The organism is Flavobacterium sp., assembly GCF_013822155.1.
In the GTDB taxonomy this organism is placed as follows: domain Bacteria; phylum Bacteroidota; class Bacteroidia; order Flavobacteriales; family Flavobacteriaceae; genus Flavobacterium.
The window spans coordinates 115,343-159,420 of record NZ_PNJW01000001.1 but is presented as its reverse complement, the minus strand read 5'-3'; the positions used below and the strand labels follow the sequence as shown (position 1 = coordinate 159,420).

40 protein-coding genes (1 of these 40 cut by a window edge) are annotated in these 44,078 nt (G+C 33.2%); 22 read left to right on the top strand and 18 right to left on the bottom strand.

Features of this window, described 5'->3' with window-relative positions; genetic code table 11:
* The 3 genes from C0512_RS00700 to metG all read right to left on the bottom strand — a co-directional run.
* Positions 1 to 611: hypothetical protein (locus C0512_RS00700; RefSeq protein WP_290858101.1), on the bottom strand; the 611-nt coding region annotated here is incomplete at its 3' end.
* Positions 612 to 682: 71 nt separating this feature from the next.
* The gene (locus C0512_RS00695; protein ID WP_290858099.1) at positions 683 to 1,372 is read right to left on the bottom strand and encodes an HAD family hydrolase; all 690 of its coding nucleotides are present in this window, start codon (positions 1,370 to 1,372) and stop codon (positions 683 to 685) included.
* Positions 1,373 to 1,382: 10 nt separating this feature from the next.
* Complete coding sequence (gene metG, locus C0512_RS00690) at positions 1,383 to 3,449, bottom strand: methionine--tRNA ligase (protein WP_290858098.1); 2,067 nt, start codon at positions 3,447 to 3,449, stop codon at positions 1,383 to 1,385.
* 234 nt (positions 3,450 to 3,683) lie between these two features.
* Here metG and C0512_RS00685 point away from each other — a divergent pair, with 234 nt between their 5' ends.
* The 3 genes from C0512_RS00685 to C0512_RS00675 all read left to right on the top strand — a co-directional run bounded on the left by C0512_RS00685 (position 3,684) and on the right by C0512_RS00675 (position 5,688).
* A complete protein-coding gene (locus C0512_RS00685) occupies positions 3,684 to 4,580 on the top strand; it encodes an LD-carboxypeptidase (RefSeq protein WP_290858110.1) in 897 nt (298 codons plus the stop codon).
* Between the two features lie 26 nt (positions 4,581 to 4,606).
* Complete coding sequence (locus C0512_RS00680; RefSeq protein ID WP_290858097.1) at positions 4,607 to 4,966, top strand: YraN family protein; 360 nt, start codon at positions 4,607 to 4,609, stop codon at positions 4,964 to 4,966.
* A gap of 62 nt (positions 4,967 to 5,028) precedes the next feature.
* Positions 5,029 to 5,688 (top strand): aspartate kinase, encoded by a 660-nt coding sequence (locus C0512_RS00675; RefSeq protein ID WP_290858096.1) that lies wholly within the window; start codon positions 5,029 to 5,031, stop codon positions 5,686 to 5,688.
* A 66-nt stretch (positions 5,689 to 5,754) separates the two neighbouring features.
* Here C0512_RS00675 and mfd read toward each other — a convergent pair whose 3' ends face one another.
* The gene (gene mfd, locus C0512_RS00670) at positions 5,755 to 9,072 is read right to left on the bottom strand and encodes a transcription-repair coupling factor (RefSeq protein ID WP_290858108.1); all 3,318 of its coding nucleotides are present in this window, start codon (positions 9,070 to 9,072) and stop codon (positions 5,755 to 5,757) included.
* A gap of 50 nt (positions 9,073 to 9,122) precedes the next feature.
* A complete protein-coding gene (locus C0512_RS00665; protein ID WP_290858095.1) occupies positions 9,123 to 9,704 on the bottom strand; it encodes a hypothetical protein in 582 nt (193 codons plus the stop codon).
* A gap of 142 nt (positions 9,705 to 9,846) precedes the next feature.
* Here C0512_RS00665 and C0512_RS00660 point away from each other — a divergent pair, with 142 nt between their 5' ends.
* Positions 9,847 to 10,788 (top strand): L-threonine 3-dehydrogenase, encoded by a 942-nt coding sequence (locus C0512_RS00660; RefSeq protein ID WP_290858094.1) that lies wholly within the window; start codon positions 9,847 to 9,849, stop codon positions 10,786 to 10,788.
* A 9-nt stretch (positions 10,789 to 10,797) separates the two neighbouring features.
* Here the strand turns inward: C0512_RS00660 and C0512_RS00655 are convergent, their stop codons facing one another.
* The 5 genes from C0512_RS00655 to recA all read right to left on the bottom strand — a co-directional run bounded on the left by C0512_RS00655 (position 10,798) and on the right by recA (position 14,901).
* Complete coding sequence (locus tag C0512_RS00655) at positions 10,798 to 11,307, bottom strand: nuclear transport factor 2 family protein (RefSeq protein ID WP_290858093.1); 510 nt, start codon at positions 11,305 to 11,307, stop codon at positions 10,798 to 10,800.
* Positions 11,308 to 11,453: 146 nt separating this feature from the next.
* Positions 11,454 to 12,839, bottom strand: a complete 1,386-nt coding sequence (locus C0512_RS00650) for a hypothetical protein (RefSeq protein ID WP_290858092.1) — start codon at positions 12,837 to 12,839, stop codon at positions 11,454 to 11,456.
* Positions 12,836 to 13,378 (bottom strand): sigma-70 family RNA polymerase sigma factor, encoded by a 543-nt coding sequence (locus C0512_RS00645; RefSeq protein ID WP_290858091.1) that lies wholly within the window; start codon positions 13,376 to 13,378, stop codon positions 12,836 to 12,838. Before C0512_RS00645 ends, C0512_RS00650 begins: the two co-directional genes overlap by 4 nt.
* Before the next feature lie 20 nt (positions 13,379 to 13,398).
* The gene (locus C0512_RS00640) at positions 13,399 to 13,806 is read right to left on the bottom strand and encodes a hypothetical protein (protein ID WP_290858090.1); all 408 of its coding nucleotides are present in this window, start codon (positions 13,804 to 13,806) and stop codon (positions 13,399 to 13,401) included.
* Positions 13,807 to 13,899: 93 nt separating this feature from the next.
* Positions 13,900 to 14,901, bottom strand: a complete 1,002-nt coding sequence (recA, locus tag C0512_RS00635) for a recombinase RecA (RefSeq protein WP_290858089.1) — start codon at positions 14,899 to 14,901, stop codon at positions 13,900 to 13,902.
* A 139-nt stretch (positions 14,902 to 15,040) separates the two neighbouring features.
* On the opposite strand from recA, the gene C0512_RS00630 reads away from it, so the two are divergent.
* From C0512_RS00630 to C0512_RS00620, 3 genes are read left to right on the top strand one after another with little or no spacing between them, the layout of a single operon-like run.
* Positions 15,041 to 15,775, top strand: a complete 735-nt coding sequence (locus C0512_RS00630; protein WP_290858088.1) for a 1-acyl-sn-glycerol-3-phosphate acyltransferase — start codon at positions 15,041 to 15,043, stop codon at positions 15,773 to 15,775.
* A 3-nt stretch (positions 15,776 to 15,778) separates the two neighbouring features.
* The gene (locus tag C0512_RS00625) at positions 15,779 to 16,768 is read left to right on the top strand and encodes an acyl-ACP desaturase (protein ID WP_290858087.1); all 990 of its coding nucleotides are present in this window, start codon (positions 15,779 to 15,781) and stop codon (positions 16,766 to 16,768) included.
* Positions 16,769 to 16,777: 9 nt separating this feature from the next.
* Complete coding sequence (locus C0512_RS00620; protein ID WP_290858086.1) at positions 16,778 to 17,422, top strand: HD domain-containing protein; 645 nt, start codon at positions 16,778 to 16,780, stop codon at positions 17,420 to 17,422.
* 8 nt (positions 17,423 to 17,430) lie between these two features.
* Here the strand turns inward: C0512_RS00620 and C0512_RS00615 are convergent, their stop codons facing one another.
* The 6 genes from C0512_RS00615 to C0512_RS00590 are packed head-to-tail and all read right to left on the bottom strand — an operon-like array spanning position 17,431 to position 23,511.
* The gene (locus tag C0512_RS00615) at positions 17,431 to 18,213 is read right to left on the bottom strand and encodes an enoyl-CoA hydratase-related protein (RefSeq protein WP_290858085.1); all 783 of its coding nucleotides are present in this window, start codon (positions 18,211 to 18,213) and stop codon (positions 17,431 to 17,433) included.
* Positions 18,214 to 18,216: 3 nt separating this feature from the next.
* Positions 18,217 to 19,650, bottom strand: a complete 1,434-nt coding sequence (locus tag C0512_RS00610) for an ATP-binding protein (RefSeq protein ID WP_290858084.1) — start codon at positions 19,648 to 19,650, stop codon at positions 18,217 to 18,219.
* A 53-nt stretch (positions 19,651 to 19,703) separates the two neighbouring features.
* Positions 19,704 to 20,246, bottom strand: coding sequence for a CopD family protein (locus tag C0512_RS00605; RefSeq protein WP_290858082.1), 543 nt, complete (start codon positions 20,244 to 20,246; stop codon positions 19,704 to 19,706).
* Positions 20,233 to 21,588 carry an MATE family efflux transporter gene (locus C0512_RS00600; protein WP_290858081.1) on the bottom strand — a complete coding sequence of 452 codons (1,356 nt, stop codon included), beginning with the start codon at positions 21,586 to 21,588 and terminating at the stop codon, positions 20,233 to 20,235. The genes C0512_RS00605 and C0512_RS00600 overlap by 14 nt, the downstream gene beginning before the upstream one ends.
* A complete protein-coding gene (gene hemH / locus C0512_RS00595) occupies positions 21,589 to 22,626 on the bottom strand; it encodes a ferrochelatase (RefSeq protein WP_290858079.1) in 1,038 nt (345 codons plus the stop codon).
* A gap of 18 nt (positions 22,627 to 22,644) precedes the next feature.
* The gene (locus C0512_RS00590; RefSeq protein WP_290858077.1) at positions 22,645 to 23,511 is read right to left on the bottom strand and encodes a helix-turn-helix transcriptional regulator; all 867 of its coding nucleotides are present in this window, start codon (positions 23,509 to 23,511) and stop codon (positions 22,645 to 22,647) included.
* Positions 23,512 to 23,728: 217 nt separating this feature from the next.
* Here C0512_RS00590 and hemA point away from each other — a divergent pair, with 217 nt between their 5' ends.
* From hemA to C0512_RS00535, 11 genes are all read left to right on the top strand, one after another.
* Positions 23,729 to 24,991 (top strand): glutamyl-tRNA reductase, encoded by a 1,263-nt coding sequence (gene hemA, locus C0512_RS00585; protein WP_290858076.1) that lies wholly within the window; start codon positions 23,729 to 23,731, stop codon positions 24,989 to 24,991.
* Entirely contained in the window at positions 24,981 to 25,907 is a 927-nt protein-coding gene (gene hemC, locus C0512_RS00580) for a hydroxymethylbilane synthase (protein WP_290858107.1), read from the top strand. Before hemA ends, hemC begins: the two co-directional genes overlap by 11 nt.
* A gap of 10 nt (positions 25,908 to 25,917) precedes the next feature.
* Complete coding sequence (locus tag C0512_RS00575; RefSeq protein ID WP_290858074.1) at positions 25,918 to 27,660, top strand: TrkH family potassium uptake protein; 1,743 nt, start codon at positions 25,918 to 25,920, stop codon at positions 27,658 to 27,660.
* 11 nt (positions 27,661 to 27,671) lie between these two features.
* A complete protein-coding gene (locus tag C0512_RS00570; RefSeq protein ID WP_290858073.1) occupies positions 27,672 to 28,361 on the top strand; it encodes a TrkA family potassium uptake protein in 690 nt (229 codons plus the stop codon).
* Positions 28,362 to 28,363: 2 nt separating this feature from the next.
* Complete coding sequence (locus C0512_RS00565; RefSeq protein WP_290858071.1) at positions 28,364 to 29,044, top strand: uroporphyrinogen-III synthase; 681 nt, start codon at positions 28,364 to 28,366, stop codon at positions 29,042 to 29,044.
* A 45-nt stretch (positions 29,045 to 29,089) separates the two neighbouring features.
* Complete coding sequence (hemE, locus tag C0512_RS00560; protein ID WP_290858070.1) at positions 29,090 to 30,115, top strand: uroporphyrinogen decarboxylase; 1,026 nt, start codon at positions 29,090 to 29,092, stop codon at positions 30,113 to 30,115.
* A 4-nt stretch (positions 30,116 to 30,119) separates the two neighbouring features.
* Positions 30,120 to 30,656 carry a GNAT family N-acetyltransferase gene (locus C0512_RS00555; RefSeq protein ID WP_290858069.1) on the top strand — a complete coding sequence of 179 codons (537 nt, stop codon included), beginning with the start codon at positions 30,120 to 30,122 and terminating at the stop codon, positions 30,654 to 30,656.
* A complete protein-coding gene (gene hemF / locus C0512_RS00550) occupies positions 30,646 to 31,548 on the top strand; it encodes an oxygen-dependent coproporphyrinogen oxidase (RefSeq protein WP_290858067.1) in 903 nt (300 codons plus the stop codon). Before C0512_RS00555 ends, hemF begins: the two co-directional genes overlap by 11 nt.
* Positions 31,549 to 31,616: 68 nt before the next feature.
* The gene (locus C0512_RS00545) at positions 31,617 to 32,480 is read left to right on the top strand and encodes a DUF4421 family protein (RefSeq protein ID WP_290858065.1); all 864 of its coding nucleotides are present in this window, start codon (positions 31,617 to 31,619) and stop codon (positions 32,478 to 32,480) included.
* A gap of 33 nt (positions 32,481 to 32,513) precedes the next feature.
* Positions 32,514 to 33,503, top strand: a complete 990-nt coding sequence (hemB, locus tag C0512_RS00540; protein WP_290858063.1) for a porphobilinogen synthase — start codon at positions 32,514 to 32,516, stop codon at positions 33,501 to 33,503.
* A gap of 69 nt (positions 33,504 to 33,572) precedes the next feature.
* Entirely contained in the window at positions 33,573 to 33,974 is a 402-nt protein-coding gene (locus C0512_RS00535) for a c-type cytochrome (RefSeq protein WP_290858061.1), read from the top strand.
* 2 nt (positions 33,975 to 33,976) lie between these two features.
* Here the strand turns inward: C0512_RS00535 and C0512_RS00530 are convergent, their stop codons facing one another.
* Both C0512_RS00530 and C0512_RS00525 read right to left on the bottom strand, forming a co-directional pair.
* On the bottom strand, positions 33,977 to 34,657 hold the full coding sequence (locus C0512_RS00530) for a response regulator transcription factor (RefSeq protein ID WP_290858059.1): 681 nt from the start codon (positions 34,655 to 34,657) through the stop codon (positions 33,977 to 33,979).
* Positions 34,654 to 35,922 carry a HAMP domain-containing sensor histidine kinase gene (locus C0512_RS00525; protein WP_290858058.1) on the bottom strand — a complete coding sequence of 423 codons (1,269 nt, stop codon included), beginning with the start codon at positions 35,920 to 35,922 and terminating at the stop codon, positions 34,654 to 34,656. Before C0512_RS00525 ends, C0512_RS00530 begins: the two co-directional genes overlap by 4 nt.
* 164 nt (positions 35,923 to 36,086) lie before the next feature.
* On the opposite strand from C0512_RS00525, the gene C0512_RS00520 reads away from it, so the two are divergent.
* The 4 genes from C0512_RS00520 to C0512_RS00505 all read left to right on the top strand — a co-directional run.
* Positions 36,087 to 36,542: a DUF1573 domain-containing protein gene (locus tag C0512_RS00520; RefSeq protein ID WP_290858057.1), complete on the top strand. Its 456-nt coding sequence runs from the start codon at positions 36,087 to 36,089 to the stop codon at positions 36,540 to 36,542.
* Positions 36,543 to 37,203: 661 nt separating this feature from the next.
* Positions 37,204 to 42,135 (top strand): PKD domain-containing protein, encoded by a 4,932-nt coding sequence (locus C0512_RS00515; protein ID WP_290858055.1) that lies wholly within the window; start codon positions 37,204 to 37,206, stop codon positions 42,133 to 42,135.
* Positions 42,136 to 42,195: 60 nt separating this feature from the next.
* On the top strand, positions 42,196 to 43,578 hold the full coding sequence (locus C0512_RS00510; protein ID WP_290858054.1) for a T9SS type A sorting domain-containing protein: 1,383 nt from the start codon (positions 42,196 to 42,198) through the stop codon (positions 43,576 to 43,578).
* 338 nt (positions 43,579 to 43,916) lie between these two features.
* On the top strand, positions 43,917 to 44,078 hold the 5' end (the start) of the coding sequence (locus C0512_RS00505; protein ID WP_290858052.1) for a hypothetical protein. It continues 333 nt past the right edge of the window; 162 of the gene's 495 nt are visible here — the first part of the coding sequence; it begins with the start codon at positions 43,917 to 43,919; its stop codon lies off the right edge, out of view.

Here is a 44,078-nt window from a genome sequence, read left to right as displayed (position 1 = left end):
ACTTCATTATCAATAATTTCTAAAGGATTTGTTTTTAAAAAACTTGAAAGAGAAAAGGGCGTTTCAATTAATTCTTTTGGATTATAAATTTCAAAATCAAGTATTTTTTCTGTAAATGTGTTGCCTTCAAAAACATACAATTTTACTTTTTTACTCAAATCGAGTATGCTTAGAATGTAAAAATGATTGTTTTTAGAAAAAGAGGTTAGTATAGTTTCATTTGTAAATGGAATATCAAAAAAAACGGAATTAGTTGTTCTTTGTTTAAAATTATAAGTTACAGCCATAAATTGTTTAAAATCTTCTGAAGCCCAATAATAAACTGGGTTTCCATCCTCTGAAAAACTATTTGTAATTGCTGAAGGATAATTTTTAACTTTCTTCGTTTGCAAACTGTCAGCAAAAAACAAGGCACTATTAAATTTTACGAGAGTACTTTTTTCTTTATCCCCGGCTAGCACATAAACTTCCTTTGTTAATGAGTTAACAGTCGGTAAAACTTGATGATAATCAGAAGATTTTTTTAATTCTAAGCCTATAGAAACCAATTTGGTTTGGCCAAGTATAGAATACACGTAAAAAAGCATCAACAGAAGAAATGTCTTTTTCATGTCTTTTTATTTTTGTTATACCAAAGATAATTTGTTCTTTGAAGAGAATTCAAAAATAAATCAACTATTTTCTATCGAATTAAAAACGGTAACACTTCTGTGATTTTTTCAATCGTTTTAAAATTTGGGTGTTCTACTTTATGACTGATTTTTTCATGTTCCCAAGTAGTGTGAAAAGGCACATGAACAGCATAACCACCCATGTCTAAAACCGGTAATACATCCGATTTTAAAGAATTTCCAATCATATAAAATTCATTGGGTTTAATTTCAAGACGACCAATGAGTTTTTGATAATCAATGGTTTGTTTGTCTGACATTACTTCGATATGGTGAAAATATTTGCCTAATCCGGAATCATGCAACTTGCGATGTTGGTCTTTTAAATCACCTTTGGTTGCCACTACTAATTTATATTTTCCGTGTAAAGCCGATAAAGTTTCTTCTACACCATCTAACAATTCAATAGGTTTTTCTAATAGTTCTTTTCCGTATTCGATAATTTTCTCTACAATTTCAACAGATATTGTGTTATTCGAAATTTTCATTGCAGCCTCTATCATCGATAAAATATAAGCCTTAATTCCATAACCATAAACCGGCAAATTCTGAATTTCTATCCGGAATAATTCTTGTGACAAACTTTGATGTGATAAATAATCTTCCATCAAACGACAGAATTTATGCTCAGTTTCCTGAAAATAAGGTTCGTTGACAAATAAAGTGTCGTCAGCGTCGAAAGCGATTACTTTTAGGTTCATAAACAAATTTTTAAGAAATCAAAGCCCCATTATCTACTCCATCACTATCCGGATTTACAAAAACTAATTTACCTTCCGCATTATTAGTCATCAAAATCATGCCTTGGCTTTCAACACCACGCAAGGCTCTTGGGGCTAAATTCACTAATACGGTTACTCGTTTGCCCACAACTTCTTCCGGCGAAAAATGCTCTGCAATTCCCGAAACGATGGTGCGAACATCAATTCCTGTGTCTACTTTCAATACCAATAATTTATTTGCTTTCGGCATTTTTTCAGCTTCTAAAATGGTTCCGACACGTAAATCTAATTTTGAAAAATCTTCAAATGTTGAAGTTGTTTTTTGTGGTTCTACGATTTTATTTTCCAATTTATTAGCCGTTTTTGTAGCTTCCAGTTTGTCTATTTGTTTCTGAATTTCAGCATCGTCAATTTGGGCAAATAAAATTTCAGCCTGACCAATTTGATGACCGGGTTTTATTAATTCCGTAGATTTGGAAATCAATTCCCATCCAATCGTTAATGTGTTGCATTGTAACATATCAACAACCAATTTTTTAGATGTAAACGGCAAAAAAGGCTCAGATAAAACCCCTAACGCAGTGGCAATTTGCAAGGCTACATACATTTGTGTTTTTACCCGTTCCGGATCAGTTTTCACCATTTTCCAAGGTTCTTCATCGGCTAAATATTTGTTTCCTAAACGAGCTACATTCATCAATTCGCCTAAAGCTTCCCGAAAACGGTAGCGTTCAATCGAACTGGAAATAACCGCTGGATAAGCTTTTAATTCTGCCAAAACCTGTTCATCAATTACAGTAAAAGCATTGGGTTGAGGTACAATTCCGTTATAATATTTGTGGGTTAAAACCACCACACGATTGATGAAATTTCCATAAATCGCAGCTAGTTCATTATTATTTCTGGCTTGAAAGTCTTTCCAAGTAAAATCATTGTCTTTGGTTTCCGGTGCATTAGCAGTTAAAGCATAACGCAGCACATCTTGTTTCTCTGGAAAATCAATCAAATATTCATGCAACCAAACTGCCCAATTTTTAGAGGTCGATAATTTATTTCCTTCCAAATTTAAAAATTCATTGGCCGGAACATTGTCGGGTAAAATATAACTTCCTTCTGCTTTTAGCATCGCCGGGAATATGATGCAATGGAATACAATATTGTCTTTTCCAATAAAATGTACCAATTTGGTATCCGCGTCTTTCCAATAGGGTTTCCAATCTTTTCCTTCGCGTGCCGCCCATTCTTTGGTGGACGAAATGTATCCAATCGGAGCATCAAACCAAACATATAATTTTTTGCCTTCGGCACCTTCCACCGGTACGTCAATTCCCCAATCTAAATCTCGGGTAACGGCACGAGGCTCTAAACCACCATCAATCCATGATTTTACTTGACCGTAAACATTGGGTTTCCAATCATTTTTATGTCCAACTAAAATCCATTCGTTTAAAAAATCGGAATAACGATCCAATGGTAAAAACCAATGTTTCGTTTCTTTTTTTATAGGAGTTGTTCCAGTGATTGTCGATTTCGGATTGATTAAGTCTGTTGCATTTAAAGTAGAACCACATTTTTCACATTGATCGCCATAGGCCTCTTCGTTGCCACATTTCGGACACGTTCCCATGACAAAACGATCGGCTAAAAACTGATCGGCTTCTTCATCATATAATTGCTCGGTTACTTCTTCAATAAAATCACCTTTGTCATAAAGTGTTCTGAAAAATTCAGAAGCTGTATCATGATGGATTTTAGAGGATGTCCGTGAATAGTTGTCAAACGAAATACCAAAATCGATAAATGATTTCCGAATGATTCCGTCGTATTTGTCAATTACCTGTTGCGGCGTGATGCCTTCTTTTTTGGCTTTCATTGAAATAGCCACACCGTGTTCGTCGCTTCCACAAATAAATGCCACATCTTTTCTTTGCAAACGTAAATAGCGTGCATAAATATCAGAAGGAACATAAACACCGGCCAAATGACCAATATGAATGGGTCCGTTGGTGTAAGGCAATGCCGCTGTAATGGTATATCTTTTGGGATTCTCTATCATAAAATTTTGTTTCTCGCCTAAACACAAAATCGCGAAAAGGCATGAATTAATACTATTGTTTTGCAAAAATAAGCAAACCCATCGATTCTAATTAATATTTAGAGAATCGTTTTATTGTTTGAGGCTTTATTTGTTTATTTGTTAGATGGAAACCGATAAACTATGAAAAATTCGATGCTTTTTTGGTTTGCTTTGACAATTTTTTTCAATGCTAACGCTCAAATGGATAAAAAAATGATAACTCCTACTTATTTAAAAAAGGGTGACACGGTTGCAATTGTTGCAACAGCCCGAAAGCACATTGACGATGATTTAAAAACAACGAAAGAATTTTTAGAAAATTGGGGGTTAAAAGTAATTGTTGGCAGTTCGATTGGATTAGACCAAAATCAATTGGCGGGAACGGATGAAGACCGTGCAAAAGATTTTCAACAGCAATTGGATAATCAGAATGTAAAAGCCATTTGGTGCGTTCGTGGCGGTTATGGAACCGTTCGAATGGTAGATTTATTAGATTTTGCTCAATTTAAAATACATCCAAAATGGATTGTAGGATTTAGTGATGTAACAGTTTTACACAGTCATCTGAATACGATGGGTTTTCAATCCATTCATGGAATGATGCCTGTGAATATTCCCAGAGCGACTCCGGAAGCGAAAGAAAGCTTGCGAAAAGCCTTGTTTGGCGAAAACCTTTCATATACCATTCCTTTTGATTCTATGAATAAATTGGGTAAGGCCAAAGGCGAGTTAGTGGGTGGAAATCTTTCTATTTTATACAGTTTGTTTGGTTCTGAATCGGCGATTGATTGTACGGATAAGATTTTGTTTCTTGAAGATTTAGACGAATATTTATACCATATTGACCGCATGATGATGAACTTAAAACGCAACGGTTGCCTAGAAAGTTTGAAAGGAATTGTGGTGGGAAGCATGACCAAAATGAAGGACAACGATATTCCTTGGGGAAAAAATGCTTTGGAAATTATTGAAGACATTACAAAAACCTATTCTATTCCGGTAGTTTATAATTTTCCGGCAGGACACATTCCGGATAATCGAGCATTAATTTTTGGACGACAAGTGACGTTGGAGGTAACAGAGAAAGGAACGATTTTGAATTTTGAATAATGAGTAACAAATGATGAATTTTTATTATGGCACAACACAATGAGCTTGGTAGAAAAGGGGAAACAATAGCAGCTGATTTTCTTCAAAAAAACGGCTATGAAATTCTCGAAACGAACTGGGTTTTTCAAAAAGCCGAGATTGATATTATTGCTCAAAAAGATACTGTTTTAGCTATCGTTGAAGTAAAAACCAGAACTTCAGCTGATTTTGGTTTGCCTCAGGATTTTGTAAAGGGAAGAAAAATTCAAAACTTAGTGAAAGCTGTCGATCAATACATGATTGAAAATGACCTCGATTTGGAAGTGCGTTTTGATATTATAGGTATTGTTCTTAATAATCATGAAATGACAATTGAACATTTAGAAGACGCATTTTATTATTTCTAATGTTATATTTGTAACAAATTGTTTTTATTTATACATTTGTGGCGTTTTTAAAACATTTTCAAATGAAAACAATTTCTTCGGTCGTAGAACATTACATCAAAACCAAACCTTTTTTATTGAGTGCCTTATCACAAGGTATTATTAATTTAACATCACTATCCCGTAATATGATGCCTGAATTAGAGCAGGAATTAGGCAAAGATGTAAAACAAGGAGCTGTAGTAATGGCCTTAAAACGTCTTTCGGAAGAATTGGATTTTCGGGTAAATCACAAAATTCTGAAAGTATTAAAAAACATCGGAGAAATCACCGTTCGATCTTCATTAATCGATTTTACATTCGCTGTTTCAGAAACAATTTTAGACAAACAAGCCGCTTTGATTTATGAAATCAATAAAGAAACAGGAATTTTCTACACGTCTTCAAGAGGCGTAAACGAAACCAATATTGTTGTTAGTGAAAGCGTAGGTCACTTAGTAGACAAACATTTTACAGGTGAAAAATTAATCCAAAAATTAGATAATTTAGCTTCTATTACTGTAAAACTACCTAAGGAAAATATCAGTATTCCCGGAATATATTATTTCATTTTCCAACGTTTAGCTTGGGAAGGAATTATTATTAACGAAGTAATTTCTACCTCAAACGAGTTTACCATTTTAGTGAGTGAAGAAGAAGTAGATGTGGCTTTTAAAGTAATTAAGGACTTAAAAAGCTTATAAAACTTATATGACTTATATGGTAAAAAATTAAACATATAAGTCATATAAGTTTAATTTTTTTTAAAGTTATCTTCCCATCAACTCCATCAATTCCAAAGCTTTCTTAATCGATTTTACATTTTCAAACGTTAACAACAAACGCAATCCGCTTTTGGTTTCTTTTTCTTTCATTTTACACAAGTTTCCGTGCAGTTGAACGAATTGCAATACCTTTCTAAAATGAGAAGATTGATAATAATCACTTTGTTGATCGCCCACAAAATAACCAATCATTTTACCTTGCTTCATGATGAGTTTTTCGATACCTAATCGGGTGGCAATCCATTTAATACGGATGCTGTTGAGCAAGGCTTGAGCTTCTTTCGGTAAGGGGCCAAAACGGTCAATTAGCTTTTGTTCATAAGCCAATAATCCTTCTTCGTCTTTTACGTTTCCTAGTTCGTTGTATAAATTTAATCGCTCGTTTACGCTGTTGATATAATCATCTGGAAACAGTAATTCGAAATCAGTATCAATTTGAAGATCTTTTACAAATTCTTTAGTTTCCATATCATTTTCTTCGTGATACAATTCTTTGAATTCGTTTTCTTTTAATTCTTCAATGGCTTCGTTCATGATTTTTTGATAGGTGTCAAAACCGATTTCGTTGATAAAACCGCTTTGTTCTCCGCCCAATAAATCTCCGGCACCGCGAATTTCTAAATCTTTCATGGCTATGTTAAAACCGCTTCCCAGCTCACTAAATTGTGTTAACGCATTAATTCGTTTCCTGGCATCTTCTGTCATCACCGATTGTGGAGGCGTGATAAAATAACAAAACGCTTTTTTATTGCTTCGACCTACGCGACCACGCATTTGATGTAAATCGGACAAACCAAAATTATTGGCATTATTGATAAAAATCGTGTTGGCATTTGGCACATCTAAACCGCTTTCGATAATGGTCGTTGCAACTAAGACATCAAATTCACCATTCATAAAAGCCAGCATCAATTCTTCTAATTTTTTGCCATCCAATTGACCGTGACCAATGCCAACACGAGCATCGGGAACTAATCGTTGAATCATTCCTGCCACTTCTTTGATATTTTCAATGCGGTTATTAATGAAAAACACTTGACCATTTCGTTGAATTTCATACGAAATAGCATCTCGAATCAATTCTTCACTAAAACCAACCACATGACTTTCGATAGGATAACGATTCGGTGGTGGCGTTGTAATAACCGATAAATCCCTTGCGGCCATCAACGAAAACTGCAACGTTCTCGGAATCGGAGTAGCAGTCAAGGTCAACGTATCCACCGTAGCAGAAATCGTTTTGAGTTTATCTTTTACATTTACACCAAATTTCTGTTCTTCGTCAATAATCAATAATCCTAATTCTTTGAACTTGACATCTTTACTCACCAATTGATGCGTTCCTATGATGATATCTACTTTTCCTTCCGACAAACCTTTTAGTGTTTCACTTTTTTGTTTGGCAGTTCTAAATCGGTTTAAATAATTTACCGTCACCGGCATATCTTTTAATCGTTCGGTAAATGTTCTATAATGTTGGTAAGCTAAAATCGTAGTTGGAACCAAAATGGCGACTTGTTTTCCATTGTCAACCGCTTTAAAAGCGGCACGAATAGCAACTTCTGTTTTTCCAAAACCAACATCGCCACATACCAATCGATCCATCGGACGATCGCGTTCCATGTCGTTTTTTACATCTTGTGTAGCCGTAATTTGGTCGGGCGTATCTTCATAAATGAATGAGCTTTCCAATTCTTTTTGCAAATAACTGTCGGGAGCACAGGCAAAACCTTTTTCCAAACGTCTTTTGGCATACAATTGAATCAAATTGAACGCAATGTGTTTGACACGAGCTTTGGTTTTTTGTTTTAAAACTTTCCACGCATTTGACCCTAATTTGTAAATTTTTGGTGGAGTTCCGTCTTTTCCGTTGTATTTTGAAATTTTGTGTAGCGAATGAATGCTCACATACACAATATCATTATCGGCATATACCAATTTGATGGCTTCCTGCATTTTGCCTTCTACTTGAATTTTTTGCAAACCGCCAAATTTTCCAATTCCGTGGTCAATGTGTGTGACATAATCACCTACCGAAAGTTGCGTTAATTCCTTAAGCGTTATGGTTTGCTTTTTAGAATAACCGTTTTTGATGTTGAATTTATGATAGCGTTCAAAAATTTGATGGTCGGTGTAGCAAGCCAGCTGATTTTCCTCATCAATAAATCCCTGAAAAAGTGAAAAAACAACTGTTTTGTATTGCTTTCGGATGTTTTCATGATTTTCTTCATCAATACTTTCAAAAATATCATGAAAGCGATTGGCTTGATTTTCATTGGAACAAAACAGGTAATTTTTGATTCCGTTAAAGTGATTTTCGTTCAAATCATTCAACAATAAATCAAATTGTTTGTTGAACGAAGGTTGCGGTTTGGTATGAAATTCAATCGTTTTTTCAGATTTAAAAATCGATTTCAATCCGATTTCAACAATTGAAAAATCAAGTGCTTTTTTTACAAATGACGATTGATTGATAAAAAGTTCATCCGGCGAAGCATGTTTGATTTCACCTGAAAGTTTTCCGAAAGCTTCCGTTGCTTTTTCGAATAATTTATCAAATTGAGTTAAAACCATTTCCGTTTCCTGAATAAAAAGAACGGTTTTTGGATTAATATAATTGAGGAAACTTTCTCGATTTTCCTGTAAAAATTTATTTTCTACGTTGGGAATGATGGAAATTTTCTTTTGTTTTTCGAGTGAAAGTTGCGTTTCCACATCAAATGTTCGGATACTATCGACTTCATTTCCAAAAAACTCAATTCGATACGGATTATCATTTGAAAATGAAAATACATCGATAATTCCGCCACGAACCGAAAATTCGCCTGGTTCCGAAACAAAATCTACACGCTTGAAATTGTATTCAAATAAAACTTCGTTGATAAAATCAATCGAAATCTGTTCAGCAACGGCCACTTTCAACGTGTTTTTATCTAATTCTTTTCGGGTAACCACTTTTTCAAAAAGAGCTTCCGGATAAGTCACTATAATGGATGGTTTTTTGCGTGAATTGATGCGGTTCAACACTTCCGCCCGAAGCAACACATTGGCATTATCGGTTTCTTCAATTTGATAGGGTCTTCGATATGAACTCGGATAAAACAACACATCTTGATCGTTGATGAGGTTTTCTAAATCATTCAAATAGTAAGCGGCTTCTTCTTTATCATTAAAAAGCAACAAAAATGGCAATTCTGTTTTTTGAAATAACGATTGAATGACAAACGACAACGACGAACCAATTAATCCTTTGATTTGAATTTTTTTCTCGGGAATAGTAATACTTTCCGCTAACTGAATCAGTTTTACGGAAGAATTATAAACAGAATAGATATTTTTTAAATCCAATTAATTTAAATTTTCGGAACATTTTTAACCGCACGTGATGTGTCAAGCATTCGAATCATATCGGCTTCACCTTGCTCTGTTGGGATTTGATTTTTTCGAACTAATTCATTCATTTGTAATTCAATAGCCGCTAATTGTAGATTGATATCCGTAATAAGACTGATAACCTTTTGGTCAGGAATGGCATCTAAATTGAGATACATTTCTAACGAATGAAATTTTGTTAACATTACAGTAAATCGACTTTTAAATTCAGGACTGAATAATTGTTGGGGTATTGATTGTAAAACCTCTTCTGTTTTTTTTGAAAGGGCTTTAGATTTTTTTTGAAATGCTCCGATAGAACTTGTGGGTTTTTGTTGTAATTCAGTTAAAAATAATCGCCACTGAGCCCAATCTTTTACTAATTCTTGGGAAGAAGGCTGAAGATTCATTGTTCTGAAATTCCATGCACTGCTAATTTTTTTAAAAACAACTTCGTTTTTAGCAAGTTCTTTTTGTTGTTGAATCAATCGTTTCTCATTATCCTGCTGACAGGAAAAAAATATAAAAACAATCAAAAAAGGGAAAAACACTCGAATTTTCATTAGCAGCAAATTAGATTTCAAAAATACAAAGGTAAATTGAATCTTGGTTATTCGCGTTAAAGCTTTCCAAAAAATAAAAGTGATTTCTTAACTAATTTCTCAATAACGAAAACGTTATATTTGTACTTTAAATCTACAACTAATGAGCACAAAAATTCTAATTATAGGAGCCTGTGGACAAATAGGCACCGAGTTAACACATCAATTAAGAAACTTATACGGCAATGAAAATGTAATTGCTACCGATATTCGAAAGTTAAATAATGAAGTAGTTAATGATGGAATTTTTGAAGTATTGAATGCCTTAGATTTTAATCAAATTGAACACATTATTGAAAAATATCATGTAGAGGAAGTATATTTAATGGCTGCTTTACTATCTGCTACAGCCGAAAAAAATCCTGCATTTGCATGGGATTTAAATATGAATTCACTTTTTCACGTATTAAATTTAGCGAAAGCAAAAAAAATAAAAAAAGTGTTTTGGCCTTCAAGCATTGCTGTTTTTGGACCAACTACACCAAGAGAAAACACGCCTCAATTTACCATTATGGAGCCAACAACTGTTTATGGGATTTCAAAACAATCCGGTGAACGATGGTGTGAATATTACCATAATATATTTGGTGTCGATGTGCGGAGTGTACGTTATCCCGGATTGATCAGCTGGTCAACGCCACCCGGTGGAGGAACTACTGATTATGCGGTAGACATTTATCATAAAGCTTTAAGTGATGGAAAGTTCGAATGTTTTTTGTCGGAAGAAACGCGTTTACCAATGATGTACATGGATGATGCAATACGGGCAACAATAGAAATAATGCAAGCTCCGGCTGAAAAAATTAAAATTCGTTCTTCTTATAATTTGTCCGGAGTGAGTTTTACTCCCAAAGAAATTGCGGCTGAAATTCAAAAACACATTCCGAATTTCACAATTTCATACAAACCGGACTTTCGTCAAAAGATTGCAGATAGTTGGCCTGGATCAATTGATGATTCATCTGCTAGAGAAGATTGGAATTGGAAGCATGAATTCAACATGGATTCAATGACTGTTGAGATGTTGGAAAACCTGAAAAAATAAATTTAAGAATTATTTTTTAGTTTGTTTTAATTCCATTATTAGAATACTTTCGAGAGAATCTTTTATAGCAACGACTTGATTAGATTTGTCATTTGGGATAGTCATGGACAATACATAATGTTTAACTTTCCATTCTCCATTAACATTTTCTACAATTCCTGAGCCTCTGCAAATTTTAAAGGAAGAGTCTAATAGTTCGTCAAACCAACCAAATTTAGAGTTATTATCAAGATAAATATTTCTTTGGATAGGATGAAAAGTCCATGCTTTTCCTTTATCAAAATAAGGTTTTGAGAAATTTTCAAAGTCTTTTCGATTCCAGTTTTCGGTTGCGTCTGTTCCAATAAAAACAGCATCTTCTGTCATCAGGTTAAAATAATTTTCAAAATTTGCCTCTGCTGCTGCCTGATGCCAAAGATTGAGCATTTTATCAATATCTTTTTTGTTTTCAATTGGATTTGATTTTGAACAAGAAAATAGACTTATTGAAATAAAAAGAAGGAATATAATTTTTTTCATTGGTTTTCAATTTGAAATAAAGATACAAAAAAAGAGCACTAAAACCGAAAGTGCTCTTTTCTGAGTTATTACTGATGGCAATAAAAGTAATAACGAACTTAACTAAAGTCTAAAACAAATAAGCAAAACCAACTTAAGCTTATTAATTAAAATCGGTAACTCACTCCTGAATACAATCCAATAAAGTAGGGTCTGAACCCACCATCATTGCTACTAAAGGTGTTGATTTGGTATTTAAAGGTTGGTTCAAAATTTGCTTGAAATGATCTCCAAAAGCGGTATTTAAAACCAACGCCTACATTTGTACTAAAATGAACGGTATTTAGATTATTTGCTTTTCCAAGTTCGGCAGAAAAATTTTCTGAAACAACCATGAGTTCATTGTTGTTAAGAAAAAGAGTGCTAAAACCAGAGATAAATTGAATCCCAAATTTTTTATCTAAAACTTTATAAGAAAGTTCAAAAGGAATCTCCAAATAGTTCATTTGTTGTGTAATCGCACCATTTTGAACGGTTTGAATCCCATCTGTAGCGGTAATATCTTGCACATTTATGGTTGCTCCTTGGGAACTGTAATTTAGTGTGCTTAAATTTTTTGTATTAATATCAGGGTAAAAAGATACATCTGTGGTGTTATAACTTAATGAAAGATTGCTGACACCTGTACGTAACGAAAATTTTGAATTTAAATCATAATTTATACCTAATCCATAACTCACGGTATTATTATATTCTTTTGGATTATTTGCAAATTCTGAATCAATTGGTGAACCGTTGGAAGATGAACCTAAATACACAGGTGCAATAGCAGTTGAAACTTGCCACCTGTTTAATTTAGGTTCAATCTTTGGTTTTTGTTCTTTTTCTTTTAGCAATTCTTCCAACGCATTAGGGTCAACTTTGTTTTCTGCTACAGCAGAAATGGCAGTTGAATCTAAATTATTTTTAATTTGTTCAGACGGATATTCTGTAAGAACAAATTGTTTTTCTATAGTACTTGATATTGAATTAACGTCTGCTTTTTCAATTTCATTTGATTTAGCATTGTGAGCTAGTTTATCCTTTTCTTCAATTAAATTCACTGAATTTGAAAGAGGTAATTTACTTTTTTTCTGAATAGCAGAATTCTGAGATTTATTTTGAACTGTTTTTTGATTTTCAACATTATCATTAACAATTGCTACACCCATTTTTGTTTTTTCAATTTGGTCAATTTTGTCACCTTGTTTTTTCTGATTTTCAATGGGTGAAATGGGATTAGTTTCAGACTTTTTTAAATCCATTTCGTCCAATACAATTTCATTTTTAATTTCTTTACCGGAGGAATTCATTACATACTGAATACCTAAAGTTCCAAAAACTAACAATGCGGCTACACCGGATAATTTCCACCAAATCGGAATTACTCTTCTTTTTTTCTCTTTTTCATTGAGTTTTTCCTCAATGTTCTTCCAAACAATTTCTGGCGGATTTTCCTCAAAATCCTTGAAATTTTCTTGAAATAATCGTTCTAAATTTTTTTTATCTTTCATTTGGCTTCATACATATTGTTGGACGCCTGATTTTCTATTTTGTCTTTCAATATCATTTTAGCTCTTGCTAAATTAGACTTGGAAGTGCCGGAAGATATTCCCATCATTTCTGCTATTTCATTATGTGAATAACCATCTAAAACATATAGGTTAAACACCATTCGGTACCTATCAGGCAATTCTTGAATTATTTTCAACAAATAACCCATGTTTATATTTTCTTCTTCAATTTCAACTTCAATTGTTTCCGGAAAATTCTCTGTAACAATTTCAAAAACAGTATGAGACCTATATTTTTGAAGTATAAAATTTATCATTACTCTTTTTAGCCATCCTTCAAAAGAACCTTTGTGTTCAAACTGATTTATTTTTTCAAAAATCAATAAAAAACCGTCCTGTAAATTATCTTGAGCCTCTGCATAATTCCTCGAATACTTGAGACATACGTTAAACAATTTAGACGAAAATAATCTATATAATTGTTCTTGTGCTTTAGTATTTTTCTTTTTACATTCTTGTATGAGTAGTTCTAAACCCAAAAGATATTTTTTCTTAAAAATTAATTTGTTACAGGAATTTCAATAATATCATAAGTTGCATGTCCGTCTTCATCATTGCCTTTATAAAATTTAAACAAATATGTTTGATAACTTTTTACAGTAAAATAAAAAGTAGCTTCGTGTAAATTATCTTCTAATGGCAAACAGTTTTCAGTATGTGAAATTATACTTTGAACAGCAACAGTTCTTTCATTTCCTGAGGAGTCAAAATAAAACCCTTGAAAAGCATGACACGTTGTTGGTTTTTTATAAAACACTTTTATTGCATGTGTTTCATTAAAAATGAATGTTTCAGGTACTATGTAACTATCCACAGCTAAAATTTCATAATGAAATTTTGGTTCTTCTTCAACACTACAGGAATTCAATAAAACGGCAATAGCAATTAGCCAAAAAAACTTTTTCATTTATTCTTTCTAAATTCTATAATTTACAGATGCAAAATTGTTCAAAAGGTTGCGTTGAAAATAAAAAAACCCGAATTATTCGGGTTTTAATTTTTATTCAGTTTCTTTTATTCGGTCTTTAATTTTAATTTCAAGTTCGTCCGCTAATTCAGGGTTGTCTTTAATTAGGGCTTTAACTCCATCACGCCCTTGTCCTAATTTTGTTTCACCATAGCTAAACCAAGAACCTGATTTTTTGATGATTTCAAATTCAACAGCTAAATCTAAAATTTCTCCTGTTTTAGAAATTCCTTCTCCATACATTATGTCAAATTCAGCAGTTCTGAAAGGTGGAGCTACTTTGTTTTTAACCACTTTCACTTTTGTTCTGTTACCAACTACATTTTCACCATCTTTGATTTGAGAAGATCTTCTAATGTCTAAACGAATGGAAGCATAAAATTTTAATGCATTACCACCGGTTGTAGTTTCGGGATTTCCGAACATCACGCCAATTTTTTCACGTAATTGGTTGATAAAAAATACAGTACAATGTGTTTTGCTAATGGTTGCTGTTAATTTTCTCAAGGCTTGTGACATTAAACGAGCATGTAACCCCATCTTAGAGTCACCCATTTCACCTTCAATTTCACTTTTTGGAGTTAAAGCTGCAACCGAGTCTATCACTACAATATCAATAGCCCCTGAACGAATTAGGTTTTCTGCTATTTCTAAAGCTTGTTCTCCGTTATCCGGTTGAGATATGATTAAATTTTCGATGTCAACACCTAATTTTTGAGCATAATTTCTGTCAAATGCGTGTTCTGCATCAATAAATGCAGCAATTCCTCCCGCTTTTTGAGCTTCAGCAATCGCGTGAAGTGTCAACGTTGTCTTACCGGAAGATTCCGGGCCATATATTTCAATAATTCTTCCTTTCGGATAACCATTCACGCCTAAGGCTAAATCGAGACCTAACGAACCGGAAGAAATAGTTTCTACTTCTTCAACAGCTTTGTCTCCCATTTTCATTACGGTTCCTTTGCCGTAAGTTTTGTCTAATTTGTCTAACGTTAATTGCAGGGCTTTTAATTTGGCTTCTTTCTCTGAACTCATAATATTTGGCTTTAAATTTATATACAATTGTTTTTGTAAAAATACTTTTTTTTTTGATGTATAAATAAATTATTTTTCCACAAAAGGGAATCACCTATGTAAATTCGATTCCGTACTTTTGTCATCATTACATATTGTTATGCATAAACTTATTTCCTATCCAATTTCATTACTTTATTACATCACATTTGTGTTGATATTGTCTGTTTTTGACCCAATTCAAAGGATATGTTATTATTTTTTTGGTTATGAAGCTCATAAGCGAAGTGTTTCTGTTTTAAATTTTTTTTTAGTTCGAAATACTCATTTGTTAGGGACTACTTATGATTTTCAAAATCGTGAAAAACTTCCAAATGGAGTGCCTTTGATTATTGTTGCTAACCACCAAAGTTTGTATGATATTTTGCCAATTATTTGGTTTATGCGAAAATGGCACCCTAAATTTGTCAGTAAAAAAGAATTAGGAAAAGGGATTCCCAGTGTTTCATTTAATTTGAAATACGGAGGGTCTGTTTTAATTGACAGAAAAGATCCGAAGCAGGCTCTTCCACTGATGAAGAAAATGGGAGAATACATTGAGAAGCACAATCGTTCAACAGTCATTTTTCCCGAAGGGACAAGAAGTAAAACAGGTGTGCCCAAAAAGTTTTCAGAAAGCGGATTAAAGATATTATGCAAATATGCACCCTCGGCTTATATTGTGCCAATTTCAATTAATAATTCATGGAAAATGGTTCGATTTGGTCAATTTCCATTGGGATTAGGAAACAAAATCACACACACTATTCATGATCCTTTCCCGATAAAAGGAATTCCATTTGAAGAAATAATGCTACGAACAGAAAATGCCGTTGTAAACGGAATTAAAAATTAAAATATGTCTATAAAAAACATTCGATTAGAAGTAATGCAACTTTTGGAAAAGAACATTGACAATTTTGTGAATGATTACCTTATTCCTGTTGAAAAAATATGGCAACCTACCGATTTATTACCCGATTCTGAAAAAGAAACTTTTTTCGAAGAGGTTAAAGAATTACGGGAAATTGCTAAAGATTTACCCTATGATTTTTGGGTTGTTTTAGTTGGTGATACTATTACAGAAGAAGCATTGCCAACCTATGAATCTTGGTTAATAGAAGTTGAAGGGGTTGATAATGAAGGAAGAAACGGTTGGTCTCGCTGGGTTAAAAATTGGACGGGAGAAGAAAATCGACACGGAGATGTTTTGAATAAATACTTGTATTTATCCGGAAGAGTGAATATGCGTGAAATTGAAATGACCACCCAGCATTTAATTAATGACGGTTTTGATATTGGTACCGGTAGAGATCCATATAAGAATTTTGTGTATACTAGTTTTCAGGAATTGGCAACATATATTTCGCATAACCGAGTTGCACAAATGGCTAAAAAGTATGGAGATAACAAGTTATCAAAAATGTGCAAATTGATTGCCGGAGATGAAATGAGACACCATATGGCCTATAGTGAATTCATCAATCAAATTTTTAAAGTAGATCCAAGTGAAATGATGTTGGCATTTCAATATATGATGAAACAAAAAATTGTGATGCCTGCCCATTTTTTACGTGAATCCGGGCAGAAAATAAGTTCTGTATTTGAACATTTTTCAGACTCAGCTCAGCGAATTGGTGTATATACCGCAAATGATTACGTAGATATTATGCAAAAACTTATTGAAAAATGGGAAATCGACAAAATCAACGGACTTACTGATGAAGCGGAAAAAGCCAGAGATTTTTTAATGAAATTACCTGCTCGAATGGCTAGAGTTTCAGAACGATTAGTCGTACCGCAAGAAAGTCACATTTTTAAGTGGGTACAACCAGCTTTAGTAAAATAAACCAACTTTATGTCAATAATTGACAATACGATTTTATTTGTAAAAGATAAACTTCAAAATGCTGAAGGAGGCCATGATTGGTTTCATATTGAACGCGTTTATAAAAATGCACTTTCAATTGCTGAAACCGAAACATGCGATTTGACGGTTGTAAAATTAGGAGCATTGTTACACGATATCGCCGATTCAAAATTCCATGATGGCGATGAAGAAATCGGGCCCCAAAAAGCCCGTAATTATTTAGAAAGTCAAAAAGTTTCAGAAGAAATTATTAAGCATGTAATTCAAATTGTCGAAAATATTTCTTTTAAGGGAGGAAATTTTGAAAAACAATTTACATCAAAGGAACTTGAAATTGTTCAAGATGCAGACCGATTAGATGCTTTGGGAGCCATTGGAATTGCAAGAACATTTAACTATGGAGGATTTAAGAATAGGTCGATTTATAATCCAAATATTCCTCCGAAATTAAATATGAGCAAAGAAGAATACAAAAAAAGTGATGCTCCAACTTTGAATCATTTTTACGAAAAATTATTGCTTTTAAAAGACAAAATGAATACAGAAACCGGTAAAAAATTAGCTCAAGACCGACACCGTTTTATGGAATTATTCCTGAGCCAGTTTTATTCCGAATGGGAAGGAGAGAAGTAGTTTTCTTCTTATTTTCCCGGAAACTCCGCTTTTCTTTTTTCTAAAAATGCAGTTGTTCCTTCTTTAAAATCTTCTGTTCCAAATGATTTTCCAAAGTTTCTGATTTCAACTTCATACCCATTAATTCCGTCCTTGAAGTTTGCATTTACTGCTTCAATGGCATTTGAAATTGCCACTGATGAGTTTTTTGTAATTTTAGCAGCAATGCTTTTTGCAAAAGCAAGCAATTCCGCTTGTGGAACTACGTGGTTTACCAGACCATAATTCTTGGCCGTTTCAGCATCAATCATCGTTGCGGTCATAATCATTTCCATTGCTCTTCCTTTTCCAACTAATTGAGGTAAACGTTGCGTTCCGCCATAACCCGGAATTACACCTAAAGTTACTTCCGGCAAACCCATTTTAGCGTTGTCGGAGGCAATTCGGAAATGAGCAGACATCGCTAATTCTAACCCACCACCTAAAGCAAATCCATTTACGGCAGCAATTACCGGAGTAGATAAGTTTTCCACAAAATCAAACAATAATTCTTGTCCTTTTGCGGCTAATTTTCCACCCTCTTCTACAGAAAAATGTGCAAATTCAGAAATATCGGCTCCCGCCACAAAGGCTTTTTCTCCACTTCCAGTGATGATAATCACTTTGGTTGAATGGTCTTTATTTTCAGTATCAAAAGCTTGATGAAGTTCTTCTATTGTAGCTTTGTTTAAAGCATTTAATTTGGTTGGCCGGTTAATGGTAATTACTGTAATTCCATTGTCTTTTTCTATTAATAGGTTTTCAAAATTCATGATTTAAATCGTTTTTACGTTGGTAATAATTGGAAAAGAAACTATAAATTTTGTTCCCACATTTGGTTGGGATTCAAAAGTAATGGTTCCGTTATAATTCTCTATAATTTTTTTGATAATTCCTAGACCAAGACCCATTCCACTGGTTTTAGTGGTAAATTTTGGTTCAAAAACATAAGGTTTATTTTCTTCAGAAATTCCAATTCCGTTGTCTTTAACAGTGATTATAGCATTTGAATTTTCTTTGTAAACCGTTACAATAATGCTGGGATTTATGGTGTTTTCTTGAATGGACTGGGTGGCATTTTTAACTAAATTGGTAATAACCCGAACGAGTTGAGTTCTATCCATATTAGTGAAAATTTCATTCTCATTAGTTTCAAAGCGAATGTAATTCTCATTAAAAATTTCAAGGGCCAATCGAACAACATTAATCAAATTAATCTGTTCATTTTGCTGTGCCGGCATAGAGGCAAAATTTGAAAAAGCACTGGCTACGGAGCTCATTGTGTCAATTTGTTGCAATAATGTTTTGGTGTAGTCATCTAACTTTTGAGTAATATTTGAATCATTTACATCAAACTTTCGCTGAAAACTTTGCACAGTTAATCGCATGGGGGTCAAAGGGTTTTTAATTTCATGAGCCACTTGCTTTGCCATTTCTCGCCAAGCTTGTTCGCGTTCACTTTGTGCCAATTTTACAGCACTTTCTTCTAATTTATCTACCATACTATTGTAGGCTTCAATCAACAATTCAATTTCTTGGCTGCTGGCTTCAAGTTCAATTTTTTCATTATTTTTTGTAAGTTGTGTTTTGATAAGTTTGTCAGAAATAGTTTTTAGTGACTTGGTAATATAACTCGATAAAAAATAAGCTAATAATCCCGAAAGAATTAGCATGAAGGAATATACTTGTCCAAAGCGTAACATGAATTTTTTTAATTCCCGCTCATAATATCCATCATCCTCAATATAGGGTAAGTTTAAGATTGCTAAGGGTTTAAATTGTGTGTCTTTTATTTCACTGAAGGAGGAAAGGTTTTTTACACCATCAATTTCTTTAACTTCTACATATCGTTTGTCCATACTCGATTGTACAAGTCTTACAATATAAATATCGATAGACTTTGGTTCTTCATCTACAGCAAAGGAAGATTTAGAAGATTTTAATAACTTTCCTTCTAAATCAAAGAAATTTATTTCCATCCCGTGGATATCAGAAAGTTCATGAATTTTATCTCTTTCAGAAAAAATTAAAGGAATATTTTCGGTAGTTAATGGATAAGTTGTGGTATTTAAGATGTAATTAATGTGTTCTTTAATAGCATTTTCTTTTCTTTCTAGTCGTTCCCGATGATAATCTTTTGCTTCATTTCGAAATTGATATATGGAAACAGAAGCTATCAAAATAGAAGAAATAACGGTTAATAGAATCATCGAAAAGAAAATCCTAACCCGAAATGAGAGTTTGCTTATTTTTTTTGACAGTATCACGTGTTTCGTTCCCGAATTTTTTTATAAAATTTAAACCCAAGCATAATAACAACTGAAAAAACAAAGATTCCTATTACTCCGTAGATCCAATTAATGGCACTTTTAAGAATCACCAAAAAAACTACGGCAAATAAAATCAATGTAGCCCCTTCATTCCACAATCTGAAAAAATTCGAGCTGTTATTCACTTTGTTATTTTGAAGTTGATTAAAAATTTGATGACATTTCCAATGGTACAAATACAGTAAAACTACAAATCCTAATTTGACAATCATCCAATCTTGTTGTAACCATTGCGGCATAATCAACAACAACCAAAAGGCAAAAATACTTGCTAAAATTGCACTGGGCCAAGTGATAATGTACCACAATCGATATTGCATGAGTTGGTATTGTTTGATTAAAATACTTTGTTCTGGTTCCGATTTGTCTTTTGCTTCCGCATGATAAACGAATAAACGAACAATGTAAAACAATCCCGCAAACCAAGTGATGACAAAAATGAGGTGCAATGATTTGATGTAGTTATAATATTCCATCTGTTTTTTCTATCAGTTTAGTAGTCATTTCTCTTCTCAAAAAGTAGGCCGTTACTATTGTTGATAATACATCGGCAATTGGAAAGGCAACCCATACTCCAAAAATACCAAAATAATTTGGCAAAATTAGCACGAGTGGAATCAGAAAAAAACCTTGTTTGCTCAATGTGAGTAATAATGCCGGAATCGCTTTGCCGGCAGCTTGAAAATACGCGGCTCCAATTAATTGTAAAGCAATTATGGGTGTAGCGGCAAATACCCATCGCAAAGCATTGGGGGTTGCTTCAATCACTGCCACATCTGTTGTAAAAACAGAAACGATAGGTTTGGCAAAAATTAAAATTAATAGAAAAATGAAAGTAGCCAGTAATGCCGAATATTTAATCGAAATGGCTATCGTTTCTTTTACCCGATTATACTTTTCGGCACCATAATTATAGCCGGCAATTGGGAGAAATCCGTGGGTAATTCCCAAAATTGGGAAAAGGGCAAACATCAACATTCTACTAATAATTCCATAAATCACTACTGAATGTTCCCCACCATAGGTAAACAATGTATGATTGATTATAATTGCCAAAACACTTACCACTCCTTGTCTGGAAAAGGTAACCAAACCAAGAGACGAAATTTCTCTAACAATGGATGAAACAAATTTAAAGTGATGTAATCCGGGTTTCAATTCACTTTTTTTAATAAAAAACCATAGAATAAAAACAAAACACATGAAGTACGAGATGGTTGTGGCCAAGGCCGCACCAAACATACCCATGTTTAAAAATTTGATAAAAATAATGTCCAGAAATATATTTCCAAAAGCGGGAATAATCATGGCCATCATGGCAAATTTTGCTTTTCCTTCTGCCCGAATCACGTTGTTTCCCATCATGCAAAGTGCTAAAAAGGGCACGCCAACCAAAACCGGAATAAAAAATTCTTTTGCCGGTTTCATAATTTCACCATTGGCACCAAAAAGCAATAGAATTTCATCGCAATAAACAAATCCTACAATGACAAACAGCAAAGCTAAACTCAAGGTCATCATGATTTGATTGCCAAAAGTTTGCATTGCTTTTTCTTTATCTCGGGCTCCTAAGGCTCTTGAAATGATGGAACTTCCACCAATACCAATGGCCATCCCAAGTGAAGAAATTAAAAAAGTAATGGGTAAAACAACTGTAACTGCTGCAATGGCTAAGGAACCAATCCATTGTCCTACAAAAATGGTATCTACCAAAATATTGACAGACATGAAGAGGATTCCAATAGAAGCCGGAACAGCTTGTTTAATCAACAATTGTTTGATGTCTTCCGAGCCTAATGCACCTGAAGAGTGAGCCATTTATGCGTTGGTTTGAGTTTCTGCAAAAGCCCATTGGTCAATCCATCTGCTTAGTGTTTTGCACCAATCGTCGTCGTCATTTAAACATGGTATGGCTTTGAATTCTTCACCGCCGTGTTCTTTAAATTCATGATTGGCTTCCATGGCAATTTCTTCCAAGGTTTCTAAACAATCGGAGACAAAAGCCGGAGTAACAACAGCCAATTTTTTTATGCCTTTTTCGGGCATTTTATTGATCTCAACATCGGTATAAGGGGTTAGCCATTTGTCACCGGCTAAACGCGATTGAAAAGTCTGGCTGTATTTGCCTTCCGGAATTCCTAAAAATTCCACTACTTGTTTGGTGGTTTCATAACATTGATGGCGGTAGCAAAATTCATGAGCAGGCGAAGGTGTGTTGCAACACGAACCATCAATTTTGCAGTGACTTTTGGTTATGTCTGTTTTACGAATGTGTCGCTCCGGAATGCCGTGATAAGAAAACAACAAATGATCGTACTCAAATCCTTCCAAATGTTTTTTAATAGAATTCGATAAGTCTCTGATGTAATCTTTCTGATTGTAAAAAGCCGGAAGAATGGTAAAATTCATATTGGGAAATTTCTTTTTACGAATTTCCTCAGCCAAAACTAAAATAGTTACCGTTGAAGCCATTGCATGTTGCGGATACAAAGGGAAAAGCATCACTTCGGTCACGCCTTGATCATGTAATTCCTGCAAACCCGATTCAATGCTTGGTTTGCCGTAACGCATGGCTAAACTCACGGGAATACTGGTATTTGCTTGCACTTTTTTATGCATTCGTTTAGATAAAACAATGAGTGGCGAGCCTTCATCCCACCAAATTTTAGCATAAGCGGCGGCCGATTTTTTTGGTCGAGTTTGCAAAATAATGCCGCGAACTAGCAATGCACGCAATAAAAACGGCACGTCAATGACGTATTTATCCATTAAAAATTCGTCTAAATACGGTTTGACATCTTTTGGGGTTGGACTTTCAGGTGAACCTAAGTTGACTAATAATACTCCTTTTTTCATTTTAAATAACTAGCAATTTTAATTTGATAATGACATTAAATATTTCTTCGGTGTTGTTCCAAATTTCTTTTTAAATGCGGAAATAAAATGCGACGAAGTGCTGTAACCAATTAAAACCCCTACTTCGTTCACATTATAAGTGCCACTGTCCAACAATTTTCGAGCATATTCCAATTTGTAATCGAATAAAAAACTATACACGCTGTCGCCATACACTTGTTTAAAACCCGTTTTTAACTTTTTTAAAGTCAAACCAATGGTGTCAGCTAATTCCTGAAGTCCGGGAGGTTCAGCCATATTGTTAATGACAATCTCTTTCGCTTTTTTGATTTTGGCAATATTTTCCTCATCGATTAAAAAAGGACAATGTTCTGTGTTTGGATCTTCACTGCGGTTAAAGTACAAACTTAACAACTCATAACCTTTACCTTTATAATAAAGATTTTTGATAGAACTATTGAGATTGTAGTGAAACAACTGATTTAATACGATAGCCATTGATGGTGTAATATCATCCTCGGTATAATATTTTTTCTCTTTGTTTTCGGCACTTAAAAAGGGAATATGTTCGGCTTCGTTCGAAAATAGCGTGTGTAATTTTTTAATGGAAATTAATACTGAAATCATCCAAGAGTTCGGACCTATTTCTAAATGCACCGGAAGTTCTTTTTGAGGATTATATAGTAAAAGCGATTTTTCTTCTACTAAATCCAACGCATAATTACCCTGATTAAAAACAAATTTAGCTTTGCCTTTTAATCCATAATGGAACTGAATCAAATCGGTATGAACCGGACGTTGAAAAAGTTGAGTTTCATTGGTATCATTCTGAAAACGAATTAAATAGAAATCATTTTCAATTTTTATTTCTTCTTGAGAACCCATAGCGATGTTTTTTATTATAAAAAAATAAAATAGACTTATTATTATTTAGAATGATTCTATATAAAAGTCATTTCAAGCCCAATAAACGCTGCTATCTTAGAATCATTATAAACAATGACAAAAATAATTCTTTAAACGATACAAAAAGAACTTTGAGCGTTATTTTTTTGAAAAGAATAACTATAATTTTGTTTAACTTTTTAGGAAAGAGTAAATTATGGAGCACTTAAAATTGTCGAAACACCAAACTTTTTATGCGGTTGGATTGAGTTACAAGAAGGCGGATGCTGAGGTTAGAGGCAAATTCAGTTTAGACGATAAAGCAAAAGCAAACGTTTTACTTCAAGCAAAACAAGAAGGAATAGACAGTTTATTTATTATCTCAACTTGTAACCGTACAGAGATATATGGTTTTGCAGAACACCCTTTTCAGTTAATCAAATTACTTTGTGATAATAGTTTAGGAACTGTTGAAGAATTTCAAAAAGTAGCCTATGTATTCAAAAACCAAGAAGCTATTAATTTTTTATTTCGTGTAGGAACAGGTTTAGACAGTCAAATTTTAGGCGATTTTGAAATCATCAGCCAAATCAGAAATGGATTTGTTGAAAGTAAAAAAATCGGATTGGTTAATTCCTTCCTAGAAAGATTAGTGAATGCAGTTATCCAGGCAAGTAAACGTGTAAAAAACGAAACGGAATTATGTAGTGGAGCCACTTCGGTTGCTTTTGCTTCAGTTCATTATATTTTTAATACCGTTTCTGATCTTCAAAATAAAAATATTTTGCTTTTCGGAACCGGAAAAATTGGTCGGAACACTTGTGAAAATTTGGTAAAACATACCAAAAACGAAAATATCACTTTAATCAATCGTACTAAAAATAAAGCTGAAAAAATTGCAGGTAAGTTTAATTTAATTGTAAAAGATTATGTCGATTTACAAGTTGAAATTCAACGAGCAGATGTTTTAGTGGTGGCTACAGGAGCCCAAAATCCTACGATAGATAAATCCCTGTTGAATCTGAAAAAGCCATTATTAATTTTAGATTTGTCAATTCCCAAAAATGTAGATGAAAACGTGAAACAATTGGAAGGTGTTACGCTGGTTCACATGGATCATTTGTCGCAATTGACTGATGAAACTATTGAAAAAAGAAAAGAACAAATACCTTTTGCAGAAGCAATTATTGCTGAAATTAGAGCTGAATTTACTTCTTGGATAAAATCAAGAAAATTTGCTCCGACAATTCATGCCTTAAAGGAAAAACTTAATATGATTAAAGAGGGTGAATTGAGTTTTCAACGAAAAAAAATTACTAATTTTGATGAAGAGCAAGCTGAAATAATCAGTAATCGAATCATTCAAAAAATAACCACGCAATTTGCGAATCATTTGAAAGACGATAACACCACAGTGGATGAAAGCATCGAGTGGATTGAGCGTGTTTTTCAAATTGAGACCACACCATATAATGAGTAAAATTATTAAGATAGGAACCCGTGACAGTGAGTTAGCACTTTGGCAAGCTCATACGGTTCAACAGCAACTTCATGATTTAGGCTTCCAAACCGAAATTGTAGCTGTAAAATCAACCGGAGATATAATTCTAGACAAACCTTTATACGAACTTGGAATTACAGGAATTTTCACCAAAACATTAGATATTGCTATGTTAAAAGGTGAAGTTGATATTGCTGTTCATTCTATGAAAGACGTGCCAACGGCTTTGCCCAAAGGAATTGTTCAGGCTGCAGTTTTAGAAAGAGCTTCTACATTGGATATTTTGGTACACAAAGGCGATTTGTCTTTTTTGGAAAATATGGGAATCATTGCAACAGGTAGTTTACGAAGAAAAGCACAATGGTTGAATAAATTCCCCTTGCATCAAGTAGAAGATTTACGAGGAAACGTAAATACACGATTGCAAAAATTAAAAGAGAATCCATGGAACGGAGCCATTTTTGCAGCAGCAGGATTGGAACGCATCAACCTTAAACCCGATTCATTTATAAATCTCGATTGGATGATTCCCGCACCGGCTCAAGGAGCAATGGTTGTGGTTGCCATGGAACAGGATGATTATACAAAAGAGGCTATAGCTCAATTAAATCATCGCGAAACAGAGATTTGTACTCATGTTGAAAGACAGTTTTTGAAAACGTTGGAAGGCGGTTGTACCGCCCCAATTGGAGCTCTTGCGGTTATCGAAAATGATAACCTATTATTAAAAGGAATTTTATTTTCATTAGACGGTTCAAGGAAGCTAGCTACAGAAAAACAAATAAATATCGATTTATATCAAAATTTTGGAGAACTTTGTGCTACAGAAATTTTAAAAAACGGTGGTTCAGAACTCATGCAATCAATTAAAAAAGCATTAGATAAGAAACACTAATCGACGTATTATGCATAAAGATTCAATACTTAAAATTATCTACCGGTTTTTTGATTTAATTGTATTGACTTACATTATTTTTGATTTTGGCTATAGTGTAAACAAGGTATACAATACGCCAAAACTAATTGGATTAGTTTTGATTACGGTAGCGTTGTTACTATTCAATATTTTTAAATTTTATTATTTAAAGAAAAAAGGGCATAAAAAAGTAGCTCTAGCAAATTCACTTATTATTGGTGTTTTGATGTTTGTATCAATTATTGTCTCGATTGCAAATATTAATTTACATTATTTAGATGTTTTACAACTCATAAGACCTATTCTGGAAACTGGACTTCTTTTTTACTTTATTATTCGATTGATGATTTTGGTTCGTTATATTTATGAAGTATATTATAATCCGGCCATAGTTTTTGTAGGTAGTTTTTTCGCCATAATCATGATTGGCTCTTTTTTATTAATGCTTCCAAGAGCAACAACAGAAGGTATAACTTTTACAGATGCTCTTTTTACCGCAACTAGTGCTGTTTGTGTTACAGGGTTAATTGTGGTGGATACATCCACAGATTTTACTATAGTTGGACAATCTATAATTATTAGTTTAATACAAATAGGAGGATTAGGAATTTTAACTTTTACATCTTTTTTTGCTTTCTTTTTTCGCGGAAGTTCTTCTTTTAAAGAAGGGTTAAACGTTCGGGATTTTATTTCTCAAGACACCTTGAAAGACGTTTTAAAAGCAGCATTAAATGTTGTTATTTTTACCTTAAGTGTCGAATTAATTGGAGCTGCATTTATATATTCATCTATTGTTGAGAATCCGGAAATTGAAAATAAATTGTTTTTTTCGGTTTTTCACTCTATTTCAGCCTTTTGTAATGCTGGTTTTTCAACGTTGACAAACGGTTTAAGTGAAAATTATATCCGTTTTAATTACTATATGCAATGGGTAGTTATTTTTTTAATAGTTTTTGGAGGGTTAGGGTACAATATCATTTTTAATTTTTATCAATATTTAAAAATACATGTAGTTGAGTTTTTTGATCGAAAAAGAATTCATAAGCAAATCAGTATTATGACGCTCAATTCAAAAATTGTACTTTATACTACCGGAGCTTTATTAGTTGGAGGTTTCATATTCCTTTGGTTATCTGAAATGAATAATATGCTTAATTTACATGATACTTTTTTCGGAAAAATTACAGCAACAGCATTTAATTCTGTAACGCCCAGAACGGCAGGTTTCAACACCATGGATTTTACACAATATACGGTTCCTTCGTTATTATTTATTATATTTTTAATGTGGATTGGTGCTTCGCCGGCATCAACTGGGGGTGGTATAAAAACGAGTACTTTTGCCTTAGCAACGTTAAATATTTTTGCCATTGCCAGAGGGAAATCCAGGATTCAATTATTTGGAAGAAGAATTTCCAGCGAATCTACTTCACGAGCGTTTGCTATTTTATGTATCTCATTGATTATAATAGGATTTGCTATTTTAGCCTTGTTGATTTTTGAACCAAAAGGAACGGATTTACTTACCGTTGTTTTTGAATGTTTCTCGGCTTACAGCACGGTTGGACTAAGTTTGAACTTTACACCAACAATGACTGAGCCAAGTAAATATGTTATTATAGCCACGATGTTTATTGGCAGAATCGGAATGCTCAATTTAATGATAGGTTTATTACGTCAAATAAATCATCAGTTTTATGAATATCCGAAAGAAAATATTTTAATTAACTAATACCTAAGAAAATGAAAATAATCATTTTTGGACTTGGAAACTTCGGGATGTCGTTAGCTTTAAGCTTAACAGAAACCGGCAATGAAGTAATTGGAGTTGACAAACAAATGGATAAAGTCAATCTGATTAAAGATAAGATTTCCCACGCTGTTTGTATGGATTCTACAAATGAGTTGGCTTACGAATCTTTACCTCTAAAAGATGCCGATAAAGTCGTAGTAGGAATTGGAGAAAATGAAGGTGCAGCAATTATTACAACAGCCATCATCAAAAAATTATCGAACGTAAAAATTATCAGTAGAGCATTATCACCTATTCACGATACGGTTTTAGAAGCGATGGGGATTTATAGTATTATTCACCCAGAGCAGGAAAGTGCCGATCGATTAACCAAACAAATTAATTTCAAAACTACTTTAGAAAATTATCAATTAGATAATAATTATACCATTTCCGAAGTTAGATCGAAACCTGAATTTCACGGAAAAACTTTACACGAACTCAATTCAATTGATAAATATCACTTGAATGTAGTAACCATTATTCGTAAAAAAGAAAAAACGAATTTAATTGGAAAAAAATCAATTGTAAAAGAAACAATTGGATTACCAACCCCTGAAACAATAATTTTTGAAGACGATATATTAGTTGTTTTTGGTGAAAACAAGAACATTTCAATTTATTGTGACGGTCAGGAATAAAAGTGAAAAACAAAATCAGAATACTATCTACCAAAAAACTCCTGCCTAACCAAAAGCAGTTCTTATTAAATGCAAACTTTTGTTTGGTAGAAGCAGATTTTATCAAGATTGATTATCAAAAGAATAAAATTGAATCAAAATATGATTATTTGATTTTCACTAGCCAAAATGCTGTTAATAGCATTTTATCCAATGAAAATTTCGAGGATTTAAAAGAAAAAAAATGCTTTTGTGTGGGAAAAAAAACAAAAGTACTTTTAGAACAAAATGGATTTCAAGTGTTGCAAGCGTTTGATTATGTAGAAGAATTAACTCCTTTTTTAATAATCAATTACAGTCAAAAGACATTTACCTTTTTTTCCGGGAATTTAAGACAAGATACTTTACCTGTTGCTTTTCAAAAAGCAGCTATCATTTTTGAAGAGAAACAAGTGTATAATACCTCTTTAACGCCAAAAAAAATCAATAACGATGTAGATGGAATTTTGTTTTTTAGTCCGTCAGCTGTTCAGAGTTATTTAATAGAAAACACTATTTCCAACGAAATTTGTTTTTGCATTGGAACAACAACAGCTAAAGAAGTAGAAAAAACAACCAAAAACATAGTGATTGCTAACCAGCCAACGGTTGAAAATGTAATTATACAGAGTATAAACTATTTTAAAAAAGAGAATAGCAAATAGAATAACAGCTTACAGCATATTGCCTAAAGCCTAAAGCAAAAGATAATGATAAAGAACGACCTTTTTTTAAGAGCCTTAAATAATGAAACCGTGGAACGTCCACCCGTTTGGATGATGCGTCAAGCCGGAAGATATTTGCCCGAATTCAGAGCTTTACGTGATAAATATGATTTTTTTACCCGTTGCGAAACACCTGAATTAGCGGCAGAAATCACAGTGCAACCCATTCGAATTGTAAAACCCGATGCGGCCATTTTGTTTTCAGATATTTTGGTGGTGCCAAGAGCGATGGGAATTCATGTGGAATTGAAAGATAATTTAGGCCCCATTATTCCGAATCCAATACGAACAATGGAACAAGTCAATCAAGTAGTTGTTCCCGATGTCAATGAAACCTTGGGATATGTTTTTGATGCTATCAAATTAACCAAAGAAATGTTGAATGATGAGGTGCCGTTAATTGGTTTTGCGGGTTCGCCATGGACTATTTTCTGTTATGCAGTGGAAGGCAAAGGTTCGAAAAGTTTTGATACAGCCAAAGGATTTTGTTTTTCAAATCCGGTTGCGGCACATACTTTATTGCAAAAAATAACCGACACCACAATTTTATATTTAAAAGAAAAAGTAAAAGCAGGCTGTAACGCCATTCAAATTTTTGATTCGTGGGGAGGCATGCTTTCTCCGGTTGATTATCAGGAATTTTCATGGAAATACATCAATCAAATAGTAGAAGCTTTGGCACCACACACCAAAGTCATTGTTTTTGGAAAAGGATGTTGGTTTGCTTTGAATGATATGGCAAAATCAAAAGCTTCTGCCTTAGGCGTCGATTGGACTTGTTCACCCAGAAATGCCCGTTATTTATCAGGAGGAAGAATTACGCTCCAAGGGAATTTCGATCCATCTCGCTTATTGTCTCCTATTCCAACGATTAAAAAAATGGTTCATGAGATGATTGATGAATTCGGAAAAGACAATTACATCGTCAACCTTGGTCACGGGATTTTACCCAATATTCCGGTTGATCATGCGAAGGCATTTGTGGAAGCAGTGAAGGAGTATAAAAAGTAATTTTATGATAAAAACAGATTTATTTTTTATTGATTATTTAGTATTAGAAGATGCAGCAAGTCTATCTGAAATGATGTTGTGTAATCACGATAATTTTAAAAGATATTTCCCGATAACTTTATCTAAAAACAAATCAATAGAAGATAGTTTAAAATTTATTAAAGAAAAAAATATAGAATGCCATGCCAAAACGGAGTTTACTTTTGTAATAAAAGACAAACAATTGTCAAAAGCAGTAGGTATAATTATAATCAAAGAAATAAATTGGGAAATCAAACAAGGTGAATTTGCTTATTGTATTAGTTCAGAATTTGAAAACAAAGGATGGATGTCAAATGCGATTGCTTTAACTTCCAAATACGCATTTGAAGTTTTAGGTTTTAATAAACTTCAAATCATTGCTCACAGAACAAATTTTGGAAGTTGTAAAGTTGCTGAAAAATGTGGGTTCCAATGGCAAAAGACTTTAATAAATGAATATACACCGCCAAATGAATCGCCATTAGATATGGAATTATATGAACTATACAATGAAAGATAAATTCTATCAGTACATTCTCCAATTGCAAAATCAAATCACTTCTAAATTAGAAGCAATCGATGGTGTTGCTAAATTCAGAGAAGATATCTGGGAGCGTCCCGAAGGCGGCGGCGGAAAAACAAGAGTAATTGAAAACGGCCAAATTTTCGAAAAAGGAGGCGTAAATATCTCAGCTGTTCATGGAAAATTGCCTGATTCCATGCAAAAATTATTTAACGTAGGCGAAGCTGATTTTTTTGCCTGTGGTTTGAGTTTAGTGATTCATCCCAAAAATCCTATGGTGCCAACCGTTCATGCTAATTGGCGGTATTTTGAAATGTATGATGAGAATGGGGCTGTAATTAACTCATGGTTTGGTGGCGGACAAGATTTGACGCCTTATTATCTGTTTGAAGAGGATGCGATTCATTTTCATCAAACATGTAAAACCGCTTGCGACAAACATAGTCTAGAATTTTATCCAAAATTTAAAGAACAATGTGACAAGTACTTTTGGAATGCCCATCGAAACGAAGCCCGAGGTATTGGTGGTTTGTTCTTTGATTATTGTAAGCAAACGGAAGAAATGTCCATGAACGATTGGTATAATTTCGTTACCGAGGTAGGTAACAGTTTTTTAGAAGCCTATGTTCCAATTGTTGAGAAAAGAGTACATTTGTCTTATAATCAACAACATAGAACTTGGCAAGAAATCCGTCGAGGTCGTTATGTAGAATTCAATTTAGTGCATGACAAAGGCACTTTATTTGGTTTAAAAACCAATGGTAGAATTGAAAGTATTTTGATGAGTTTGCCGCCACATGTGCAATGGGTGTATGACCATCATCCGGAAAAAGGAAGTGAAGAAGAAAAATTAATTGCTGTTTTAGAAAATCCGAAAGAGTGGTTGTAAAATTTGTCATAGTGTTGTTTTTTGGAGGAATACTTTGCTCGTTTGCACAAAAGGATTCACTTCAAAATATGCATTTTGTCTCCTATGATGAAAAAGTAGTTTCGAGTATTTATTATCAAGACATATCAAATAGTTTTCAAGTCAATTTCAATACCGAAGGAGAAGCAAATTATTTGGGTTTAGAACCGAACCGAAGAGCACAGATTGGACTAAATTTGAGTTATAAATTTATTGACATTTCCTATGGATATTCGCCGGAGTTTTTGGCTGAAAACAAAGACAATGAAGGTTCTAAATTATTTAGTTTAGGTACTCGATTTTATTACAAAAAATGGATGCAATCACTTTCCTTTATCAATCAAACCGGTTTTTATATAACAGATGGAGAAACAGAAGTAGCTTTTCCCAAACTTAGAACAACAAAATTTGGCGGAACTACTTCCTATATTTTTAATGATGCTTTTTCATTTAAAACCATCGCCAATCAAAAGGAATGGCAAACAAAAAGTGCCGGAAGCTTCATTCCCAATCTTTCCATTTATTATACCAATTTTGATTTAAATGATGGAAATTCGGAAAATAAAAGCAATATTTATTTAGTTTCATTGTCTCCTTCGTATTTTTATAATTGGGTAATCAACAATCACTTTTTAATTTCAGGCGGATTATCCGTTGGTGGCGGATTTAATAGTGTTGATGGTGATTTTGCACCTATTTATGAAGGAAGTGTTAGTTTGAAAATTGGCTATAATTCCGACTCGTTTTTTACATTCGTCAATCTGAATTATATCGATTTTGTTCAAGATTCAGAAGCTGAAATTCGTTTAAATGATCAAATAGCAACCTTTAAATTTACAGCAGGTTATCGTTTTAACCCACCAAAAAAAGTAAAAGAATATTACGACAAAGCAAATAAAAAAATCGGATTGTAAATACAAAAATCTACAATCATTAAATTTAAAAAAATGTACCCACTTAGAAGAAACAGAAGATTGCGAACCAATGAATCCATTCGTTCGCTAGTTCGCGAAACCATTCTTTCACCAAATGATTTTATTGTACCGCTTTTTGTGGTGGAAGGAAAAGGAATTAAAGAAGAAATTTCCTCAATGCCTAATTATTTCCGATTGAGTTTAGATTTATTAGAAAAAGAAGTAAAAGAATTGGCCAAATTAAACCTTAAATCGGTTTTGGTTTTTGTAAAAGTACCCGATCATTTAAAAGATAATAAAGGAACCGAAGCATTGAATCCGAATGGGTTGATGCAACGAGCGGTAAAAGTGATTAAAAATGCTGTTCCGGAAATGATTGTAATGACGGATGTGGCTCTAGATCCATATTCTGCATATGGTCATGATGGTGTAATTGAAAACGGTGTGATTGTAAATGATTTAACTTCGGCTATTTTGGCAGAAATGAGTTGTTCGCATGCTGAAGCGGGTGCCGATATCGTCGCTCCGAGTGATATGATGGATGGACGAATTTTAGAAATCAGAGAAGCATTGGAGGACGAAGGTTATGTAAACACCGGAATCATGGCTTATAGTGCTAAATATGCATCGGCACATTATGGTCCGTTTCGCGATGCTTTGGACAGTGCTCCTGTTGACATGATTGATATTCCAAAAGATAAAAAAACCTATCAAATGGATTATCATAATCGTATTGAAGCCATTCGTGAAACCAGAATGGACATTGACGAAGGAGCTGATATCGTGATGGTAAAACCGGGAATTTCGTATTTGGATATCGTTCGTGAAGTTAAAAATGCATTTGATGTTCCGGTAGCAGTATATCAAGTTTCGGGGGAATATGCCATGATAAAAGCAGCATCCGAAAGAGGTTGGATTGAACACGACGCCATAATGATGGAACAAGTAACTGCGATTAAAAGAGCCGGTGCCGATATGATTGCGAGTTATTTTGCAAAAGATGTCGTGAAAATAATTTCTTAAAATGATATTTATCAGTTATTTAAAATTTTTTAAATCGTAAATTTGAGTAGATCAAAAAAATGAAATTTTATGAAAAAATTATTTTTTTTACTCGTTTCTATGGTTTTTATTTCTTGTGGAGAAAAAAAATCGGAACCTTTCGGAAAATCTACTGATGAAAATTTAACGGAACCTGTAGCGGTTACCGCAGACGCAAGTCTTAAATTAGGAGAAGACTTATTTAATGGTGTTGGATTATGTAAAACATGTCATTTGCCAGACAAAAAAGTAATTGGCCCTAGTATTATCGATGTGGCAACTATTTATAAAGAGAAAAACGGAAACATAGTGGAATTTTTAAAAGAAAATGCCGAACCAATTGTTGACCCTACGCAATATGAAGTGATGAAAACCAATTTTGCCATTACAAAAAGCATGTCTGATGAAGAGCTAAAAGCTTTAGAAACCTATATATATAGTTATTTAAAATAAAATCATTCTAAAATTAATTTGAACCCAACTCTCGGAATATTTTCAATCCGAATGTTGGGTTCTTCTTTAAAAATTTTTCGCAAGCGGGAAATAAAAACGTCTAAACTTCTCCCCACAAAATAATCATCGGTTCCCCAAAGTTCCATTAAAATTTTTTCTCTTTTTAAAACAGTATTTTTATTTTCTAAAAAGAATTTTAATAAGGCAGCTTCTCGTTCAGTGAGGTTTGTCACTTCTTTTCCTTTGGAAACACAATAATTTGTTGGGTCAAATTCAAAAGAGCCAATTAAATAAGTTGTTGTTTTACTGGCTGTTTTTTGACTTCGATTCAAAAACACTTCAATTTTCAAGGTCAATTCTTCCATGCTGTAAGGTTTAACCAAATAATCATCGGCACCCAACTTTAATCCTTTGATGCGGTCTTCTTTCATGGTTTTTGCTGAAAGAAAAATAATGGGGATTTCTTGATTTCGTTTTCGAATGGCAGTTGCAATTTCAAATCCATCCATATCCGGCAACATCACATCTAAAATACATAAATCATATTCCCCGGAACAAAAGGCATCAAAACCTTCTTTTCCATTAATAAAATGGGTAATATCATATTGATTTTCTAAACTATCAGCAGTTAAAAAACCTAAAGACTCATCATCTTCAACATAAAGAATTTTCTTTTTACTCATACTACATCTTTTTTTGGAATGAAAATAGAAACTGTTATGCCTTGATTTTCATTATTTTGAATAGCTATTTTCCAATGATGTAAATCAATTATTTTTTTTACATAAAATAAACCAATACCAAAACCTTCAATATCTTTTTTGTTTTCACGCGGAACCCGATAGAATTTATCAAAAACATAATCAATGTGTTGTGGAGCAATTCCGCTTCCATTATCCGAAAAATGGAGAGTAATTCCTCTATCGTTTTCAACTGATTTTATTACTATTTCAGGGCTTTCAGAACAGTATTTCAAAGCATTATCAACAATGTTATATAAAACATTATTAAAATGAAATTCGTCGGCCAAAACAGAAATTTTAGAAGGTATTTCAATTTTAACAACACTTTTTTTAGTTGATTTTAAAATAGCATTTTCTTTTACTAATTCTAAAGCGTCTTTAATATTAATGGGTTTTTTGTCCAATTCTATCCATTTTGCATCTCCTTTGGCCACATTTAGAATCCGTTCAATATGTTGATTCAGTTTATGACTTTGGTTCGTGATAATTTGCATGTATTTGGCTAATTTTGGATTGTTTTTAATTTCATCCTGTGAAGAGGCATATTGAGAAGCAATTAAAATAGACGAAAGTGGTGTTTTGAATTCATGGGTCATGTTATTGATGAAATCAGTTTGCAATTCGGTATACTTTTTTTGTTTTAATAAAAGAAAAACAGAGTATACGTAAATAATTAAAACCAAAAACAATATGCCGGTATAAATCCAATATTGACCTAACGAAGTAATAAATTTGTGTTGTAAATCCGGAAATCGAATTCCGAAATAATAGATTAAACCTTCATTTTTTTGAAAACAGTTTTCACATTTCTCCGGTTTACCCGAATCACTGGAAACATAATTTCCGTATATCATTTCATCTGTTCCACAATTATAAATAGCATATTCATAATCAATACCAAGTTTTACTTTTTGAAATTCAGATTTTAAATAATATTCTAAAACTTGGTGTTCAAAAACATCGTCAATATTTACAATATAATAATCGTCCGTAATTTTTTTAATTTGATTAGTAATGGCTAAATCCGTTTTGTTGTCACGATAAATCCGTTTTACCACATCTTGTAAAGCAAAGTGAATTTTATCTTCAAACTCTTTTTTTTCAAAAGAATAGGCCCGATTTAGCATTAACAATTGCATAATCAACACACCTACAATTGATAGGAATCCGGCAAAAATGATACTATTTAAACGGTTAAATTTCAATTTAATCTTAGATTTAGACACAAAACTACTAACACAAGCGTTTATTTTTTTCTGATTAACAACTCATTAACAAAACTTATGATGTGCTTAACAAATATCCGCTTTCTTGTGAATATATTTGCTATGTTCAAACGAATTAATCAATAATTTAAAAAATAATAAGTATGAAATCTTTAAAAGTATTTTTATTTGCTTTTGCTGCAACAGTTTTGTTTTCAGTAAGTGCAAATGCTCAAGAAAAGAAAGCAGCAGTAACTCCTGCTATCACTACAACTCCAGCTCCTCAAAAACCAACAACTCCTGTTAAATGGAAAGAAGAGGCTTTTGATTTTGGAGACATCAAAAAAGGAACACCTGTTTCACATGATTTCACTTTTGTGAATACAACTAAACAAACTGTTTTAGTTACTAATGTAAAAGCATCTTGTGGATGTACGGCTACAAATTATACTAAAACACCAATTAAACCAGGAGAAAAAGCTACCATTACAGCAACTTATAATGCTGCAAGTCCTGGTGCTTTTTCAAAAACAGTAACTGTTTCTTTAAATGAAAATGAAGTGCCAAAAATACTTACTATTAAAGGGAAAGTATTGGATGATGCTCCTGTTACACAATAAGAATATCTGCTAAATTATAATTCGTTAAAAACCACCTTCTCCTAGAGGTGGTTTTTTTGTTTCATATAAAAAATTCCGCAGTGTCTCAGTCAGACATTTGAGGAGTTTTTTAGAGGAAGACTTTTCAGAGCAGGTGTTTTTTTAAATTCTTTTAGATTCAAATGAAGTTGATTTTATCATTTTTGAATTTTTAGTTCTTCAATTGCCTTAGTTTCTGTTTTTACAAGAAAAAATGAAAATTGCTATTTAATTGAATGTTAATTAGTTAAAATTCAGTTCGAATGGGTTGACATTTTATAACAAGTATAGCAATAGTACTGTCGCTCCTAATTGTTTTTATAAAGTCTTGTTGAATTTATCAAATGATAAACCTCTAATGGTGCGATATCAAAACAGCAAGAAACCACTTTATGAATTTGTAGTTTCCACGGATGAAATTGAAAATAAGTTAAAAAAATGCAGATTATAAATAGTGGGGTATTAATTGATTTTGTTAAAATAAAAGTTTTCATATCCAACCAGGCTAATAGAACACAACACCTTTTTTTTAACTTATTTGCTAGTAATCAATAACAAAAAGTTATTTGGTTTAATTTTTTTTGATACATTTAACAAAGCTTTATCAACTAAATTTTATAACCACAATTAACTTCTTAGTAATATGAAAAACGAGCTGTCAAAATTCATCAAATTTATTTGCACGATAGCAATTTTTTCGATTGCTTTTAGTGCTTTGTCACAAAATCAAAACACCGGAATTTATCTAAGTTGGGATAACAGTAATGCTTGTCAAATTTGGAACGATTCAGATAGAGAAGGTATATTTGTTGAAGAATTTGAAGATTCACAATGCTTATTAGTATGTCAATCTAGTTTATCAAATTTTGAACTCACTAATGTTCCTATGAATGTAAATATCTCTTGGACAATTTCTGGAGGAATTATACAAAGTCAAAATAACAACCAGATTCAAATTCTATGGGATGATGAATTTAATGGAGGTGTTACTGTTGAATATTCTATAAATAATGTATTTTATTCAAATACACTTTGTATAGAAAAAACAGCCAAACCAGTGGCGAAATTTACGATTAATAATGATTTATCTGTTGATATAACCAGTATAACAGCTTGTATTTCGCAAGACATAAATTTCACGAACTTATCAAATACCAATAATGGTTCTGATATTATTAGCTATTTATGGGATTTTGGGGATGGAAATTTTAGTTACATTGAAACCCCTCATCATAATTACGTAAACCCTGGCGAATATAATGTGACCCTATCTGTAACGAATGCTTGTGGTTGTTTTGATTCAATTAGAGGAAGGGTTAGAGTTTTAAATGCAAGAAATTATGAAATAAATTGTGCAACGGTAGTATGTGAAGGTTCTAGAGAAACCTACAGTCTTTCCATTGATGCTATGCAAAATTGTACAGGTTTTAATTGGCAAGCAGAAGGTGGTACAATTATAAATCAAGCAGGTGGTAATGTATTAATTGAATGGAATCATGTGGATGAAGATGGTTTTGGTTTTGTTACCTTCAATCCAGTTAATTGTACTTTAGAATGTAATGAACCCACTACGATTAAAGTCCCAGTAATTCAAAGTAATGCAACAATACAAGGAAATAGTCTAATTTGTACTGGTAAACAAAGTAAATATTCATTACCGCAATGGCCAACAACTGATATTCAATGGTCAGTAGTTAATACAAATGGTATAAATTTTGAATTAATTCAAACTGATCAACGAAATGAAATTGTTCTTTTACCTTTAGATGGAACAGGAAATCTAATATTAAGAGCTATATATAATAATACGCTTCTTAATTGTGGTGGTGTAGCTGAAATTAGTATTAATGTAAAACAACAGTTAAAAATTGAAACAACATTAGAGAAGATTTGTCAAAATGATATGGTTGAGTTTACTAATATAGCGAATCAAACAGTCAATTGGTTAATTACAAAAGACAACACTGTTATTCATTCAGAAAACACAATAAATTTACTTTACACATTTATTGATTCTGGCTCATATATAATACAGGCTTCTCACCCCGATTTCTGTGAATCTAATAATTTAGTCTTACAGGTAAATGAAAGTCCTCTTATTCCTTTTGCCATTTTAGGGGAAACTTTAACTTGCCCACTAATGGCTGTTAGATATGACGTTCAAAATCCGAATTCAGACTATTTTTATGAATGGACTGTTACCAATGGTATAATTCTAGGAAATAATTTCAATAATTATATTAATATTGAATTCAATAACTTCCCAGCTACTGTTAGTGTAAGAAGTCTAAATCCTTCAACGGGATGTTATTCAGATGTTATATTTTTAACTATTGAAGCTGATACTCCAATTGTTGATATATTATCTGATAATTCCGAAATATGTGGTAGTTCAGTTTCAATTTTTCAAGCAGTTATACCAACTACTACAACCCTCTTTAATAATGCAGATACTTACCAATGGTCTCTTTCTAATGCTTCGCTAGGTAGTATTTCAAGTGGGCAAGGAACGAACATGGCAGAAATTACTTGGAACAATGTAACTGTCAATACCACAGTAGATGTAATATTAACAGTTACTAAATGTTCGTTGCCACCTACACAAATAACATTTTCAGTTTTAATTACTAGTATTCCTGAAATTCAATGGGCATCTCTGCCAACGACAACATTTTGCAGTAATGAAACTTTCCAAGTAAATATCCAAGCGGTAGATCCTTCGATCAATTTAGCTAACCATAATGTAATTGTTAGATGGTTTGTTGATGGACAAGAAAGAATTGGTGGAATTTCAGAATTTTTCAGCCTAATTAATAACTCTGATGAAGAAGTACTTCGAGGTGTGACTGCTCAAATCATTTCTTATGATGGATGTACTGGTCTTTCTAATACTATCAACTTTTCTGCAACTATTATTCCTTCTCCGCCTGCTGTAATTTCTACAGCTGGTTACAAAAGATTTTGTGAGGCATCAGATATTGATTCTGTTTTAATAGCATCAAGTAATCTTATTCAGGTAACCTATCAATGGGGAACTTTTCAGAATACTATTTTTACTCCAATTTTGGGAGCAACAACAAATACCTTTAATCCTATTGACTTTGGTATTTATGCCTGTAATATTACCTCAACAAATGAGATATCTGGCGGTGGCTGTTCGCGACTATCCAATACATTGACTATTAGCCAAAAGGATTGTAATACGAATCCAACAGTATGTTCTGTTCCCGGTTTAACGGCTGTAAATAATTCTTTTTATTCAGATTGTGGAACCATTACACTTTCGGGCACCTCAACTCTAGCAGAATCCGAAAGTTGGTTAGTTTATGGCCCTGGTAATGAAGTAGTAAATTTAGTAAATAGTACGGTTACTGGCCCACCCGGAATTTATACTATTGTTTATGTGGCTCGTGCATATTGCCCTTTAACTGATGCTTATGACCTTGTTGAAAGTGTTGTAGATGTTCTCATCCCTTTTGAACCTGCAATTTCCTATGATTTTATTTGCAATGGCACAGATTTTACTTTATACTTTATACTGAATAACAGTATCTTTTATCCTTTTTTAGATAATCCTGTTGAAACTGTTCAAATGCTTGTGAATGGAACTTGGCAAACGTTGTTAACTTCTGGATCTGTAGATATCAGCGGAAATCCTCAAAATATCGTGCATTTAAGAGTTATCAATACCGGTTCTTTTAACGGGCAAAATTATGAGTGTACCAAAAATTACGATATTACCACTTATGGTGTACCAGATAATCAAATTGTAATTCAAAATAACGAATTTATATGTCATGACACACCTTTTATTTTTAGATTTTTTAATGACTTTGAGAATCCAGCACTTTTTTCTTATTTATGGACTTTTGAACCCGGAATAACCAATTCTTTGTTCAATCCTGCCAGAGTGTTTAATTCACCTGGAACCTATCCTGTTCAAGTAGAAATCACAAATGCATTAGGTTGTAGCCGCACAATTACAACAGAAGTTGTAGTGCCTGAACCTTGTTTTGTTGGTGTTCTTCAAACAACACCTAACGATGCCCATGTTTGTGAAGGAGAATCGGTTACCATATCCTATTTATCATCATTAGAAAACTGTGCACCTACCTATTTATGGCGAAGAGGAAATACATTACTAACGGAATTCATAAACCAAAGTAGTATAGTAGTAACAGAACCGGGTTACTATTGGTTAGAAATTGTTAGCCCTCAAGGGTGTTTATACGAAGTACCAAATAGGGTATATCCGAAATTTAATACGCTGCCTGCTTTAAAAATCTTCAATGAAAGTCAATATTGTGAAGGAGAAAATATTCAAATTAGTGCTATTTTATCAGGAACTATTGAATGGTTTCTTGAAGGTATTTCGGCTCATCAAGGAGAGATTTGGAATCCTACATTGTCCGCAGGCACTTATAACATTATCGTTGTCGCTACCGGCAATTTGGGTTGTGCTACTACTGAAAGCTTTATTTTAACGGTTACCCCATCACCTACTAATGTTACTATTACAGGGGTTGTGATGCGGTGTGAACCCTATACCATTGAACTAACTGCATCTGCCGATCAACCAGCTGATTTTTTATGGAGCAACGGTCAAGTTGGTGAGTCTATAATTGTAAATCACGGTGGTGCCTATCAGGTCATTGCTTATAATGGTGCATGTTCAATCGAGGCATCCATTAATCTTCCCAAACATCCAGAGGTATATGCGTGGTCTTACCCACAAGGGTGTTTAAATTATTGTTTAGATTATAATCCTTATGTTTTGGGACCTTTAGCAGCCATAGAATCCAATACCTGGATGCTTACAGGCGAAATATTCCAAACCTCAAATGACCCATCGCCAATATTCCAACTTCCTGTTGATGGTTCTTATAACGCTATATTGACTAATGGGGGCTGTACATACAAAGCACCACCACTAAACTACCAAATAGATCGTTGTGAAGAGTGTAAATTGACTGTTAGAAATAGCCAAATAGACAATAATGATTCAAACTATTGTTCATTTGCGGCTCAATTTTTAATTATCAACGAAACAACCCAAATTATAGAAATACAATTGATTAATCCTGAAAATTTAGTAACTTTTGCCCCCTCTACTTTTCAGTTATACCCAGGGCCAAATACTATCAACACAACTATATTGCCTATAAATGGTTATACAGGAAATAGTCCTATTACTATTTTAATTAACGGAACAACTTATGATAAAGATTTTAATCCCGTGCCTTGTGCTTTCCATTATAGGGTATTTATGCCGAGATGTAAATATTTTCCAAGACCTGACTTAAGGGAGAAAGAAGATCAAAGTTCTCTTTTAAATAAAATACACTTTAGCCCAAATCCAGTAAAAACTGAGGCTAATCTTAAATGGAGTATTGATTCACCTATCGATAATTACCAGTTGTTTGACCTACAAGGGCAACTACTACTTGAAAAAAATGTTGCACCTAAAATTACCGAAACCACTATAATTATGGAGCATCTACCACAAGGTATCTATTTGTTAAAATTATGGTCAAAAAACGAGTTTATTACCTATTTTAAAGTGATTAAAAATTAATTAGTTATCCAAAACATGACCTAATATCCTTAGGCCATGTTTTTTATACCACTTAGTACTATGAAAAAGTTAGTTTACCTCATTATTTTATTTAACTGCTTAGTTAATGCACAATGTTTTGAAAAGATATCTTGTGGAACTTCTCATGTAATTTTACTTAATGAACAGAATTATATTTACGGTTTTGGGAGTGCACAAACAGGGCAATTAGGTTTGCAATCTGTAAATAATGTTCTTAGTCCTGCTATGTTTGACAGCAATGGCTATTGGAAGGATATTTTTGCTAGTTCTTTGAGAAGTTTTTTGTTAAAAAATGACGGCACCCTTTGGGCTACAGGCAATAATATTTATGGTTGTCTCGGTATTAATTCTTCCATTAATTCAACCAATATAATAACCCAAATAGGCACAGCCACTAATTGGCAAAAAATTGTGGGTTCTCCTACCCACACTGTTGGTTTAAAAGAAGACGGTACGCTCTGGGGTTGGGGTCAAAACAACGATTATGAGCTAGGGCAAGGACAAGGTAATAATAATTTAAGCCAACTCACCCCTATTCAAATTGGGACTGATAGCCATTGGGTAGATGTTGCCGTTACAGATTCCGGTACATTTGTACTAAAAAATGATGGTACATTTTGGGGTTGTGGGTACAATAGTAATGTCATATTAGGCTTTTTAGGGAATTTTGTATATAGTCTTTCACAAGGGCCTTCGGATAATTGGAGCAAAATAAAGGCAGGAGTGTTTTTTATTTTAGCTCAAAAAACGGATGGCACTTTATGGGCATGGGGTAGTGGTAGCTATGGTCAAGTAGGTAATGGTCAATTTAACGGTAGTTTAACTCCTTATCAAATTACAACCGATACTTGGAAAGATTTTGCAGTAGGTTCCTTAAGATCATACGGCATCAAAACCGATGGTACGTTATGGGCTTGGGGTAGAAATGAAGAAGGTCAACTCGGTGATGGCACTTTTGAAAATCGAAATGTACCTACCCAAATAGGGACTGATAATAATTGGGATAGGATATATGCACAAGGTGCTACCACTACCGTAGGTGTAAAAACAGATGGTACAGTATGGGTTTGGGGTAGTAATGATTTTGGTCAGTTTGGCAATGGCACACTAAATCAAGGCAGTAATGTGCCGTTACAAAACAACGCGTTGTGCACGTTGGGTGTCGAAGATTTTGATGATGAAAAAGAGAGTGTTTCTTTTTTTCCTAATCCTGCTCAAGATGTAGTTCAATTTACTTATAATGAACTACCTAATGCTAAATTTGAGGTGTTTGACCTTAACGGCAGATTGATGTATCAAACTAAAACCATTGGTTTTAGTGGTCAACTAGCTATTCCTGTGGCTCAATGGAGTCGAGGAGTTTATGTGTTTAAAATAGTATCAGAGAATAGGGAGATTATTAAAAAAATGGTGTTAAATTAATAATATTTTTTTAAGCTTAATAATATGAAAAGTAAATCACGAATTCTAGAATTAGAATGACTATTTCTAAATAGTAGATACAGATTATTAGATAAAATTTATTAAACACTTGCAAAAACGTTTTTACAAGTGTTTTTTATTTCTATTCATAAAAACAATACGCAGATTTATTAACATATGTTTAAACTCCAAACTAATTGTAAAAAAAAAAATGAAGTAAAAGTTGTGTCAAAAAAATCATTTCAATAAAAATGTCACTTAATAAGTGGCAAAATTTTTGATATTATTTTTTTGACACTAAATAAAATGAGATGACACCCTTTAAAAACCACACAGGCTTGACACAAGAAGAAATGGCTATTTATCTAGGGATAACACGAAGTCAATGGTCAATGTTTGCTGTCGGGAAAAGAAAACTTCCTATTGGTTCCACCAAAAAATTAAATGATTTACTTCAATATTTGCAAAATAATAATATGTTGAAAGACAAATCTAAATTT

Bases quoted from the DNA above. Each gene is read 5' to 3' on its own strand.
- C0512_RS00695 (WP_290858099.1), bottom strand. From the start codon at position 1,372: ATGAACCTAAAAGTAATCGCTTTCGACGCTGACGACACTTTATTTGTC.
- metG (WP_290858098.1), bottom strand. From the start codon at position 3,449: ATGATAGAGAATCCCAAAAGATATACCATTACAGCGGCATTGCCTTAC.
- C0512_RS00685 (WP_290858110.1), top strand. From the start codon at position 3,684: ATGATAACTCCTACTTATTTAAAAAAGGGTGACACGGTTGCAATTGTT.
- C0512_RS00680 (WP_290858097.1), top strand. From the start codon at position 4,607: ATGGCACAACACAATGAGCTTGGTAGAAAAGGGGAAACAATAGCAGCT.
- C0512_RS00675 (WP_290858096.1), top strand. From the start codon at position 5,029: ATGAAAACAATTTCTTCGGTCGTAGAACATTACATCAAAACCAAACCT.
- C0512_RS00665 (WP_290858095.1), bottom strand. From the start codon at position 9,704: ATGAAAATTCGAGTGTTTTTCCCTTTTTTGATTGTTTTTATATTTTTT.
- C0512_RS00660 (WP_290858094.1), top strand. From the start codon at position 9,847: ATGAGCACAAAAATTCTAATTATAGGAGCCTGTGGACAAATAGGCACC.
- C0512_RS00655 (WP_290858093.1), bottom strand. From the start codon at position 11,307: ATGAAAAAAATTATATTCCTTCTTTTTATTTCAATAAGTCTATTTTCT.
- C0512_RS00650 (WP_290858092.1), bottom strand. From the start codon at position 12,839: ATGAAAGATAAAAAAAATTTAGAACGATTATTTCAAGAAAATTTCAAG.
- C0512_RS00640 (WP_290858090.1), bottom strand. From the start codon at position 13,806: ATGAAAAAGTTTTTTTGGCTAATTGCTATTGCCGTTTTATTGAATTCC.
- recA (WP_290858089.1), bottom strand. From the start codon at position 14,901: ATGAGTTCAGAGAAAGAAGCCAAATTAAAAGCCCTGCAATTAACGTTA.
- C0512_RS00630 (WP_290858088.1), top strand. From the start codon at position 15,041: ATGCATAAACTTATTTCCTATCCAATTTCATTACTTTATTACATCACA.
- C0512_RS00625 (WP_290858087.1), top strand. From the start codon at position 15,779: ATGTCTATAAAAAACATTCGATTAGAAGTAATGCAACTTTTGGAAAAG.
- C0512_RS00620 (WP_290858086.1), top strand. From the start codon at position 16,778: ATGTCAATAATTGACAATACGATTTTATTTGTAAAAGATAAACTTCAA.
- C0512_RS00615 (WP_290858085.1), bottom strand. From the start codon at position 18,213: ATGAATTTTGAAAACCTATTAATAGAAAAAGACAATGGAATTACAGTA.
- C0512_RS00610 (WP_290858084.1), bottom strand. From the start codon at position 19,650: ATGATTCTATTAACCGTTATTTCTTCTATTTTGATAGCTTCTGTTTCC.
- C0512_RS00605 (WP_290858082.1), bottom strand. From the start codon at position 20,246: ATGGAATATTATAACTACATCAAATCATTGCACCTCATTTTTGTCATC.
- C0512_RS00600 (WP_290858081.1), bottom strand. From the start codon at position 21,588: ATGGCTCACTCTTCAGGTGCATTAGGCTCGGAAGACATCAAACAATTG.
- hemH (WP_290858079.1), bottom strand. From the start codon at position 22,626: ATGAAAAAAGGAGTATTATTAGTCAACTTAGGTTCACCTGAAAGTCCA.
- C0512_RS00590 (WP_290858077.1), bottom strand. From the start codon at position 23,511: ATGGGTTCTCAAGAAGAAATAAAAATTGAAAATGATTTCTATTTAATT.
- hemA (WP_290858076.1), top strand. From the start codon at position 23,729: ATGGAGCACTTAAAATTGTCGAAACACCAAACTTTTTATGCGGTTGGA.
- C0512_RS00575 (WP_290858074.1), top strand. From the start codon at position 25,918: ATGCATAAAGATTCAATACTTAAAATTATCTACCGGTTTTTTGATTTA.
- C0512_RS00570 (WP_290858073.1), top strand. From the start codon at position 27,672: ATGAAAATAATCATTTTTGGACTTGGAAACTTCGGGATGTCGTTAGCT.
- hemE (WP_290858070.1), top strand. From the start codon at position 29,090: ATGATAAAGAACGACCTTTTTTTAAGAGCCTTAAATAATGAAACCGTG.
- C0512_RS00555 (WP_290858069.1), top strand. From the start codon at position 30,120: ATGATAAAAACAGATTTATTTTTTATTGATTATTTAGTATTAGAAGAT.
- hemF (WP_290858067.1), top strand. From the start codon at position 30,646: ATGAAAGATAAATTCTATCAGTACATTCTCCAATTGCAAAATCAAATC.
- C0512_RS00545 (WP_290858065.1), top strand. From the start codon at position 31,617: ATGCATTTTGTCTCCTATGATGAAAAAGTAGTTTCGAGTATTTATTAT.
- hemB (WP_290858063.1), top strand. From the start codon at position 32,514: ATGTACCCACTTAGAAGAAACAGAAGATTGCGAACCAATGAATCCATT.
- C0512_RS00535 (WP_290858061.1), top strand. From the start codon at position 33,573: ATGAAAAAATTATTTTTTTTACTCGTTTCTATGGTTTTTATTTCTTGT.
- C0512_RS00530 (WP_290858059.1), bottom strand. From the start codon at position 34,657: ATGAGTAAAAAGAAAATTCTTTATGTTGAAGATGATGAGTCTTTAGGT.
- C0512_RS00520 (WP_290858057.1), top strand. From the start codon at position 36,087: ATGAAATCTTTAAAAGTATTTTTATTTGCTTTTGCTGCAACAGTTTTG.
- C0512_RS00515 (WP_290858055.1), top strand. From the start codon at position 37,204: ATGAAAAACGAGCTGTCAAAATTCATCAAATTTATTTGCACGATAGCA.
- C0512_RS00510 (WP_290858054.1), top strand. From the start codon at position 42,196: ATGAAAAAGTTAGTTTACCTCATTATTTTATTTAACTGCTTAGTTAAT.